The following is a 57671-nucleotide window of genomic DNA, read 5'->3' on the forward strand; positions in this document are numbered from 1 at the left end:
CTGCCCCTGGGTGCCAATGCATTTCACGCATGCAACCTGGTTGTATCTCAAGAACTGATCCCGCCATTGTTTGTGATATTGGGAATTCAGTACGTGTTACTACTCTTTGTAAACCGCCGGCAAACATTTTGGGTTGCTGTGCCAGTAATGGATAGCGATGCATTGATTTCAATGCTTCTTCACTGCGCCTGGGCAATAAGTGGTTTTGAAATGTTGGAGGTTCGCATTGAGCAAAATATGTTTCTCCCTGAAAAAGCTGTTCTACTTCTTCAGTGCTTATATTAAGATTTTTAGCAGCTACTTCTTTCGGTACACTTGATACAAAATCGGTGATGCTGAAGGTATGGTCTTCCGAGAAATTTCCATTATCAAAAATCAGGATGAAATGGCATTCTTCAGTACCAATACCCTGAAGTGCATGTCCATAGCCCTTAGGGAAATACCATACATCACCAGGGTTGAATATATCGATGTATGAACTACCATCTGGATGTATAACGGTTGTCCTAACCTGCCCTTTTACTACATAAGCCCATTCTGCTGCATTCGCATGCCAATGTAACTCCCTTATAGCACCCGGCATCAGGCGCATACTTACCCCTGCAATACCAATAGAAGCGGGGAATTCTTTTACCGAAGCGCCTCGCGTAGTACCACCTTGTCCGGTTCTTGGAACCGCTTTCTCAAGGCTGTATTTGAAACAAAGATTGCTGTCCTGCATAAAATTATAATTACATTCAAAATATAATTACAATTACCCTGCATGGTTGGTTCGGTTGAGGCGCAATGAGAGCTTGCAGCTGCTGAATAATCCTTTCTGCAATCAATTCAAAAGGGTGATATATTTTAACATAAATTGAACTTCAAAGAGAATATTTATTGATATTTTTCGTTTGTTCAGTAAGGTTAGATAAAAAAATATTTGGTGTTGTAATTCTTTTTCTTACCTTCGCGCTCCCTTCACAGGAATGATTCCGTAGCTCAGTTGGTAGAGCAATACACTTTTAATGTATGGGTCTTGGGTTCGAGTCCCAACGGGATCACAACAAGCATATCAAAGGTTATTAAAGCCGCTTAAATCCTATGATTTAAGCGGCTTTTTTGTTTTAGGTATGAAATGATAAATCATATCAAACGAATCTGAAAGTTTACAAAAAGGATACAGTAAAAAAAATGTAAGTTTACTGTATCCTTTTTTGGATAGTCGATTTCCGATAAGGGATAGTAGCTCTAGGGATAAGGCATATATAAATAGTTGTTTTGGCAGCCGGATCTAGGTTAGTTTGCGAACGTAGATTCATTAATTATGAGATTTTATTATATTGCGTGATACTGCTTTTTACGAGAGGTCTATTTTGAAATGGACGGCAGAAAGAGTGTGCGATTTACGCCTTCAGTTTTTTTAAGAAATATAACCCAGCTACAAATCGATAACTAGTTCCAAACCAGGTTAGCTGGCACAACTTTAAAAATTAGTGTAATAGTGAATCATCAAACGCAGATCAGAAAACTTTTAAAAGAAGGATTAATTATCCCTGTAGCTGGCGCTGGAGTTTCCACGGCTACTGCTGGCATACCCGATTGGAAAAAATTAGTTAATCAGGGTATACAATATGGTAGGGAGCTTAAGAAAGATTTGGTTGAACTTGAAGAAGCTCAGACCTTGTCAGATAATAATGAATTAACAAAAGCCGGTACCATTCTTAAACGCCTTTTCAAGGCTCCCAAGCATCCATACTCAAATTGGTTAAATGAAGTCTTTGGCAGACCTGAGGTGAAGGATACAAAGCTTATACAGAGCATTCATAATCTTTGTATGCCAATCATAGCTACCACGAACTATGATGAACTATTGAATAAAGTTGGAGTTGTATATAATAACAGGTCCCTAGATTGGAAACAATACGAGGAAATTCAGTTTTGTATAAATAACAAAATACCTTTTATCCTGCACCTGCATGGTATCTACTCAAGGCCAGATACACCAATTTTTAGTGAAGAAGATTATAATAACCTTAAGCGTGAAACGGGATATAAGACAGTTCTTACCAATCTATGGATGAACAGAGTTTTTTTATTCATTGGATGTAGTAGGGATGGTATCTTAGATGATGATTTTCGTACAGTGCTAAGTTTAATGCAGGAATGGTTTCCGGGTGATCAAAGAGAACATTATTTGCTGGTACGAAATGAAGAGGCTACGGGAGAACTTCACCAATTATTGCAGGAGTACAACATCCACTTGGTTTCATATGGTGATCATTATGATGAACTGCCTAGGTTTATTAATTCTTTGAATCCAAATGTGGAAGAAATGATTAAGAGGTTCGATAATCGACGCTCACTTGTTCATGAGGGAGTAGTGTCTATACTGGAAGCACAGCCATTATATAACCTTCCTCCTGCCGTTGGAGAATTTATTCAATTGAATTTGGGTATTACATCCCATCACTGGGTTAATGCAGACCGTTTAGAAGTGTTTAGTAAAGCGCTGAAGGATTATAATATAAACCAAGTAAGCAAGCAGAAAAGACTAGCCAACAATCAGATACTTGTTCGAACTGCAATTGGTGTTGAACTGCTGAAGGAGAAAATAGCGCTATGGAATCGATGTGGAATGGATATAACCTCTCTAAATAATTTAGAATTCATAGACACAGCCATTCTTGCTTTTGAAATGCTTAGGGTTTTTCCAAGCGAGGTGCTGGATGATATTCATACAAGACGATCCAATTTAATTCATTCTCGTTACTTTACCGGTGATCTGGAAAGCTTCTACTTAAGGGCAAAGTGGTGGAAACAGAATTCACGACAATTATCTGATTTTCAGGACGATCGTTATTTCTTTGAAAATTTGAAGCGAATAATGACCTCATTGCTAGATGTTCTTACGTTGAATAGCGAAGATATTTACGGTGAAAAAAAGGAAGCAAAGATAATAAGGGGTTTTCCTTCCAATCATCTCTTGATCGCTCATCCACAGTTACTAACTGTCCGACAGGCCATGCCTCCTTATAATGTATTGGCAGAACTTCCGTGGGACCAAAACCTTGAGTTTAGGAATGCCTTTACTGTGCTTTTCGGAAAGCAAAAGATAATTATTGGATACAATTCTAATCATTGCTTTAAGTGGAATCCGGAGGAAGAATTGATTTCATCCAATTTTTTCACGGTAGGCAGTGATGATGTAATTGTTGACGTTATTGTATTGAGTCAGGGAGAGGATTTGATCCTTGAAATATTCACGACTTGTCAAAGAGTAGTCATGGTAAATTTTACATCTACCAACACTTTCGAATTATCGGCCGGTAAATTTTGTAATTACGTTCGATTGCCAAAACTCAACAGGATTTTTTGCAGTGTACCAATATATGCCGGCACAAAGGGGGATGCTATATTCGAGGTAAATAGTCTCGGATATTATACGCCTATGGTTTCATTAGAAGAGTTATGGGAGTTAATAAAAACTATTCCAGATATAGCAGCTGAATACCAGAGCCTCATAGCTGAAAAAGGTATCGAGCAGGCTGAGGAAGATTTTTTTTATCCATATATACAAGACGTAATTTTAAGTTCATCTGATTGGCTAAATCGAGAAATAATCATTACGAAAATCCGTTTCTATACAGGAAAGGGTGCTGCCTCAACTATATTGCTCTTTGTTGACCCGTCACAGGGTTTTGATACACCACTATCAATAGTTTTGTTTCATCATAAAAATTGTTTCTCTTATGATATTAAGAGCGTAAACGGGCAAATCAATTTATTAGCAGGTTACCTTGATTATGGCGAAGTTGGTAATCTGATACAATATTTTGAGAACATCAACAGTGAAAATACAATCATTGCTGGAAATCAGCCAGGAATTATACACCAAGATAGACTTATTTCCTTGAGAGTCAGGGATATGTTTGGTACATTCATTGTGAAGTCTGATCGGGCCATTGTTAACGAAGCAGGACAATTCTTGCATGACATTGTACTTCCAGAGCTTAAAGATACAATAACCGAGTTTGAACAGAGGATTGTTTCTGTTCACTATTACGAATAATGCTACTGAAGTGAGAGAATCATTAGAATCAAGGTGTTCTAGATTTTATGATTTACTGTTATATCGAAGGTGCGCATTTTGATCTGCTTTATACTGAACTTGGAAGGGCTTAGTATCTCTGCGGTGTTGAAGAATTCTTTTAGTGATATATAAATTAGCCATTGCAAATTGGATACAAAATCGGATATTCTGGTTAAAAAAAACTCGAAAAGCATTGCTAATTAAGCCTTTGATATAGTTCCAACGGATCACAGAATAAAGAAAAAAAGCCTTCAAGCCGTATTTGAAGGCTTTTTTATATTCTATATTTTGTACTTAAATCTTGCTATTTTACAAATAATCATTTTTTCCGTAAGATCTAATCTTTTTGTAAGATGAAAAGCACTATTATTGAAATATTACAACAATGGCAAAATGAAAAGATCAAACTGAATCCTGCCGCATCTTCTGAATTAATTACCAGGGTAGAAATTGAGATAGGCTTTTCATTTCCTGAAGAGTTTGAAGAATTATATAAACAGGCGAATGGGTTTACAGACTTCGACTGGAGAGAAAATATGTTTTCAATCTGGCCGCTTGAAAGGATATTTTACGAGTATAATAGTAGTAATGATAAAGATTTTATTGGATTCTCCGATTTCCTTATTAATAGTCACAATATTGGGTTTCTTAAGTCGCAACCCGGGGTCTTTAAAAATTATGCAACTAATGAAAATATCTTTGTTTCGGAATCTTTCATTGAATCAATTAAGTTGATAAACTCCAATTCTGATCTAATTTATTGATGCAGGAGCTTCTTGCATTGTATTAAAAAGTTTAGTAATCGGTGATCAACTGCTTAGGCTTGGTTATTATGCCAAGGCATGCTGCTCGTAGCAGATTTTTTTATTTTTTTTCAAAATCCCTATTATGAAGATGCGCCCATTGAATTATATTCCCTGGTATAATAATCCTAGAACACTCACGTTATTGATCATTTTTTATGCCGCTTGTTGGATTAATCTGGTTGGTAAAAACAACGCTAATTTTAAGGAAAAATTAGTTACTTAAGATTCCTGCATTCATTGTGGTTGTAACTGGATTGGTATTGTTACTCGCGTCTATTTCTTATATTTTGTAGTGCCCCATTCTTTCCTTTATACAGGTTAATCAGCTTTTCTTTTATTGCAATAAACTTGTAACAGCTATCGTAGTGGGTTGTACGGTGGTGGTAAAATCAGCTCATTATACTGAAGTAATTATTTGTTACAGATAATAAGAAGCCTTTCCAGGAACAATGCGAAATGGATGCATTGTTCCCGAAAAGGCAGAAAAATACAGTAGTTATTTTACATACTCTTTGAAAATCCTATTCAACCAGCGTAGCATCAGGAATATCACAGCGGCTGCACCTCCCAGGAGCAGAAAGTTTACAAGAAAATAATTAGCCTTGTTATCATATGTATCCCATAAAGTAGCAAGAATACCGGAGAGTTTGTTACCTATTGATGTGGCGAGGAACCAGCCTCCCATCATCAGTGAGGTAATTCGCACGGGGCTTAGTTTGGACACCAGGGATAATCCCATTGGACTCAGGAATAATTCCCCTACAGTAATAATTCCGTAACAGCCGACCAGCCACCAGGGGGATGCTTTTTCAGCGCCATTATTGCATACATACACTGCGCCTACCATCATTAGTGTAGATATAGCCGATATGAGCAACCCAGAGGCTATTTTTGATGGAGTAGAAGGCTCCCTGTTTCGTTTCCGCAGCATTGCAAAGAAGAGGACAATCAATGGCGTTAAGGTGATCACAAAGAATGGGTTAATGGACTGAAATAATTCTGTATTATACAGGCTGATACTTTGTCCTTCTGCCGGCATTTTCTCCTGCGCTACATTCTTAAAATAAACTGGTTTGCTCCATACTTTCTCAGGTTTGCCTGCGGCGTCACGAATAACCCTGAATTCATCATCGTAGGCAGTTACTGAATCTGGTTTGTTGACTACCTGCTCTGCCAGGTAAAGGCTCTGTGCCGGTTTCTCTATGGCTGCAGGGATCTCTCTGTCAGTATAGTATTGTGCCCAGGTTGTCAGCGCTGTGCCATTTTGTTTAAATACGGCCCAGAATACAATAGATACTGCAAAAATAGCGAGTAGGGCTGATATCGGTTTACGATCCTTTACATCTGCCTTTATCAGCAGAGAAACAAAAAACAGTAATATCGGAATACAAGCAAAAATGAAGGCATCAGTGGAATCTGATCCGAAAATGTTGCCGGGAATAAACCAGGCACCTATGCCCACTGCAATGGCGGGCAGAAATACGATGGAGAAAATCTTGCTTAATGGCATGTCTCCCTCTTGCTCGGGTTTACGGACGTCCGCATGCCGGTAGTGTTTCATCCCTATAATGAAAATTAGTACTCCCAGGAACATACCTACACCGGCAGCAATGAATGCTGCACCCCAACCTACGGTATTTCGTAGGAAGGCAGCAAAAAAGTTGCAAATAAAGGCGCCGATATTAATCCCCATGTAAAAAATGTTATATCCCGTATCTTTTCGACTGCGGTATCTTTCGTCATTATATACATTCCCCAGTAAAGTGGAAATGTTGGGTTTAAAGAATCCATTACCAATACAGATCAGTGCTAGTGACAAATAGAAAATGGTGAGATGATGTACTGACAGACCAATATAACCTATACCCATGAGTATCCCTCCGATGATAATAGACTTGCTATAGCCGAGTTTGCGGTCGGCTATCAGCCCACCAAGAAAAGGCGTCAGGTATACAAAAGCGATAAAAGTGCCGAAGATATCCGCTGCAGTAGCACGGTCCATGCCCCAACCACCTTTTGAAGTGTCTGTCAGGTACAACTGAAATATGCCCAGAATCAGATAAAAACCAAAGCGTTCCCACATTTCGGAGAGAAACAGAAATGGCAATGCTGCCGGGTGATTACGTGTTTTCTTCATGTAAGTAAAAAATGTAAATACGTGATATAGGTTATTGTATAGCAGTAAAAAGCATAGCCCGTCACTGCAAACCGCTAAAATAAGCCAAAGATGGGAATATAAACTCAGGAGAGTCCTATTGTAATGGAATGGAGTTGTTGTTGGTGCAGCTGTGTAGGATGAACAAAACATGGAAAAGGTGTTATCCAGTGATTTTATTGGTATGGCTGACGTTCTACCCAAAAGTCGCAAGATTTGAAGGCTTTGTTGTGTTCAATACTTTTTTACTTAAATCTTGCTATTTTACAAATAATTATTTTTCCCGTAAAATCTAATCTTTTTGTAAGATGAAAAATACTATTATTGAAATATTACAGCAATGGCAGAATGAAAAGATCAAACTGAATCCGCCGGCATCTCATGATTTAATTGCCAAAGTAGAAATTGAGATAGGCTTTTCATTTCCTGAAGAATTTGAAGAATTATATAAACAAACGAATGGGTTTACTGACTTCAACTGGAGAGAAAATATGTTTTCAATCTGGCCGCTTGAAAGGATACTTGACGAGTATAATAGTAGTAATGATAAAGATTTCATTGGGTTCTCTGATTTCCTTATCAATAGCCACAATATTGGGTTTCTAAAGTCTCAACCCGGTGTCTTTAAAAAATATGTAATTAATGAATATACTCTTGTTTCAGAATCTTTCATTGAGTCAATTAAGTTGATAAATTCAAATTCTGATCTAATTTATTGATGAAAAAGCTTTTTATGTGAAGCTGATTTAAAAACCGGGATCAACTGGTCAAGCTCGATTATTACGCCCAGGTATAATGCTTTCTGCAGATTGATTTCTATTTTTGTTCAAAATCCCTATTATGAAGATGCGACCATTGAATTATACTCCCTGGTATAACAATCAGAGAACACTCACACTATTGATCATTTTTATGCCGCTTGTTGGATTAATCGGGTTGATAAAAACAACGCTAATTTCAAGAAAAAATAAGTTACTCATGATTCCTGCATTCATTGTGGTAGTACTTGGATTGGTATTGTTTCTTCTAACTGTTTCGTATATTTTGTAGTGGCCCAAGTCTGATAATTGCCGCTATTCACAGATTTCTAAGTTCTGTTACTGTATCGCAAGCTAAATCGCGTTATAACCTTTGAATTCTTACCATGTTCTGTAGTATTAATTATAATTTCCGTACCTTTGTCAGTCGTGAAAAATTTATTTTCCATATTCGTCTTCTTTTCACCGGCTAATCTTCTTCAACTGGCCGGTGTTACGCCGTTTACCTGCGGGCGACTATACTTCTTTTCAAACTTTAAGGATTTCAATAATTTATCCCCGATCCGTTAGTTTCCTGACAGTTCGGGGTTACATGATGTTGCCGGAATGAGTATTCCGGTTATCTGATAGGCTGTTGCTTTCCATTGCGGATAGTAGCAGCAATTCTTATTGTATGCAAATAAACCAGTATTATGATTACGGAAAATAAAGAACAATTGTTGATGTTGAAAGAAGACCACGATATTTTAAGACAATACCTCATTAATAATTCACCAAAACTAATGTACGACCAGCATATGCAAAAAGAACATCTGGAGAAGATAAATGCAGCAAATGTGCTTGGCAGCAATGAATTTCCGAATACGGCATCTCGCCTGTATTCTACAGTTATAATACGAGATTCAGTGACAAGAACGAATCTTGAATATAAACTTGTGCCACCAAGTGACTCAGACAAATGGAACGGTAATATATCTGCTCTTACTCCATTCGGGTTGGCGTTGATGGGATTGCAAAAGGGAGAAAGCTTTATATGGCAACTCTCTAAAAGGAAGAAATATTACACAGTGGTGGAAGTCAGAAATTCTGCTTATATATAGGGTAGCAGGAGTGCCCTGCCGGAGAAAAAGTAAACGGGATTACTACAAGGTAGGAATCCCGTTCTTTTACTCTTTCAAAATAGCAACTCCAACATATTATTTTTCTGCTTCCGATTTAAGATTATGAAGCCATAATTGTAGCGAGTTTTCTAGCCCACCCTGAAATTTTCTGCTGGCTAAAGATACTAGCCAGCCTTCCATACTTTCTTCTACAGTTACTTCTGTTCCTCCCTGGCAGGGAGTAAATGTCCAGTTGTGAATGGCAAATGCGCCAAATGCTTTGCCCGACCAACCTATTTTAGAAAAAGGTGTAGCTGTATGTATAGTGGAGTGAATCGTTAATCCATTGGTTTTCCAATTAAAACTATTTGCTTTCTGAAAAATGCCTTGTAATACTGGCTGCTGAATGTCGGTATGCCAGGTTGCCCAATTGTTCACATCAGACATTATCCTGTAAACTTTTTCTGGTGTAGCGTTGATTATTATTTTCTGAACAGTTTGTACCGGAGCTTTTTTATTTGTTGTTTCAGAAGCAGTATAATTGCTAAGTAACTCCAACAGTCCGATTATAGTGAAAAGCAATAGCACTATTGTAAAAATGACATAAAGAATCTTTTTCATGTTTTTGTTTGTTTGATTTTGAATTGATATGACAAAAGTAGAACAGACCTTAAAAGCTAAATTGTAAGAAAACGAAGGGTAAATTTGATTATAATAGTTATCTTCAGAGAATGGAAAAGAAGGAAGGGTATAACAGTTACAGGATTGCCGTACCACCAGCATTCGAAGAGATTTTTTCTCATTTTTATTTTGCTGAAAATAAGTCTGATACGGCAATAACTCAAACTTTATTGCCTTCTTATCAAACGATCATGGTCTTTAGTTTTGGAACTCAGGTTTCCTTTACAATTCCTGAAAATGCTGAGTTAACCATAAACAAATGCCTGGTGTTAGGACCTATTAAACAAGCTTTAGATTATACACTGCCACCGAATGCAGAAATATTGGTAGCCAATTTTAAAGACGATGCTTTTTTTAGATTTTTCGGCAACGCATCCATAATGCAGAATACGCCTATACATCCTGATGAATTATTGAATGAAAATTGTTTTACCCATCTATGGTCAGAGCTGAACAAAATAGTTGAGAATACCGACAGAATCAATCATATCCTTGACTTTTCTAAACCATATGTGCGTAACCGCAACCAGATAGCCGAACAAATAATAGGATTTGATGATAACAACAATAGTCCGGTTAAAGATATCTCTGAAAAGAACCAGTTATCGGAAAGAGCTATCCAGTTACATCATAAAAAATATTTCGGCTACTCTGCCAAAGAGATAAATCGCTTTAATCGTTTTTTAAAAGCTATACAATTGATACAAGAAACTGCTTCATCAATTGATACTAAAATCGATTGGTTTGAAGTGATTCATATTTGCGGATATTACGACCAAAGCCAGCTTATTCACGACTTTAAGCATTACCTCAATTTGAGCCCATCTAAATATCTCAAGTATCAGCAAAGCATTTGTAATCCCAGATCCTGAGTTTCGTTTTCTTACAATTTCAGACAAATATCTATAGCCAATTTTGTGTCATCAACTAACAATTAAAATTAACGTATGACACAAACAAAAATTCTTCTTTCGGGCGCTACTGGTAATGTAGGTACCCAACTGGTAAAAAGACTTGCAGCCATGAATATACCTTTCAGGGCTTTGGTACGCAATGCGGAAAACATTGACTTATTAAAGAGCCTGCCACAGGCTGAGGTTATTATTGGTGATATGGCAGATGAATCGACATTATTGCCTGCTTTGAAGGGAATTGAAAAGGCATTTCTGCTGACCAATTCATCAGAACATGCAGAAAAATTGCAATTGAATTTTGTAAATGCAGCGAAACAGGCAGGGGTAAAACACCTCATAAAACTGTCGCAATTTGCCGCTGATGAAAACTCTCCGGTTCGTTTTCTCCGCTATCATGCCCGTGTAGAAAACAGAATCAAAGATTCCGGACTAAACTATACTTTCCTTCGCCCGAATCTATATATGCAGGGGCTGTTAGCTTTCAGTGATTATATTAAAAATGATGGAAAGTTCTATGCTGCTGTGGGAACTGCTGCCATCAGCGCAGTAGATGTCAGAGACATCGCTGCAGTTGCCTGTAAAGTACTGACAGAGGATGGCCACGAGAACAAAATCTACAACATCACAGGTAAAGAAGCTATCACTCATTACCAAATGGCAGATGCATTAGCCAAAGTGTTAGGTAGGGAAATCAGCTTCATTGATGTTTCCCCCGAACAAATGGAAGGAGCTTTAAGAGCCGCAGGATTCCCTGAATGGCAGGTAGGAGGATTACTTGAAGATTATGCGCATTATGCAAGGGGTGAAGCTGCAACAATTTATAATACAGTAAATGATGTGACCAATAATACTCCTGCCAGTTTCGAAAAATTTGTGACTGATTATAAAGTCTTATTCAACTAATATTTCAAAAATACTTACAGAACCAGAAAGAAGGTTCAAACCTGCTACAAGTAAGATCAAAAGCCTTGTCTATTCTAAATAGATGCAAGGCTTTTTTTCGTATTATTGTCTGTTTTAAAACCTTATTGCTACTCCTGCTTTAAGTGCAAAAGGAGTACCTGGAGTGATGCAAAGCTCCGTTACCGGATCCTTCTCGTGTTGTAACCTTGTTTCGGTTTCAAACTGAGCTTCATTCCAATTTACATTGAATAGATTCTGCACTCCAAATGTAAATTCAAAATTTTTACGTGTATAGCCCAGCGCCAGATCATTCACGAAATAGCCATGTGCAGAGATGCTGTTATCTTCATTGGCAGGTCTTGACTTCATATAACGGTAACGCATGTTTGCAGAAAAACCTTTTCCGAATTGTACTGCAGCGCCACCGGTGCTAGTCAGTACCGGTGCTAATGGAATATAATTTTCTCCCTTTGGCTCATCTATGAACCGGCCATGTGCATAGTTGATATCGGCATCAAGATATAACCATTTAACCGGCTGATAACGTACACTAAGATCTACGCCCAGCCTGCGGCTTTTACCACTGGGTTCAACAACAGCATCATCTCCTACATAAACGAATTCCTGCTGCAGATAGGTATACCAGATAGCAGGTTGTATAAACAAGTTGTACATAGGTTTCCATACAGCGCCCAAATCAGCACCGGCCGACATAGGCATAATTTGTTTGCCTTGTTCCTGCACTACAACGCGCATGTCGTTGGAGTGAAATCCAAGACCCGTCTTAAGATACCACTGGATATGCGGATTAGGGGAGTAGCTGAAGTTCAGCTTCGGACTAACTCTCGCTGCCTGATCGTTGCTGGAGGAGGAGAGTAGCTTGTCGTGGTACCTGAAAAGAAGCTGATCAAAGCGTAATCCTGGCGCGATTGTCCAGCCATTTTTGCGCCATTCCAATCCGGTATAGGCATATAGGTTAGTGACTGTGCCATTACCCCAGGACTCCCTGCCAAGCAAGGAATCCCGACGATAAACGTGATTCAGCTCCAGATCCATGATCTGATCTAAGCGGAAACCGATACCTGATTCCCAGCGGATATTGCCGAGTTGTTGAGTATATTTTTGCCGGAAGCCAAACATATTGCGATTATCGCGTTGCTCAATTTCATCCCCATGTACCTGATCTTTCAGGAAGAAAGTGAAGTTGGAAAAGAGATTGAATTCATAGTGTGTATAATACAAAAAGGATTCAGTTTCGGCATTGTTGTTGAAAAGATGACGCCATGTCAACGCCGCATTGGTACGCTGAGTGTTGCCGCCTTCTGTAGGATCAATAGAGCCCCAGCGGCTAATCAGCCCTTCTGCTACGGCTCTTTCAGGAATTTGCCCTGAAGCATTCCAGCTACTATGAAAAGTAGAAGCCTGGAAGTTAATGTAATTGCGATTGTTCAACCATTTGTTATATTTTCCGAAAAGATTAAGTCGATTGAAATGCTGCTTTACGTCGAAAGGTCCATCGGTATATCCATAGTCGGCTGCTATATAGGCATTTTCTGCACGCTCACCACTTTTATGCAGCAGGTTGAATAAACCTGTTCCGCGAACTGTATTGAAGGAACCACCTTCCAGCTTAACCATACTTGATGGGAGGCTATCTAAGGTATGAAAACTTACATATCCTGATGTATTCAAATCGCCCTTTGACGGATAATAAGCTCCTTTCCCAAAATCAATCCCTTCAATGGTTTCGGGGATCAGAAAATGCAGATCTGCATACCCCTGACCATGGGCATGTGATACCATGTTTACCGGAATACCATCTGCACTGATATTGATATCTGTACCATGATCACAATCAAAACCTCTCAAAAATATCTGTTCTGCTTTCCCTCCACCTGCATGCTGTGCTATAAAGAGTCCGGGTTCTTTCCGCAATAAATCCTGTGCAGTATTTACCGGTGTCATTTTAAGATCTACTTTCAGCATCGAACGTTCAATTCTTGGTGCGGTTACCTCAACCTGAGAAAGATGTGATTCTTTCATGGGAATAGAATCCACTGGTTCACCAGCATAGGCACGACTCCCGGCTGTTATCAGCACAACTATTAAAATTCTTTTAAACATTTTTCTTATAAATATTCTTTACCAATTTTATTAATGCCAGTGTTATCCAGGAGGCTGCTACAAATGGGAAGGTGAGTACAGCCAGATTCATGGCCAGCATCCCCAAATCGATCATTACAGATATAACTACAGCTATCAGTACCCAAAATCCATCCTCCCGATCCTCTCCTGAAAAGGTGATTGCGCATAAAACAGCGTTAAAACTAAACAGGCCCATATGTATGTCGGATGCTGGTTCTGCAAACTGTAATGAAATATAGGCTCCCAGTACAGAACCTACAACTCCGTATAGCGCTGCAACTGGCGAACTAACAAATACACCAAGGAAAAAAATCAATCCTGCCAGTATACTCCCCTGGAAAATTACTTCTCCAAATCCATGTGTCGTTACCGTAAAATCATCATATACCTGAGCTACACTTGCTACTTCAATGGAGGGTGCTACTACGTAAAGATGTCTGAAAACAAACAAAAACAGCCAGGTGATTATGATAAACGGAAAAGTAAATCCAGGGATGTTACGTTTTATCAATGCGTGTTGGATTATTGCTGCTAATATAGATCCAATAATCACTGCTATCCAAATAACCGGTATGGGTTCAAAATAGAAGGTTAGTGCAACGCCTACCAGGGTAGCACTGAAACCGTAAAGCCCCTGATTGATTTCCTCATCCGGGAATTTCAACAACCTGGCTGTAAGGGTTCCTGTACTTACGGCCAGTAATGCGGCAATACCCATGATAACAGAATCGTAGAAGATTCCGATCAGGAAAAGTGCACCAGTATAGGCGTTCGGTTGAAGCATGATCTGCCCTACACCCTTCAAAAGCCGGGTGACAGGTAACAATTTTTGTTCTTGCATGTGTATGATAATTTACCAGCCGAGGAAAACCATTCCTATGCCGCAGAAAGTAACAACAGCACCTCCCAGGGCATGGACATAGCGTTCCAGTTTATCTGTTTTTATAATAGAATAGCCATAGCACCCAACCAGCACCATGGCCAGCATGGTTAATACCGTGGTAATGGCAAATACTGTTATCAATACTATTACTTCCAAAGCAGAGCGATGGGAGCCTGAATAAAAAAGTAGAGGCACCAATGGTTCGCTCGGACCCATCACAAAAATGGCAAACAGTATCCAGGGCGTAACTTTTACCCGGTTTTGTGGATATACGATTTCGCCATGTTTATGTTCATACACATAAATATCTCCGTCTCCATAAACATCAAAATGTTTATGAGGCTTGTTCAGATAAGCCTGGCGTAATCCCCAGAGTAAATAAATTATCCCGAATCCCAATAGGCACCAGCCCGACAAGTTGCCCCTTACATCCTGGAACCAGGTAAGCTTCGACAATTGCCAACCAAGCAATACACCTATCAATCCAATTATTACACTGCTGAAGATATGTCCGAATCCACAGAGCACTGTCCACAACACGGTTTTCGACATCTTCCATTTACGGGAGCGCGATAAAACAATGAATGGCAGATAGTGATCTGGTCCGGTAGCAGTATGTAAGCAACTGATAGTAACAGCTGAAATTACAAGTGTTGTTAATCCTACGTTCATGATACCAGCGCATTTTTTTCAATTGTCCAGAAATAGGCAGCTATTCTTTGGAGGCAGGAAAACAGTTGCTCTCCGCCATTTCCAAGGATACGAACTGCCAGCACTTTAGGGGAAGGTGAGCTAATACCTATAGCAACGTCCTTTTCTTCTCCCAATAATTCATAAAGCATATTTACATTGTCGACATCAATTCCGGAATGCGTATTCAAATGAAAGAGGGTAGCCTGGTGCGTATATCCTTCCATTTGCCCTATTGCAGCCATATTTACAAGGGATGGTTGCAGAAGGAGATTGTCTTTTATCATGAGCTTACCGTTATGGTAGATTTCCGTGATGTTATGATAGGAACTGTACCGAAATATTTCTCCTGAATGCTTTCTGCCACAGGTAAGAATTTCACCAAACGTTAGCCTGCAATTATCTGAAACATCAATACGATTCCTTCCTTTGAAAATGGCATTTTCATGTGGCACTACCGGATGTTGCACATAGCTGAAAGAACTACCGGGATGTAGTTGTATGCTTTGAAGCTGTACAGCTCCTTTTTGCATATTAAACAACCGCTGGTAGGACTGGGAGTGGAGTTGGAGACGACTACCTTCCTCCACTACTATGTCGATTTTATATTCGTCTCCATCCAGCATTCCCGGTGAAGAACTCATAACCATCAGGTACAAAGCAGGATCGCTGCGATGTTCGCTGATATTCGCCACCCTGAATGGTGGAGTAAAGAAGGTATCTTTCAGGTATGATCGCTGGTTTTTAAATCCGCTCGTTATGGTTAGCCTATTCTTCATGTTAGTTTGTTATCTTACCAAAGCTGGTTCTTCTCTTTCTTCCAGCAATGCATATTTCTGAATCCAGCCGATGACTGTATCCAATCCTTGCAGCGACATCAGGTTAGTAAATACAAAAGGTTTTCCGTTGCGCATTTTACGGGCATCTCTTTCCATCACTCCCAGGTCTGCATGTACATATGGAGCCAGATCAATTTTATTGATTACCAATAAATCGGAGCGGGTGATACCAGGGCCACCTTTGCGTGGAATTTTATCTCCTTCCGCCACATCAATAACAAAAATGGTAACATCCGCCAGATCCGGGCTAAAAGTAGCACTGAGGTTATCACCACCACTTTCAATCAGTATAAGTTCTACATCCGGAAAACGAGCAGCCATCTCATCTACAGCTTCCAGATTCATACTGGCATCCTCTCGGATAGCGGTATGCGGACATCCACCGGTTTCAACTCCGATAATTCGTTCTTTAGGTAGCAAACTGTTTTTAGTCAGAAATTCCGCATCTTCTTTTGTATAAATATCGTTGGTGATAACACCAATGCTATACTGATCCATCAGGTGGCGGGATAACCTTTCAATCAGGGCTGTTTTACCGGAACCAACAGGACCGGCTACCCCAATTTTTACATATTTTCTATCAATCATACTGATAAATATTTTTAAGTTTAAGACATATATAACCTGGAGTACAGCTGTTCATGCTGCATGCATCGGATATCAAATCCGGTGTTACATACACCAACAAGATCTCTGTCCAGGTTCCTGGTTTTTTCTACTAAATCTGCAATCACCGGTTGCATACGAAAGAGGATGTCTTGTCCATCCAATTGGCTTAGTGGAACCAGTTTTACTGCATTGGTAACCATTCCTGCAGCTGCATTATAGAAGAAGGCGTATAATGCTTCCGGCAAAGGAATTTCTAACAGGGATGCATACACGCCAAATGCAATGGCATAATGTCCATCTATTTGTTTATTAGTGATGGCATTCTCATATGCAGAAGCAAAAGCAAACTCGGTTTGTCGACGGAAGATTTTAATCAGCCGCAGGCCCAGTTTCTGACTCGCATTACGTATTTCTGCCGGTAGTTTAAGAGCACTCAATTCAGTATCCAGTAACAGGAGGGCAGGCAGATTATTTTCTGCCGCCGCCTGATAAGCCAGGCAAACAAAGGCCGCATCGTTGAAATGTAGATTGGCCGTTAGCATCTGCCGCACAAATTGTTCGGCCGTTGCTGTGTTATGCACGATTCCTTGTTGCACATAGGTTTCCAGCCCATTAGAATGTGTATATCCACCAATGGGAAGTGTTGGATCACTTAAGTGCAGCAGGCTGCCGAGATAGAAGCGGTTCATCATTTATCTGGATGTTAGACTCATTATTTTAGAAAACAGTGAACTACTGCCACTACCATGGCTATGCGGTTGAACATTGGCATTCAACAGATTGGTCAGGCGGGTATGCTGCTTTTCGGTCGCATATCCACTTGCCTGGAGCCAGCGAAATATTGGTTCTTCGAAAGGCAATAAAACCTGATCATTTTGAATGAATACCGGAAGATGTTTATTACCGATTTCATAGCACACACTCCCCATTTCCAAAAGGTTACGGGGAGTGACTACAATTGCATCACTGGGAATAATATCTACGACTATTGCACGCTGCTCATCCTGCAACAGGATATCGCCCTGGTGGAGGCGTTGACCTTCCCGGAGAAACCTGATTGCAATCTCATGGCCTGCTGCAGTTTTTTTCCGCTGTATACGTTTGGTGGTTTCAAACCATTCCAGCGGCAACAGGTCTATTTCCAGATTAGTTAACGAAATATCAGCAGTATTACCCAGCACTGATTCTATTATCATACAAACATTTTTTCTTAAAACAGGAAATAACGTTGAGCCAAAGGCAAAGTAGCTACGGGCTCACAGGTAATCACGAGGCCATCTACACGTACTTCGTAAGTTTCTGGATTTACAGTGATTTCCGGTGTTTTATTGTTGTGGATCAGGTCTTTTTTTCCAATGTTGCGGCAATTCTTTACAGGCAATACCACTTTCTCCAGACCATATTCTTTCACAATACCATTATCAATAGAAGCCTGAGATACGAAAGTGATACAGGATCGCGATAGTGCTTTACCATAGGCACCAAACATTTTACGGAGAATTACGGGTTGAGGAGTTGGAATGCTTGCATTAGGGTCGCCCATTTTGCTGGCGATGATCATACCACCCTTAATAATCATTTCCGGTTTTGCGCCAAACAGTGCTGGTTTCCATAGCACTATATCGGCAAATTTGCCTGGTTCAATAGAGCCAACATGCTCAGATATACCGTGCGCAATAGCAGGATTGATAGTGTATTTGGCTACATATCGTTTAGCCCGGAAATTATCATTATTGTGAGCCTGATCTTCAGCTAAGGCCCCGCGTTGCAGTTTCATTTTATCGGCAGTCTGCCAGGTGCGGGTAACCACCTCGCCTACACGGCCCATTGCCTGGGAATCGGAACTCATGATACTAAACACTCCCAGGTCGTGCAGGATATCTTCTGCCGCAATGGTTTCCGGACGAATTCGGGAGTCGGCAAACGCCACATCTTCCGGAATACTTTTGCTTAGATGATGACAAACCATCAGCATATCCAGGTGTTCATCAATAGTATTTTTGGTGAATGGACGGGTAGGATTTGTAGATGCAGGCAAGACGTTGGGATACATAGCTGCCTTGATGATATCAGGAGCATGACCGCCACCGGCACCTTCTGTGTGGAAGGTATGAATGACACGTCCGTTAATTGCATTCATGGTATCTTCGAGGAAGCCTGCCTCATTGAGTGTGTCTGTGTGAATAGCTACCTGTACATCATATTTATCGGCTACTTTCAGGGAAGCATCAATTACTGCCGGAGTAGCACCCCAGTCTTCATGAATTTTTACGCCTAAAGCACCTGCTTCAATTTGTTCAGCAATTGGCCCTTCAGTGGCGCAGTTGCCTTTACCCAAAAAGCCCAGGTTCATTGGAAAAGCTTCAGCAGATTGCAACATTCGGGTAATAAACCATTTTCCTGATGTTACGGTGGTAGCGTTAGTTCCGTCAGCCGGCCCTGTACCCCCACCAATCATAGTGGTAACACCGCTAAATAAGGCAGTTTCAATCTGTTGCGGTGAAATATAGTGTATGTGTGTATCTATTCCGCCTGCAGTGGCAATGAGGCCTTCGCCGCCATGTACTTCGGTTGAAGCACCGATGATCATATTTGGCGATACACCATCCATGGTATCTGGGTTTCCTGCTTTCCCAAAACCTACGATGTGGCCATCTTTGATACCCAGATCGCCCTTCATGATACCCCAGTGGTCGAGGACAATGACATTAGTGATCACGAAATCCAGCACACCTTCATCACGCAGTGCGGTACTCGACTGTGACATCCCGTCACGCACCGTTTTACCACCCCCGAATTTATTTTCTTCCCCATAATGGTTAAAATCTTTTTCAATTTCTATGATAATATTTGTATCGCCCAGGCGAACTTTATCACCAACAGTAGGGCCATAGAGATTTGCGTATTTGATTTTATTGATCTTAAGGCTCATGACTTTTGATTTTTGAAGTTATTGGGTTCGAGTTTAGCCATGGCCGCAGCTTTGGCTGCCTCGGAGGTAGTATCTCCGTCTACCAGGTTATTATGGCCGAAAGCTTTTCTTGTACCACCAATGGTTACCAGTTCTACTTCCTTTTCTTCGCCGGGTTCGAATCGAACGGCGGTACCGGCAGCGATATTGAGACGCATACCAAATGCTTTTTCACGGTCGAAATTCATTTTTCGGTTCACTTCAAAGAAGTGGAAGTGTGAGCCAATTTGGACCGGGCGGTCTCCTGTATTTACCACCTTTACTTTTACAGTGGGGCGGCCTTCATTGCAAGCGATTTCTCCTGGCTGGATAAAGTATTCTCCGGGAATCATGTTAAATGAGTTTAGATTTTATCTGATAGGATCATGAACGGTAACCAGTTTAGTACCGTCCGGGAATGTAGCCTCGATCTGTACGTCGTGGATCATTTCAGGAACGCCTTCCATGACATCTTCACGGGTTAGGACAGTTGCCCCATACTGCATTAGGTCGGCCACCGATCGGCCATCACGGGCTGCTTCGAGCAGGTGACTACTAATGTAGGCAATAGATTCAGGATAATTGAGTTTGAGGCCCCTTGCTTTACGCTTGGCAGCCAGTTCTCCGGCCAGATGGAGTAACAGTTTCTCTGTTTCTCTGGGAGTCAGATGCATATGAGTAAAATTTTAGTAGATAGCAATGAAGTGCCCACTTCAAATGGACTGGGCTTACGAATATACAATTCCGCATACAGAAAGTTCAGCCCGGTTCCGGGCAGGAAGAAAATTCCTGGTAAGTAACTTAACAGATATGCTGACTATAAACAATCTCAGCGAAACCCGCTGGGAGTATAGTAATTCAGCATTGGAAGGGGATCAGTAACTGGTGGTGCCGAATGAATTTGGGAACTGCCGGTATGGGCCAATTCGCATGCACAAATCTGGTATTATATTCAGGTAAGGTGTCCTGATTTTTCAGGATGGTAAGATAATATTCAGAAAGATCATTGAGGAGTAAATACGAATGCTCATTAAATAAGCTGCTTACATCTTCATCATTATCGTTGTCGTTGATGTAAATTAACTGATCTAAATGAATGCATTCACTGGCTACCTGAAGTTGAGTAATATCAGCGATATTGGCTGATAATGCTATCCTGCTTGCCCTGCTTTGAAGTAGTGGGCCCTTATTTTTTCCTATGAATGAAAAACCAATCAGGAAGAGAAGTAATAATATATATCTGAAATACAATTTCATATTCCGGACCTGCAAATTACATCGAAATAAAAAAGAGGACTAGCACAAATCATGAATATTATATCCAAAATCAGGTAATTTTGCATTTATGAGATCTTCAGTAAAAATTTTTTCCAATTTTGAATATAAAAAGCAATTCCTGCCGGGTATTTCCAATCAGGTATTGCTCAACAATGCACAACTACAAGTTTATAGGATCGAAGATTACCTGCGTAACATTGTAATACCGGTATTACCATATCGTACTTCCTTTAACTTCCTGATCTTCGTTACTAAAGGCCAGATTGTTCAACAATTGGAAACCGGTTCTCATAAATTAAATGCCAACTCAATCTTGTTAATCAGGCAGGGAAATATTACTGCAACTCTTGAAATTTCAAAAGATGCAGAAGGTTTTTTTGTCGTTTTTGAAAACGATGTCATTGAAAATCTGGCACTTAACAGGCAGTTATTTAATTTCTTCTTTACATCTCCTTATATCAAATTACCAATTTCAACCGTTCGTTGGCTTTCGAGGTTGGTTGAGTTGATGGAAGAGGAACTGAATATAAAGAATTCTTCTCTGGAGGTTGCTGTCGGAGTATTCAGGCCTTTCCTGCAAAAAATTATAGCATCCGCCGGAGAAGACCATGGTAATATGACCAGGGCTACAGAAATCTCACTTCATTTCAGAGAATTGGTACAACAGCATCATTTGAAGGAAAGGCAAGTTTCCTACTATGCTCAAAAACTTAATATCACTGAGAATTACCTTAATAAGGTGGTTAAGCAGGCAACGGGTAAGCCTCCAAAACAATGGATTAATGAAGTTAATATCCTGCATAGTCAGATTCTGCTCCAGGATGTAAGCAGGGATATTTCCAGTGTCGCCTTTGAACTGAATTTTCAGTCACCCAATTACTTTGCCAGGTTATTCAGGCAAGTAACTGGAGAATCTCCAACAGATTATAAAAAGAGAGTAGGTATTAATGTTGGGAAATAATTCTCAGCTAAAAGGTTTCTTTTTTCTATTAAATTCCTCTATGAAATCATTATTATCAGATGGGCTGATAACAATCTTTTTGTTCATACATTCGATTAACACTAATGTTTCACAATTTGTAGACCACATCTGGTATTTACCTAAATTACTGGACCTGAAAATTCCTAAATAACCAAATAGGCCACCTGACCCAAATACCCTAAGACTTCCTCTTATAGCAGATTTTTCAATTATGGATATATTTACTACATCTTCAAATGGTATTGATATATCAGAAAATATCCGCTTGATTATTATTGCGTCCTCTGTAATGCTATAATATCTGGGGCTATATCCAAATGTAACAAGGATCGATACTGCTAATATAATCAGTGCTACATTACCTGGTACAGTATTACCAGGTTTGGAGCTAATAATTAAAACAAAAAGACTTACTACGAAAATAATAACAATAATCGTAATGACCTTTGTTAAGGTATCATACCTGGCAGAGTATTTCATAACTTTAAGATTCAAAATGGATTATCAGCAATTTAATAATAATTCGATCCTGGATAAAATAATTATTAACATCCGTATCCTATTCTTTACTGCTAATTATTATGAAGTTTTTCTTGCACCAAATTGAAAGAATATATAAATTTAGGATAACCCGTTTCTACAATACCTGTGAATAATACTGGTTATATAATCTTTTAATTTATCCGCGTCCAATTTAAAATATGAGAAGAATTTATTTACTACTATTACTGATGCTGACACATATTGCATATGGTCAAAAAATGGAAGTTGTTTATAGAAGTAAAACGGATAGTCTTCAGAACTTTTATTTGTCTTTGTTGCCAGCTGGTGTTCCTAAAGGGTTATTACTAATTCTTCCTGGATTTGCTACAACTCCATCGGAAATATTAAAAGAAACGAATTTACCTCAATTAGCATCAGATAGTGGATACGCAGTAATTATCCCTTTGCTTGTAAATTATGAAGTCGTTGATACTTTAAACCTTGTTCAAAGCAGGTTACAAACTTTAATCCCTGAGGTAATCGGGAAATATGGAATTCCACCAAACAGATTTATCCTGGGAGGGCATTCCCTGGGAGGTCATCAGGCTTTATTTTATGCTGAACAGGCTATCAAAATGAATCTTCCTCAGGTTGTCAAGCCAAACCTCGTGTTTGGAGTAGACCCACCACTAGATATGAAACGTCTATGGACAACCTTCTCCTATAACCGACGTATTAATTTTTCAAAAGTCAGTGTCGAAGAATCTACCTATTTCATGAATCAAATGGAAAAGTTATATGGTGGAAAACCAGCTCAAAAGCCAGCCGCATATGAGCAATATTCCTCTTTCTACAGAGATGCTGCTGAAGGTGGAAATATTAAGTACCTGAGACATATTCCTGTTCGTCTGTACTGTGATCCGGACATTAATTGGGTAATTGAAAACAGAAGGGGAGCATACGAATATATGAATGCATCTGATCTTTCTGCTGCAATTTCACAACTCAGATTATTAGGTAATCAATCTGCCGAATTAATGATTTGTCTTGGAAAGGGATATTTGCCCGACGGGAGAAGGCATCCTCATGCCTTTTCGATGTTAGATGCAAATGAATTTATTGTATGGATAAATGCATCCCTGCCCAAAAACTAAACAGGTTGTTTTTGAGAGATGATTTCAATGCAAGTAAACAGTGCTTGTTAGATTTCTCAAACATTGGTATTACTTGCCTCTTCAAAAAGACGCATTGCTAATAATCCATTTCCAACTGCACCTCCAGCCCTTAATGCTGCAGCAATGAATACAGTTTCGGCAATTTCTTCCTGAGTTGCACCGGCTTCAACAGCATTTTTAATATGTGATTCAATACAATAGGCGCATTGTGTTGTCAGGGCTACAGCTACTGACATAAGTTCCCGGTACTTTATTGGAATTACACCGTCTTTCCTTTCAGCTGTGTACTTAAGATTAAAGAATGCTGCTGCTTCTTTGGAGGCTGCGTTTACAAGGGCATCTACATACGCCCGGTCTTTTGGAGATTGATAATGAGACATATGAACTTAGATTTGGGTTTAATATTCCTTTAGTAGAAGTGGGGTGATTATAACAAAATAGGGAAAAAACTAATGCGGTGTATGTAAAATGCAATAAGGTAGTATCAAACTTCTGATACTACCTTATGTTATTATGTCTTTTACTGGAGGCTGAGAATAGACCAGTATCCGGTATGAGGGAAAACAGACAGTAATAATTTGCTAGAAGTTGAACAAAGCACCAATTCCGAAGATATTTGGTTTATCGTTAGTGATACCTTTCATAAAGCTGAATTTCACTTCGATATTGTGAACTTCGCCAACTCCAAAACGAATACCTGCATTACCTACAGGACCAGTGGTACTAGCTTTCCCACTATAGCTGTAAGAATTTTCGAAGCTGTCGCTAAAGTTTTCGTTCACACTTTGGTAGTGATAACCGTAACCTGCACCAATGAAGAAACCGAAGCGACTATCTACGTCTTTGGTTGCGCCACAGCCGAAGTTCAGGTTTACAATTACAGGGGCGTTAAACATGAAGCTGAGGTTATTGCTTTCTCCACTGTATGACCCGCGGTTGCTGCTATAGCTACCACTCAGACCAACGCTTAATGGAACACCAACAGATACAGACATATTGTCGTTTTCTACGAAATTCACACGAGGCGAATAGGTTAGGCCACCAATAGTTGAGGCTTCACCGTTAGTTGGTTTGGTTACAAATACTACAGCACCAGCTCCGTGCATAAAGCTTTGGGAATAGGAGGCCAGGCCCATCATGCAGGCGGTGGTCAACAAAATGATCCTTTTCAATTTGATTGATTTATTGGTTAATGTAAAAATTGGATTTGCCAGCTATAGGTTGCATTCTTATATTTTTTTCAGTGCGTATGCAAAGGAAATATTTATTTATATATGAATAATCGGGGGGTATTAAAATCCCATCAAAATGTGATGGCGCTTGATAAATATCTAAAGCTGCACAGATTAAACAGGGAGTTGCTTTGTCTATTGTCTGTAATTCGTTGTAACTATTTATGGTATTGTGTTTGAAGCTATTTCTATAAGCTGTTTTTTAGGAAGAAAAAACTTTAAGATAAGGACAAGAATATTTGATTTTTGAACTTTTCAAGTTAATGACTGGATTTATTTTTATAGTTTGATGTTCAGTTTTTTTAACAAAAAACGATGATTAATTTTATTAGATAATTACTCATTTCTATGGATACTTTATACCCGGAACTTAAAGACTATATCTATTATTATTGCGGTAGGTTTATGACTGAAGATGAAGCAATGGCACGAAAAACAGCTTCGCATTATAATCTTGAAACAGAATCTGAAACAATGCTTACAATGATGAAAGAAAAAGGATGGATCAGTGATGAACCGAAAATACTTTCAATGATAGAAGATGGGAAGGAAGCATTGAAAGAAAGAATTATCCGGCGAATTTGGGAAGAGCATCAGCATGAGCTCAATTTAAATCTCTGTCCGGCATGTAGCAAAATAACCAGAACTCCCAAAGCAAAGCAATGCCGATTTTGCTTTCACGATTGGCATTGATTATCATTATATTACTTCATTCTGGCCATGAAATGTTCATCATATAAAATCTCATTTTCGATTTTATAACATACTTTTGAAAAAAAAAGAAAAATTACCTAATTTATCAATCAAATAAGCTTTGCAGGCACTTTCAATGGAATATTGTAGTCCATCTTTCGTTTTAATTTCCATGTTTTGAGATCGCTCATGAAACTGAAGATGTATGGACAATTTATTATTAGGCATTAAAAATAGTGAAGAACCGGCTTTTGAGCAGGTTTATAAGCTAAAGAAGGAAAAGGTCCTGGCATTTTTTTACAAAAAGACCAGGTCTGTAGATGATGCGGCAGACCTGATGCAAAGTGTTTTTTTCCGTTTATGGAAATATCGTTATACTATTGATGTATACGCCAATGTAGACCAGCACCTCTTTCAGCTGGCTAAGCATGTGTATATCGACTTTCTTCGTACGAATAAACACCGTGTCAATGAACCCATTGATTCGTTGGAGTTCCCTAACCCTGCAAATGATTACGATACGTTGGAAAGGGAATCCGTACTTTACCACCTCAAATCAGAATCAGACCTGAACCAACGTATTTTTCTCCTGAATAAGCTCCATGGCTATTCCTACCAGCAGATTGCTCACCTTTTATCTATGCCTGTAAAGAGTATCGACAACTACATTAATAAGACCCTGAAACGCCTCAGAAAAAAATTAAAATAAGCCGGAGGAATTTTCTATCTACCATCGTAATACTATATGAGGGCTCTTTAGATCTCTTGAAAAGTATCCTTGCAAAGCTACTTTTGAATTTATGTTATGAGTAAGAATAACGACCATCTCCATGAAGAATGGCAGGATTTTAATGAGGACGATGTGCCAAAGGGAATGGACTGGGATGAAAATTACCATTCTATCCGTCACTTGATCCATAAAGATCGCAAAAAGCAATTACGAATCAGATATGTGTCAATTGCTTTTGCCGGGATCTTCATAATTTCCTGTACATGGGCCTATTTCTTTGCTCCACCACCGGAGCAGCCGAAATTTGCCAGTGTGCCGGCAGTTAAGTTGCTCCGCAATACTTCCGACACAATCAGCCGGTTTCGATTGGCCGACAGTACACTGGTTGCACTGTATCCTCATTCTATGCTCATATTTTCCACTGATTACAATCAGGTAAAGCGAGAGCTATACCTGGATGGAATAGGAGAATTCGACGTTCATAAGGATCATTCCCGACCTTTTATTGTATATGCCGATAATATCACTGTAAAGGCTATAGGCACCAGATTCCTGGTTAAAAACGTAAAAGAGGAAGTCAGCGAATCTGTATTACTGGAAGAAGGAATTGTTCAGGTAACCGACAGGGTAGTGCAGCAATCCCCAAAATTGCTGGCGGTTAATGACCTGTTTATTTGGAACAGATCTGCTTCCACAATGGAAATCATCAATAAAAACAAAAATACAAAGCCGATGCTGGCGACAGCAAAAAAGGAAACTTTGGCCGAAGATCGAATGATCATGCGCCCTACCTGGTTTTCATTTGATAATGCTGCACTTCCGGTAATTCTCGATAGATTGTCGGAGCTCTACGGTCAACCAATCAGATTTAAAAAGAGCGACCTGGCCAATCTTCATTTCATAGGAAAATTCGATAAAAACGATTCATTGGAGCACATCATCCAGGTCATCACTTCCCTGAATGAATTAAAGTATAAAAAGAAAGACGACGGAACATACCTGATCTATAAATAATCAACCAAATGCCACGACTTATGTCATGTAATGTATTTCAGCGAATACGTTCGGTATCGCTATCTTCCAAAGGAAGGATCATATTGTATTGCTTATTGTTGATTTCAGCTATGGCTAACGGTCAGGCGACAGCCAGACTGAAAGGACTGGTACAGGACGATAATGGACGAGCTATTAATGGCGCCGTTGTTGTCGCAAAAAATGATAAGCTGCATTTCTCACAAGGAGTACAAACCGATACAACAGGTACCTTTTACTTCAACAATCTGCCAAACAACGGATTCATTTCCATTACAGTTTCTTTTACAGGGTATATACCGCAATTATTTGATAACTACACTCTTTCCAAAGATGGTCTTACTACCATGTATGTAAAACTGATGAAAGATACTTTCAACCTGGGCGAGGTAGTTGTAGTAGGTTATGGTACCCAACGCAAAAAAGATATCACCGGATCAATAGCGGTAGTATCTGCACATGCGCTGGAGAACAGACCCAATGTACAGTTTGGAGATGCCCTCGAAGGTAAGGCTGCCGGTGTACAAATTATTAAATCTTCCGGTTCTCCCGAATCAGGTTTCAGTATCAGAATTCGTGGTACTTCTTCTATCACATCGGGTAGCGAACCTTTATACCTGGTAGATGGTGTACCTACCCAAAGTATTTCAGAAATCAATCCGTCTGATATAGAAAGCTTCTCGATCCTTAAAGATGCTTCTGCAGCTGCAATTTATGGGGCTTCTGGTGCAAATGGTGTTGTGCTGATCACTACTAAAAGAGGTACTAATGGTAAAACAATTGTTTCTTTCGATTCCTATTATGGAATCTCCAATGTCAGGAAGAAAATACCAGTCCTCAACAGTACCCAATATGCTCAATTGATCCACGATATGGGAGAAAGCATCGATACTTCTGTCTTTGATGCCAATACCAATTGGCAGGATGAACTGTTCAGAACCGGTACCAGTCAGAATCTGAACCTTTCTGTAAGAGGAGGAAATGCTAAATCAACTTTCTATTTAGCAGGTGGACTGGTAAAGCAGAATGGGGTAGTAATCTCCAATACAATGAACCGCGCCAACTTCAAAACAAACCTGGATCATAAGATCAGTAACATTTTCAAAGTAGGTACCAGCTTGTCTTATAATCGCTGGTATGATGTGGATGTTTCAGAAGGTGCCAATGGCGGTGCAAATAGTGTATTGCTGAATACCTTAACCGGCTCCCCTGTTATCAGGGTATATAATCCTGCAGGAACCAAATTTACTGTTGATCCTTTTTATCAGGATCTTGACAATCCCGTAGGTCTTGCTCGTGGTAACGATCATTATTATACTAAAAACAGGTTTTTAGGTAACGTATACGCCGAAGCCAACATCACCCCAGACCTGAAAGCCAGAACTATGCTGGGATATGAAAATTACACCGGAAAATACCAAAGCTTCGTTGATCCTTATAAAACCACCGAAGGAAGAAGTAAGAAAGGTATGGGCAACTATTCATCCGATGCTAATGAATACTGGATGAGTGAAAATACACTGACCTATCAGAAACTCCTGGGCAAACATAATATCGGAGCAATGGCTGGTTTTATTGCCTCAAAAACAGTTGCAGATGCAGCAAGTATCAGTACCCGGAACTTCGCCAATGGAAATATCACTACTGTAAATGGAGGGTCTATTATTGATGCGGCCACTCAGGCAATTACCAAAATATCTACCAGTTCAGTAATCAGCCGGCTTACTTATGGCTACGACGATAGGTATTATTTCACCGGTAACTTCAGAGCTGATGGTTCTTCTGTATTTGGGCCTGCCAGTCGCTGGGGTTATTTCCCTGCTTTTTCTGTAGCCTGGAGAATTAGTAATGAGTCCTTTTTTAAGGAACAAATTCCTGCAATCAACGACCTTAAATTCAGATTTAGCTGGGGGGATGTGGGCAACAGCCAGATTCCAGCCTATTCTTATTTAGGTATTATTGCTGCTTCCGGTAGCTATGTATTCGGCAATCAGGTAACAGCCGGTTATACGCCTTCTACCCTTGGAAATGATGACCTGCACTGGGAAACAACCAGGCAAACGGATTTTGGTTTCGATATGTCACTATTAAACAACCGCCTTACAATTGTTGCTGATTACTATAATAAAAAAACAATCGACCTGCTGTTACAAGCACCGATTCCTGGTAGTTCCGGATATACTACAGTGTTGAAAAATGTAGGCAGCCTGCAAAACAGAGGATTTGAATTTACCGCTTCTTCAAAAAATATAGTGGATCGTAAATTTACCTGGTCCACAGATTTCAACATCAGCTTAAACCGAAATAAGGTTCTGAATGTAAATGATGGAATTATTTACGACGGAGCTATCAACAGTAAGGGAAATAGTATTATAGTTAAGGCTGGCTTGCCTCTTGGCTCATTCTTTGGCTATGTGGCGCAGGGCGTGGATCCTAAAACCGGTAACATGATTTATACAATTGCCGACAAGGATGAAGGACTACAAACCAGCGATATGGCGGTGATAGGAAATGCCAATCCAAAATATTCATTCGGTATTACAAATGATTTCAAATATAATAACTGGAATTTCTCCTTCTTCATTCAAAGTGTTCAAGGTAACCAAATCCTGAATGCTACCAGAATCTATTCAGAAGGGATGTGGGCTTTAAGAAATCAGTCGGCTGCCGTACTTAACAGATGGAGAAATGAAGGAGAAATAACCAATGTACCTAAGCCTGATTATAATAATCCGGATGCTCCCTATAGTAACTACAATTCTCAGATTTCATCAAGGTTCGTGGAAGATGGTTCGTATATCCGGTTAAAATCCTTAACGCTTGGATATACATTAAAACTTAAGGCCACAAATCTGAAACTGTATTGTACAGGAGAAAATCTTTTGACCATTACAAAGTATTCAGGATATGATCCCGAGGTTAGCGCTTTTGGCCATAATAGTAATACCGCTATAGGGGTTGACTTTGGTTCTTACCCTCAAACCCGCAGTTTCATTTTTGGATTGAATGCTACTTTCTGAGTTTTATGTTTCTAAATGTAATAACAATGCTTAAAAATATATTAGTGATGCTGGCTTTTGGTTGGGTATTGACTGCCAGCAGTTGTAAGAAATTTCTGGACCAGACACCTGTTTCCTCCACCACTACCGGCAATGCCTATAAAACCGGTGATGATATAGAAGCGGCGTTGACGGGTGCTTATAATTCCTTTATGTCTACCAACTTCTACCAATGGGAAATCTATGCACATACGGATGTGAGATCAGATAATGCCTATTGTGGTGGAAGCAATGACGTGGATTATTATCAACTCGATATGAATAGTATTCCTAATACCAATGGTTCTGTTTACAGAGCATGGACGGAATTATATGCAGCAATTGCAAGAGCTAATTCTGTATTAGTAAATATTGATAATATTAAAGATGAATCACTGACAGATGTACGCCGGCAGCAAATTATTGGAGAAGCACTCTTTTTGCGATCTTTTCATTACTACCAACTTGTATCACTATGGGGAGGTGTTCCGCTTGAAAGATATTCCAACAGTGCAGCATCCAAAGACATAAACCTGCCCAGAGCAACTGCAGAACAAACCTATACATTTATAGATTCCTGCCTGCAGGTCGCTGTAAGAAATCTGCCTGCCTCCTATGGCGCCGACAATGTAGATAAGGTTCGTGCAACGAAAGGAGCTGCCTATGCCTTATTGGCAAAGATCTGGGCACAACGCCCTGAAAAGAATTATACAAAAGTTAGCCTGTATTGTGATAGTGTATTGCTTCAGGGGTATTCATTGGTAACTAATTATACATACCTGTTCGATGGTAATCATAATTACAATACGGAGTCAATTATGGAAATCCCTTATATAGCAAATACTTCCGGAGTAGTGAATTGGGGTACGGAAATGTTATATCCGACTCATGATAACGGACAGGTTCCAAATGATACCTGGCAGCGCTACTGTGTTCCTTCCCGTACCTTGGTTAATGCCTTTGAGAAGGCCGGAGATCTTGTTAGAAAGAATGCTTCTGTGAGTTTTGAATCTGCACCTTGGTCAGACGATTACTGGAATCCTTGTGGCGCAAGCGACATAGCAGTTCCATTTGCTTTTAAAGCCCATAATCCAAGTAACTGGAGTGGGGGAGACCACACTTATTTACTCAGATTGGCAGATATTCTCCTGCTAAAGGCAGAAGCATTAGCTATGCTGGGCGACTTGGAGCATTCTGCTTCCTACGTAAATGATGTAAGAAGCCGGGTTAATCTCCCGGATATTTCAGGGGATTCGAAGTTGGATATGTTGACTAAAATATTAAATGAAAGACAGTTGGAACTTGCATTTGAATGGCAACGTTGGAATGATCTGATAAGATACAATGTTGCAGTAAGTACAATGAATGGACTTAATGAAACATATTATATCTGTAATGATGATGGATCGATGAAGAAAGGAGGGGCAATAAACTATAATTTCAATGATAACAAAACTCTATTGCCAATTCCATTAACAGAATTACAGGCAAACCCTAATCTTACTCAGAATAAAGGATATTAAAGTAAGCCAGGATATCTCGCAAAAGGACAAATCATTTTAAAAAGATTTGTCCTTTTACTTTTTTTATTCAATTTGTCTAGTTTAAATTGAACATCTTGTTAAATTTGAATTTTAGTTGATTAAACCTGATATTTATATCTTAGGTAATGAGCATTTTCTACAACTGGAATTAATTTTCACAAAATTTTTAAGAAAAACTATACCTGTATTATGGCAAAAGAAGAACTTCTTACTTTTAAAAGATTCCAGACTCAGGAACAAGCAGCCGATGTCATTTCTTTGTTACAGGAGCATAATATTCCGGTAAAATACGAAGAAGAAGTAGTACTAATGGATAGAGTGTTTGTGGGGCAGAACTACGACCAGAAGCACCTTGTTAAAATTCCTGCCAGTTATTTTTCTAAAGCGGATACACTACTGAAAAGCCTGACTACTGTGTCATTAGATGATGTAGAGCCAGACTATTATTTACTTTCTTTTTCTACTGAAGAATTAAAAGAAGTAATTATTAAAAAAGATGAATGGGGAGATTATGATTATGCATTGGCATTGAAGCTCCTCGAAAAACAAGGTATTTCGTATACCGCTGAGCAATTAGAAACACTTGGAAGTAGCCGGCTTGAAACTATTTCCAAACCTAAAGACATCCCGGGTATTTTGATGTTGGTTGGATTCTTTGCTCCATTACTAATATTTGTACCTGCTTTTTTTGGAGGCTATTTATCGTTCCTGGGATTTTTTATTGGCGGATTTGTATGCCTCACTAAGAAGACATTACCCGATGGGTCTCGAACATATTCATTTTCCAAAAGTAGCAGAACATTAGGCTTACTGATGATTGCCTTCAATGTAGTATTCAGTGCTATCTGCTGGTATTATTTCATTGAGTTTATGGAGCGCCACCAATAGTAACCCAAATGTATTATACCTAGAAATATCCTACCTTTCCGTAATGCTACATCAAGAATTTAAACCTCCTGAAGAGCTTAAGGATACAATAAGGTGCTTTTGGTATAACCATGAAGATTTCGGTGAACAACAATCAGCGTTTGAAATATTACCTGATGGTTATGCCGAAATTATTTTTTATTTCGGTGGTCCATGTAGCATTTACAGCGATGGAGTAATGCAGTCATTACCCTCCCCGTTTATTATGGGGCTGCTTAATAAACCAGTTCATTTATTCGCACAAAATAAGTTGGAAATTATTGCTATCAGGTGCTTTCCATGGACCGTTTTCGAGGTACTCGGATTGCCGGCAGGGAAAGCTGGCGTGAATACATTCGAACATCCGGTTTCAAAACTGCAACCCATTTTGGCAGCTAAAGTTCAGGCTGGTAAAATCGATGATGCAATTGAAATAGTAAAGCAATATTTTCTGGATGCCCGATCACATCTGGCACAGAATGGTTTGCTAAATAAAGCCGGAATTGCAATGAGGAAAGCTAAAGGTAACCTTTCTGTAAGTCAGGTGGCGGCATCAGCCCACGCAACAGTACGCACATTGGAAAGGAAATTCAAACAATCCTCTGGGCATACAGTAAAGGATGTATCTGGTTTGATGCGTTTTGAACAAGTAAGGAATCAATTATGGATGAACCCCGATGTTAACCTTGCTGGTCTGGCACATGATATGGGGTATACAGACCAGGCCCACCTTAGTAAAGAATTTAAACGCTATAGCGGAACTACTCCTGCCGCATTTGCGCGGAAAGCAAGGAAAGAAAAACGTGTAATAACCGGCGATTTTGTCGCGTTTCTACAATCCTGACCTAAATAGATTTCAGAATTTTGTCGGATGAAAATTATAGAAGAAAGCATGGAAACTCCTCAAAATTATGATGTAATTATCTCCGGTGCCGGGCCGGTAGGCTTATTTCTGGCGTGTGAACTAGCCCTGGCTAAATGTACTGTTCTGATCCTTGAAAAAGCAGAAACTCCTTATTCCCCCCTTAAAAAACTACCTTTTGGGATGCGCGGAATCTCCGCACCTACTGTAGAGGCTTTATACCGCCGTGGCTTGCTGGATGAACTGGAAATACATAAACGTATTAAAGAACCTCATCAGAAGGCACAGGAACCAGTCGTGCGTCGCCAGGTCGGCCATTTTGCGGGTATACCGTTTTACTCCAGTGATATAGATTATTCACAGTGGCCATATCGACTGCCAGGCTCAACAGCTACCCAATTAATGACAGAAATGGAGGAACTGGAAACAGTGCTGGCCCGCAGGGCTATTACGCTGGGGGTAACAATCAAACGTGGTTTTGAGGTCACTAATCTGAACCAATCGGCCGAAGAAATTATTGTTATAGCAAAAGAGCAAACTTTTACGGGTAAATGGCTAGTAGGATGCGATGGAAGTCGAAGTATCGTTCGTAAGCTAGGGGGTTTTGATTTCGTGGGTACGGAACCGGAGTTTACAGGTTACACCGCCCAGGTTGACCTTGCCGATCCCGAAAAACTGAAATTGGGCAGGAATGTCACTGCTACCGGTATGTATTTACTCTCCCAGAAGGATTACCTGATCCTTCAGGATTTTGATTATGGTTCATTTCATAATTCCAGAAAGCCAATTACTCTGGATCACTTACAAGGGGTATTACGTCGGATTTCGGGTACCGATGTAACTATTAATGCCTTGTACACTTCCACTACCTGGACCGACAGATCCAGGCAGTCATCTACTTATCGTAATGGCCGTATTTTGTTGGCAGGTGATGCTGCGCATATTCATTCTCCGTTAGGTGGTCAGGGATTAAATCTTGGGCTGGGGGATGCCATGAATCTGGGTTGGAAATTAGCAGCTACCATAAAGAATAGCGCATCTGAAAGTTTGTTGGATAGTTATCAGACCGAACGCCACCCGGTTGGTGAAAAGGTATTGGATTGGTCGAGAGCCCAGGTAGCTGTTATGAAACCTGAACCTGCTGCCAGGGCTTTAAATGCGATTATTCAGGATCTAATGAAAACTCGTGATGGCGCTACCTATTTTGCAGGAAGAGTCTGGGGTCTTCTCACTCGTTATAATCTGGGAGATGATCACCCTTTGGTTGGTTCCGGTATACCAAACTTTGAATTTGAGGATGGTAAACTAGTTGGCCAGCTAATGCAGGATGGTAAAGCAATGTTGCTCGATTTTGAGATGAATGATTCTCTTAAAAATATAATGAGTAAGTACGAAGACCATATCAGCTATATTTCTGGTAAGGTGAAAAACCAATTGGGTGTTAGTGTTATGCTGGTGCGCCCCGATGGCATTGTAGCCTGGGTAGCAGATAATAATCCCGATGTTATGGAATTACAGAAAGCTATCTCCCGCTGGTTTGCTATTTAATTATTCAAAATCCATTGCAAACCTTTTACAAAAGAGGGTAGAGGAGTATCCATATGATCGAGATTGGAATAAACAGTTCCCTTAAATTCAATATAGTCTTTTGATTTGAATGTTGTTGAGAGTGCTGCAAGTACTTTGTCTATTGGTTGGATTGTTGAATCCTGCTTACTTTCATTGTCTTCAAGCCCACCAAATGTAGTATATACTTTAACTTTAGTACTGTCTGTTTTGGTGGGTTGTTCAAATTCATGCAAAAGAAAATAATGATTATAATGAATAGAAGGACTTGCAGCAATATATCCATTAAATTGATTTTCTTTTGATTGTATTTGCTGTTGAAGGGAATAAAGAGTGAAATATCCTCCTAATGAATGCCCCATTAAGATCCGCTTTTGTTTATCTACCTTATATGTTGTATCGATCACAGGTACCAGCTCCTGCCTGATAAATGCAAGAAATTTATCTGCACCACCACTAATACTCATCTCATATTCGGGTAGGCCCACCGGATATGTATAATCTCTGTTTCTTAATGAATCCATGGTTGGGAAATCCTTATATCCAATACCTATAAGTATGGCAGATGGAAGTAACCCCACTTCACTGTACTTTTTTAAAATAGTAGAATAAACATCAAAATATAAATTAGCATCTAAAATATAAATTACAGGATATTTTTGATGTGGGTTATAATCGGCTGGTAAACTTGTGAAAATTGAAAAACTATCATTAACCGATTTTGAATATAGATTGATGATAGATGCTGTACTATTCTGCTTTTCAGAATCCATGTTTTTAGCAGATTTCTGAGTACAGCTAATAAGAATTACAGAGAAAATAAATGCAAAATATTTTAACATCTGAATAATTATTTTCAATTAATTTATCTAAAATTCAGGCTAAGAAAAAGTTAAAATGACAAAGTCTCACTATTACGGCTACCTTGTTATTGGAAGAGGTACTCATAATAAAGCTATTAGGAGATAAGTAAAGAGTATTTGTATATAGATGATAAAATAATTTAGAAGTTAAGTTATCCTGATTATGAAATGACTAAAGAAGAAAGACTAAAATTATCCAGGGAACCCATAATCTGGACAGGTGATCTACTGGATGATTGTACCGCTGAATGGGCCGGATTGATGCTAAGGGCTGAGTGGATGGATGAGGAATATTGGTGGTGGGCTGTATATGACATGGTAAATAATGAAGAAACTGTAGATAGCTCAAATGAATATGAATCCATATTTATTGGAGCAGCAGCAGCCAGAGCAAAAGCCGAATCAGTTGCAGGAGCCTATTTAGCGAAAATATTAACTACCTGATCAAATCGCTGGATAATATATCCTTGAGCTATACAGACAAGTAAATTGAGCCATTGGAGAAAATAATTTAATGGAACAAGCCTGATCTTTGTGTTGTTAATTATTAAAAATTTCAGCAATGGCAAAAGTAACAAAAATAGCTCTCGGTAAAAATGGACCCCTGGTATCTAAGTTAGGGTTAGGCTGTATGCGTATGTCACCAGTTTGGGGTAGTCAGGCCAGAGATGAAAATGAAAGTATCGCTACTATTCAGATGGCGCTTGATAATGGCATTAATTTTCTGAATACCGGCGATTTTTACGGTAGTGGTCATAATGAATTGCTGGTTGGTAAAGCCATCAAAGGAAGAAGAGATGATGCATTCATAAGTGTAAAATTCGGTGCAATTTTTTACGGCAATCAAATGTTGGGGTTAGATTTACGCCCTATTGCAATCAAAAACTTCATTAATTACTCCCTCGTACGCTTAGGCGTAGATACAATTGATCTGTATCAGCCATGCCGACTCGATAACAGTGTTCCGATCGAAGATGTAATTGGTACAGTGGCAGATTTGATCAAGGACGGAAAAGTTCGGCATCTTGGAGTTTCTGAAATTACAGCTGATCAATTGCGCAAGGCTAATAGCGTTTATCCTGTATCTGCGTTGGAAATAGGATATTCATTAGCAGACAGGCAAATTGAAAAAGATTTACTTCCAACAGCAAAGGAGCTTGGAATAAGCGTAGTTGCCTTCGCCAATACAGCAGAAGGATTACTCACCGGTAATATGAAAGCTCCATTACCTGCCAACGACTACCTCAATCATTTCTCCCGCTTCCAGGGCGAAACTCTGGTTAAGAATCTCGAGAAAGTTGATGTGCTGAAAAAAATGGCAAAAGACAAGGGTTATACTCCCGCTCAATTGGCCATTGCATGGGTAAATTTACAGGGCGATGATATTATGCCTTTAGTAAGTATGAGCCAGCGTTCCAGACTTCCGGAGAATATGCAGGCTATGGAAATTCAATTTACTCCTGAGGAAATGAATACATTGAACACAACTTTTTCTGTGGGAGCAATATTAGGTGGTACCTATCTTCAAAGATAGAAATCCCGTCCGTTTCATATCTTTATAGTAATGAATCCAACTGAAATAGTTCCAGGTGTTATCTTTATTACCTATCAATCTACTGAAAGAAAGGAAAAGGCAACATTCCTCGAACACAATACACTTGTACTACAGGTTTCAGGACGTTTTACTATGGAAACAGCCAATCAGAGAGTTTCTATGGAACGTGGTGAAATGATGCTGATAAGAAAATATCAATTAGGAGAAATTACCAAGACTCCTCTGAACGGAGAAAATTATCAAACTATTATTATTAGCCTGAAAGAGGACCTGCTTAGACAAATTGCCCTTGAGGAGCAAATAGATATAGGGCAGAAGTATGCAGGTCCTTTTGCCATACATCTGCCCCAAAATGATTTTTTACATGCTTTTTTTCAGTCTATAGTGCCATATGTACAGCAACCGCAGGAGAAAATTACTACTGCACTAGGCATGCTTAAAGTCAAAGAAGCTGTATATCTTCTGATTAATACGATGCCCGAACTCAAGGGCTTTTTGTTCGATTTTTCCGAACCTTATAAAATGGATTTGGAAAAGTTTATGAATAACAACTTTTCCTATAATATCCCAATTGAGAAATTTGCCCGGCTTACCGGACGAAGTCTGGCAGGCTTCAAGCGTGATTTTCAAAAAATATTTGGAATGGCACCCCGCCAATGGTTGCAGGAAAGAAGATTAAAGGAAGCCCTTTATCTTATTGAGAAAAAACATAAAAAACCATCTGCAATCTATCTCGATTTGGGCTTTGAAAGCCTTTCACATTTCTCCCATTCTTTTAAGAAGAAATATGGAATAGCGCCTACACAATTGAAAAGCTAATCGATCTGGTGGATCTGCACGGCAAGGTTATTTGATTTGTCGTAAAACAGGAAGATCTCTTCTGCACAAGAATCCTGAATAAAATCATGAGACCAAACCTGGCAGATGAAAATCATCTTTTCTCCCTGCAAATTAGTTGGCCATTCATCACCCTGCTGCCACTCTGGTTGCTCACCCAGATTTTTAATTACCTCATTGATTTTCAGATTATTCTTTTGATGATATACTTTCCTGTTTTCCTCATAAGATTTTCTTCCCTCTTCAAGATACTTGATCCAATCTTCATTCGTGCTAAAATAGCAATAGTCGGCCTTCAATCTATATTTATTATCGATCATGTCAAAAGTGACCTTGTCTTCATCACAGAACTCATTACAATGCTTTATACTTTCATCACAATAAGGATCATTATTAAAATAGACTAAATGTATGTTGCCGGATAACGACTTATCAATGATTGAAAGATCAATACTGGCAATTGGCAGGAAGTGCTGGTTGTTTTTCTCGTAATTGTCAACAAACACTTCTTCAATGGTAGGGAATAGCTTTACAGCGGTCATAAATACAGTAATTATTTATCAATATATCTTTCAACTAAATTAAAAAATCAAATTAAATTATTAATCTTCTCTTACAAATTCATATACATCCGATTCAATCCCCTAAGTTCCTCTTTAAAGAATGCTGCATCCAGCTTGGTTTTACTATGATAGGTAAATCCAGCTTTTTCATAGACGGCAATTGCTGCATTTGAGCATCGCTTTTCTTAGTTCCATATTGAGGGTCTGGTTTAGATTGGAATAAACGAAAATATTCAAAAATTAGTACCTTCGCCCGCATATTTACAAACAGCATATTGCAGTTTGCTAACCCGTTTTAGTTACAAAAATTGAAAAGTCGTTACCCGAAAAATGGAAAAGAATTCTGAATATGAGAAAATGCCTAAAAACCTGAAAGGGCTTAATTTATCTGAGAAAAGTCAACATACGCTGAACAAATTAAAATGGATTGTAACCGAGAAAATTCATGGCGCTAACTTCAGCTTCGTATATGAGAATCGCAGATTACGCTTTGCTAAGCGAAAAGATTATTTGAAGTGGACAGATGATTTTTTCGGATTTCAACTTGTCGTGGCCGAATTGGAAGACAGGATGATTCAACTTTTTGAACAGCTTAGTAAGGATAAACCTGGAAGTCGGTATATTATATACGGAGAGCTATTCGGAGGAAAATATCCTCATCCCGATGTTGCTTCAGCTCCTGAAGTGCAGGCAATTCAGACTGGCGTCTATTATAGCCCTTCAGTGCAATTTTGTGCATTTGATATAGCCGTAGAATCAGAAAACCTGGCTCCAAAACAATACCTGGATTACGAGGAAGCAATTACCTATTTTGAAAAATACAATATTCTTTATGCAAGAGTTTTATTTAGCGGGAAACTGAATGAAGTATTGAACTTTAACACCAGGATTGATTCAACAATTCCGGCTCTGCTGAATCTTCCACCACTGGATGCCAACCTGATAGAAGGAATTGTTGTTAAACCCTTGAAACATTCTACGGTTAATGATCTTCGTCCTATTATCAAAATTAAAAACCCAGAATTTGATGAGGAGAAGAAGTTCCATGAAGCAGAAAAGTGGTCGTTGATTCCTGATATTACTTCCCGCTCAGAAAAACTATCCTTCTTAGTAGAAGAAATGGCAAATTATATCACAGAAAACAGACTTAACAGCGCACTTTCAAAAATCGGACAGCTGGATTTAAATAATTCCACAAGGATGAATGAAATTCATAGCGAATTCCTGGAGGATATTTTTACTGATTTCAATATTGAGAATGGGAATATCCTGGCCGACCTAATTGATTCAGAAACTGAATGGGTTCGGAACCGTATTGCTACGCGTATCTCAGAATTTATTGTTTCGTACTAGCCAAACGCTTTCTTAGCAAATGGTTTTGCAACATTAATACCTTGTTATAGGTAGGACACCGGTAGTAATAACTAATAAGATGGTAACCGGAAAAGAATTTTTTATACGGATCAGGAAGTAATGAGTTGAAACCTGCTACAAAGAATACAAAATCTCCGTTTACATCTATTTTTTTTATATCAATAACCGGTGCTTCTTCTCCTAACCACATCAAGGAGGTAGATAGAATTATTTTATCCATTTCATCCCGTGATTCTTTGAGTAGCATTTGCGCATCTTTAGCTAATTGTTCCCGGTGTTGAATAAGCACAGCATCGGGGTATTTACCAATTAAGCGGGCAAAATGGTAAATCAGGACCGGCGACCGGGCATAGTGTGGAGAAATATAAGCCGGGTCAGACAAATACTCACGGTGCCGTATAAACGCATCTAGTAACTGCACTGTTGCATTATCGGCCTTACTATTTGCCATATTATAGGTATGCATGAAGTATAAAGTATTTGAGAGTACGCAGGCATCAAAATCGATCGGCATATTTTTTCCAAACCAGGTAGAATATGCCGGTATGCCCCGATACTTTTTGAACGTATTTTTGATGCCATAATTCACTGTATTGGCATGCTGTTCCATCAGTTCCTTTGCTGCCAGGGCTGTTGTACTATCTGCTTCCATTGCAAGTAGCAGAATAGAAGTATCATCAATATCATCCGGTAGGGAATGCCATTTTCTGAATAGATTTAAGAACCAGGAATTAGGGAATACCATACTGGGATTAGTTCTCCAGAAATTGTAGGTCTGCCTGCCCGATTTATGCTGGAAGTGGGGGAAAGATTGTTGTGCCAATTTACGGATCTTCAGGCAAAGTATACTGTCGGGGCCCCTTAGCTCATTTTGTATTTCACCTAATGTCATGGCAATAAGCCCTGTAAAAAATACGTTGTTATCGTGCTTCCTTTTACCATCCGGGTATCCGTAATAACGGTGACTGGCAAACATACCGGCGTAATAGAAGCTATCGGATTGGTATTGTTCGGCTGCAATCTCACGTAGTAACCGGGATGTTACTGTATCTTCCTGAGCGTATAACCGGGAAGAAAACAGGATCAAGATGATAATTGTTAGCTTATTTAAAAGGCATTTACATGACGGAATAGGGAAGTTGTACACTGGTTTGGAAGAGTTAAAGGGGAAAATCTTGAAAAGAATTGGTCTCTTTTTTTCGGCTATAAAGGTAGTGAAGCATATTGAAAGTTCATAGATTTTGATGTAAACGCTACTTATCAAGTTTGTGAACCTGGTTTGTAACTATCATAATTACCTTAAATTGATATGAAATATTGTTGATATGCTGGTTTCAAAAGCATATGAATTGCCAGATTGGTTTAGAAAATATAAAATATTCTTCAATAATAATGATCAATAATTTTAAGGATAAGTTACTCGGTTGTTTGGTAGGAGGAGCTGTGGGTGATGCTGTTGGCAGTTATTATGAATCCCAGTCAACTATTAAAGAGGTTAGTTATGAACATATATATGGCATTACAGATGATACACAGTTAACCCTGGCAACCTGTGAGGCTATAATAAGCAATAAGTATCTGACACCAGACAAGGTAGCCCAACATTTACTTCAATGGTATAATAAAGGACTACTCAGAGGACTAGGAGCCAGCACCCTAAAAGCCCTACGTGATTTGCAGATGGGAGCACATTGGGGCCTTTCTGGCCGAGGAGGAGAATATGCAGCAGGTAATGGTGCAGCTATGCGTATTGCTCCTTTAGCTTTTGTATTAAATGTTCCCGAACAGCGGCAGCTAATTCGTGATATTTGCTATATCACTCACAAAAATGAAGAAGCATATGTGGGAGCATTAAGCATCCTATATGTTTTGCACTATACTCTGAATGATGTTGAGCAAGATAAGCTGATGAACAAAGTTATTTCAGAAATCCCCGATACACAGGTGAGGGATAATTTAATCAGTATAGCCAAGGAAGAATACAGCATACAAGAGGCTGCAAAGCTGTTGGGCACATCAGGGTTTGTAGCTGCTTCTGTTCCATTTTCAATTTATGCTTCACAACAAGTGTCTAAAATCGGGTTTCAGAATGTGATTACTCAAATAATCAAATGTGGGGGAGATACTGATACAAATGCGTCGCTGGCTGGTCAGATTATGGGTACTACTATTGGCTATAATGCCTTGCCAACGGAAATTATCTCAATATTTAATAAAATTCCTGAAAGCTCATATATTATCAAAGTTGCAAACAATATTGAACCAAAAATCTAAATTTAGATACTATACCAAATGAAAAAATTACTTATCCCTATCTGCCTGATTCTTGCTATTACTGCTTGTAACAGACAAACGAAGAATCAAAGGGCTGCTGATGAAATCCTTGATAAGATACCTTCTACTAAGACTATGAATGCAGGTAAACATCCTTATGAATTATATGTTCCGGACGGTTGGAAAACTGAAAACAGGAAGTTAAGGGGAGTAGATTACTATTTCATAGCTCCTGCGGATAATCCAAATATTAATGTTAATGTAGTTACAGAAACAATGTCCGGACTTTCATTAAATGATTACAGTGAACTTAACCTTAATAATATAAAACGAATTATTCCCAGTGCTGTAATTCTAGGGCATGGTAAAACTAAAATTAATGGAGTTACATCTGCATGGTACAAATATACAATAGAGCCTCAGGGCATTAATATTTCATTGAGTAGTTGTCTCGTGCCCGATAAAGGAGTTGCCTATATTATTACCTGTGGTTCACTAACTAAAGATGCCGATAAATACAAAAATACTTTCGATACAATCCTTAAATCTTTCAAATTTGTAAACTGAATTAATTTACATCCATTGTTTCATTCCAATAAAAGCTATCTGGGGTTGGCCTTTGCCCAAAAATGGCGGTGCCAACTCTGATAATTGTAGCTCCTTCTTCAATGGCAATTTCCATATCTCCACTCATGCCCATCGATAGTTCAAGCATTTCAACATTTGGAATGGCCAGCGAGATAATTTGTTGCTGAATACCTCTGAGTAATTGGAAACATTTCCGTACTTTCTCCGGTTCTGCACTGAGAATACCAATAGTCATCAGTCCTTTTACTCTCAAAGTTTCAAACCTTGCAACTTGTTCTACTAATTCTATTACAGTATCCGGACTAGCTCCAAATTTACTTTCCTCTTTAGAAGTATTCACCTGTATCAGTATATCCATTGTTCTGTTATCTGCCAAAAGGCGCTGATGAAGCTTTTGTGCTAAGTCGAGCCGGTCTACCGATTGCAAACAGGATACATCATATTTTAGGATATCCTTGATTTTGTTGGTTTGTAAGTGACCGATGAAATGATTGGTATGGGGAGTGTATTTTAAGTCTTCGTACTTCTCTTTTAATTCCTGCACTTTATTTTCAGCAATAAGCGTCTGACCAGATTCCAGCGCTATTTTTATCCTTTCTGCAGAAACAGTTTTGGTGGCCAGTAAGAGTTTCACTTCCTCTGGCGACCTGTCGACCTTGCGGCATGCAATTGCAATTCTGTTTAAGATTTGCTGAATGTTTTCTGCGATCTGATTTTCCATTGATCACTATTTAATATTGTTTACATCAGTTAAGGTATAACAGTATTCCCATTGCTCCATTCCTATTTTAGGATAATAATGAATAGCTTTGGGAGCTGCCAGTAAGATCAGTTTGGCATCGGGAGTATGTTGCTTGGTTATACGTATTAATTCCCTGCCAATCCCCATTTTCTGATAGCTTTCATCTACTGCCAGGTCCGACAAATAAGTACAGAAAGCATAGTCAGTAAGCGATCTTGCGATGCCAATTAATTTGCCATTATCTCTTGCGGTAGCAAAAATGTCGGCATTTTGCAGCATTTTGGCGATTCTGTCGGGTTCGTTGATGGGTCTTCTTTCCCCTAAAGTGGATTTTACCAATACTTCCAGGAATTCGGCTGCTTCGATCTTTTCTTCAATTTGATAGGTAATCATGAGCGTTGTTTTTAGTTTATGGCTGCAAGTACTTCTTCCTGCTCCAGTTCTTCTATCAGCCTTGCTTTTATTTCGGTATACAGATAATCTTTTGCTTCAGCATAGGAGATCTCATATTTACGTTGTATTTGATTCATCCTTTCCGGAAAGCGTAATAATAATTGATCGTAATAATTGTCCAGAAGTGCTGGTGCAGGCATCTCAAAACTGATCTTTAGTTGAAAACGCCGTAGCAAAGCGGTATCAATGATGGTAGGGTGATTAGTGGCACACAATAACAGTGCATCCTGTGGGTAGTAATCGATAAGCTGAATAAGTGTGTTTACCAACCTTCTCATTTCTCCTACATCTTTGTCGTCATTTCCTCTTGCTTTTCCAATCTGATCAAACTCATCCAGAAATAAAATAGCTTTATCCCTGGCGGCTTTGTCGAAAACCTGCTTGATGTTTTGGGATGTTTCTCCAATCCGTGCACATATTACATTACTAAGGTTGAGGATCAGAATTTTCTTATTCAACGCACTGGCAATCGCTTTGGCCGACATAGTTTTGCCACATCCCGAACTACCATGTAACAGAATTTTATTGTTGACAGGTAGTCCATACTCCTGCAGTTTTTCTATATAAGTATGTTCTTTAATAAGCTGAACAAATTGTTGCCTGTTAGCTTCATCGAGCAATACATCGTTGAATGATACCCGTTCCTTATCGTTGATGACTAGATCTAATATGTTCATTTTAAATTTAGATGCTTGATTTTAATCCATTTTCAATACCGAAGGAGAAGAGTATATCCGAAAGTTCGAATTCCGTTTTCTGCTCCTGGTGCATTTTCGACAATACTTCCTGTAGTACTATTCCTGAATGCTGTGTTGCATTAATCAGGCTCCCTCCGTTCAGCATATGCAGATACATATGCGCTGCAAACAATTCGCCACTTCCAGGTGGGTATACAGGTATACGTTTTGTTCTTACTACTTCTGTTTCACTGCTGGTTAATACCACTGTATCAATAGCCTGTTCCGGAGTAGTGGGGAAGTGACAACCAGTTGCTACAATTTTTTGCGAGTCTGAAACGGTTTCACGGGCTCTTTTAGCTGCTTCCGCTGGTGAACTTAAACTCCCTCCCAGTAAATACTGACATTCGAACTGGTTGGGGGTTAGCAGATCGGCCATTGGTACCAGGTGTTTGACTATAGCTTCCGGTACATCTGCCGGTACATAAAATCCATCATTTATATCTCCCATAATCGGGTCGCACAAATAAGTGATCTCCGGGCTATGTTGCTTTATTTCTTTGATAAAATCTGCTGTAATTCTTACCAGGTCTGAGGAACCAATAAATCCGGTAAATATAGCTGCCACTTCGTCGAGGATGTTTAATTCTAAAATCCCCTTCAAAATATCTGCAAACAGGGCAGGAGGTATGGCCCCTCCTCCAACGGTTGGCAGTCCAAGTCGGTTTGAATAGAGTACCGTAGGAACTGTAATTGCATCATGCCCACCTATTTGTAGCACCAATGCAGTGGTGCTGCTACCAACATAACCATACGATACCTTGCTATGGATTACGATCGTCTTATTCCTCTTTTTATTTGCCATTTAAGATTGAAGTTTGTTCTGGTATACCAAAATAACTTTGATTTAAATGCAAAAGTATTCTTTAATAGGACTACCTTAGTGGTCCAGATTTAAACTATTGGATGGTCCAGATGCTACCATTTGAACATATTATTTCTATTAACAAGAACAGCAAGGCCCCTGTTTACCGGCAAATTGCAGTTTCTATCATCAATGCCATCAGAAATGGAACACTAAAGGCGGGAACAGACCTTCCCGGGAGCAGAGAATTAGCCAAAATGCTGGGAGTACACAGGCGCACAGTGATTGCCGCTTATGAGGAATTGGGGGCTCAGGACTGGGTTTTAATTCTTCCAAAGAAGAATGTTACAGTTTCCGAGCGGATTCCAATTCTAAAACCCCAGCAATGGGATACCGGCCAGGAATTAACTTCCTACGAAAATCAGTTCGCTCTTCCATTCAGGCAAATAGAGACCATTGTATCTAATACAGAAATCGCTTCTGCATCCGAAATATTTATAGATGATGGGTATCCCGATATCCGGTTATCTGCTATTGATATTTTATTGAAGACCTATCGTTTCTATATTTCCAGGAAATATTCGTTGAAAAATGCCTCTCAGGATACGATTCAGGGAACTCCGGCTTTGAGAAAAGAGTTGGCCAGCTATTTATCTGAAACCAGGGGATTAAGTATCTCAGCCGATAATATTCTGATCACTCATGGGGCACAAATGAGTATTTTCCTTTCAGCTCAGTTACTGCTGGAACCTCAATCCAATGTTATTGTTGGTAAACCAAATTATCCTAATGCCAACAAAGCTTTTAGCGAAACAGGTGCTAATATTATTGAAGTAAAGGTTGATGAAAATGGTATTGATACCGAGGAAATTGAAAGCATATGTAAAAAGAAGAAGATCAGTGCAGTTTATGTAATTCCTCATCACCATTATCCTACTACCGTTACCTTAAGTGTGGAAAGAAGAATGAAGTTGCTGGAACTGTCGGACCATTATTCTTTTACCATTATTGAAGACGATTACGATTATGATTATCATTATAACTCTTCACCCTATTTGCCGCTGGCAAGTGGAAGACATCAGGGAAACGTTATTTATATAGGTTCATTTTCTAAGATATTCGGACCTTTTTTACGTATAGGGTTCATGGTTGCTCCAAAAAATTTCATTGAGCAATGCACGGTATTACGACGCATCATCGATGTCAGGGGCGACAGCTATATGCAAAATGCTTTAGCCGCTATCATAAAGGAAGGGGAGGTGGCCAGGCAATTAAAAAAAGCTAAGAAGCATTATCATCAGCGAAGAGATTTTTTGGATCACCAACTAAAGAGTAAACTGGGTAAATACATTTCCTATACTTTGCCGCCAGGTGGTATGGCTATTTGGGTGAAGGTTAAGCCCGAATTTCCAATTGAAGGTTTACAATCAAATCAACAGCTTCAAATTAAAAGTATCGACATCCGTGAAAATGCATTCAGATTTGGTTTCGCTTCTTTGAATGAAAAAGAATTGGAATTAGCAGTAACTATTTTGGAAGGAATTTTTAGGAGGATAGAAAATTCCTAGATATTATACCAGTGCAGTTTGTTGAAGCATCACAGACATAACAATAAGACCTGCCACATGCTCTTCTTTCAAATCCCGGCGCAATACCTGCAAAGCCTTGCTCATGTGCTTTTCTACTGTCTTAACTGAAATCCCCATTTCTTTGGCAATGGCTTTATAACCAAGATTGCCATAGTAATTGAGCATAAACACTTCCCTGCATTTTTGCGGAAGAGTATGAATGCTTTTATCAATTTCTTTCCGTAAAGCAGAACGCTCATACACCTGTGGTTGTAATGCTTCCTGCTGGTGAGCCTGCAGGAGCAGGTTTTGATGGTGTTGCCCCTTTACCATTTCATTTCGTAGGGCATTCGACGTTTTATACTTAATGGCGTTGCAGAGGTATCCCAGAATATTGGTATCGGTAGGAATGGTTTCTCTTTTCAGGTATAAACTGATAAATACATCCTGCAAGATATCCTTTGCCTGTTCACGATCTTTAATGACACGAAATGCCTGATTAGCAAGGAAAGTAGCCGTGCTGGTATAGAGCAGTTCGAAAGCTTTATCATTTCCGGCTTTCGCCAACTGCCACAAATTGTTGCATGTATGGTTATCTGGTGTGGTGATTGAATTGGTTGTTTGTTGTGCAAAAATAAAAGCCTTGTCTTTCTTTCAATGTTATCTATTTGTAAACAAATCGCCCAATGTTAACTTAATATGAATTCAAAAAAAGGAGTGGGGGAACTTTTAGGTTGAAGTGATATCATTTCAAACAGGCATTAAAATGACAGATGAACGACTTCGTTACCTGCTTGAGAAATATCTTGATCAAACAGCTTCGACTGAAGAATTAAAGGAATACAACGACTGGTATCAGCAACGGTTGGCTGAAGGACAGGATATGGAACCTGGGCTAACATCTGCAGAAGTGAATGCTGTTTATAATAATATATCAAAACGAATTTCTACACCACGGATTCATATAGCCCGTTGGGTTGCAGCAGCAGCAATAGTAGGAGCTATTGCCACTTTGTTGTTCTATTCACAACAAAACAACAGAACATCATCCAAAATTGTAGCTGCTGATAAATCAGCTGTTCCTGCCGAAATCATTATCAATAATACAAACGATAAATCCAAAGAAGTGAGGTTGCCTGATGGCACAGAGGTTACTCTCTTTGCACAATCGAGCTTACGATTTGATACCGGCTTTGCTAAGTATAATCGTTCTGTTTATTTAGAAGGAAAGAGTTTTTTTGATGTTGCTCAAAATGCCGGCCTTCCATTCACTGTTTATAATCACGACTTAGCCATAACGGCACTAGGAACTACCTTCACAATTACTGGTAATAGAAATAGTAAAAAGGTTGATGTAATGCTGCATTCCGGGAAAGTTGTGGTGAAGCAGATCAATGCTAAAATGAAAGAAGTATACTTACTGCCAGGCCAGCAAATGACCTATAACATGGAGCGGGCAAGTGTTGTAATGCATGATCTGACCAGCAAGGCAGCCCCGGCGAAAATAACAAATACTTTATCATTTGGCTCAAGAACAGGTTTTGTGGCCAACTTTGACGAACAACCATTAGATAGTGTGTTGCTGGCTATTTCAAAAGGATATAATGTAAAAATCAGTATAAAAAATGCGTTACCAAAGGATGTCGTATACACCGGCCAGATTAGGGAGGTAGATTCACTTGGTAAAGTACTTTCGAGGATTGCCATCCTGCATAACCTGAATATAAAAGCAACAGGTAAAGGATTTCTAATAGAAAAAAATCAGTAATTAATAAATAATCTAACTTATGACACATCGCTACAAAGTGGTGAAGGGCGGAGCCTTGCCCTTAATTAACGAAAAATGGAGGGCTTTTATGTGCCTGTTTTTCCTGGTGATGATTTGCCATATTACAGCATTCGCACAAAAGAAAACCTGGATCAAAGGATTGATTGAAGATGAAAAAGGTCAACCGTTACCAGGGGTAACCGTACAGCTAAAAAGTGAAAGTGATACAACTCATAAGCGGGTAGCCATTACCGATGGTATGGGTGTATTCGCATTTGACTATGCCGGACAAACTGGCCCATATGTTTTTACATTCAGCTCTATGGGCTACATGACTCAAACCATCAGGAAGCAAGACCTCGATCCCGCTAAGGAACAATCGATGTCGATCATTCTGAAAGAGAATACAGCCGGACTTACCGAAGTAGTGGTAGTAGGATATGGTACTCAGAAGAAAGTTAACCTGACCGGCGCCGTAGACCAGGTAGGAAAGGAAGTTTTCGAAAACCGCCCTATGGTGAACGCAACCCGTGGATTACAGGGAGTTTTGCCCAATCTGAATATCAGAATGACCGATGGTAAGCCCATTCGTGGTGCTACCTATAATGTTCGCGGAACCACCAGTATTGGTGCCGGCGGCTCAGCCCTGGTATTGATAGACGGCGTACCGGGAGACCCGAACATGCTCAATCCTAACGATATTGAAAGCGTTTCTGTATTGAAGGATGCTGCATCAGCCGCAATTTACGGTGCGCGTGGTAGCTTTGGGGTAGTGCTTATTACTACAAAGCAACCATCAAAGGATAAAACTCAGATCAATTTTGCCAGCAGCTTATCGCTGAACGACCATACTGTAAAACCTAAATTCGTAACTAACGGGTATGAATGGGCTAAAAATTTCGATGAGGCCTTCAATGCCTGGAACGATTATAAATCTCATCCTCAGAAAGCAAACAGTGTTTTCCCTTTCTCACTGGATTACCTGGATGAGCTGAAAAAACGAAACGACGATCCATCTTTATCCAAATACGGTATAGACCCAACCACCGGTAACTACGTGTATTATGGAAATACAGACTGGTTCAAGGAATTGTATGCAGATCGTAATCCCTCTACCGAACAATCCTTAACTGTATCAGGAGCCAGCGATAAAACAGAATACTATGTGTCTGGCCGCTATAACTCTCAGGCAGGTATTTTTCGCTACAATCCCGATAAATTTAAAATGTACAATGTGCGTGCTAAAGGTGCCGTTAAGCCTTATAAATGGTTACGCATTGAAAATAATTTCGACTTTTCTCAAAGAAAATATTTCTATCCTATCCTAAATCACCCTAGCAACACGCCGGTATGGAGAAGAATTTCCGACGAAGCATTTCCTATTGCTATGCTGAGAAATGAGGATGGTACCCTCACCGAAAATGCAGCTATTGTATTTGGTAGTTTCATTTCAGGTAACAACTATTCCGACCTAAATGAAACCTTGATCCGTAATACATCCCGTTTCACTACTTCTTTCTTCCAGAACAAATTGCACCTGAATGGTGATTTCACCTTTGCCTATACCAATAGCGTAGATCAACGTTTGTATACTCCTGTACCATATAGTAAAGTACCAGGTGTTATGCTGGAAAGGGGAGAGAGTAAAATGAATGAGAACAACGGTAAAACAAATTATACCGGTGCTAATCTGTATGCCGATTTCGAACATTCCATCAGTAAGAATTATTTCAAAGTATTGGTTGGTTATAACTACGAATATCAATTATTCAAATCCCGTTTTTATCAGCGCGATGGGCTAATAAATTCTAGCTTACCGGATTTCAGCCTGATGAATGGTGTTAACTATTCACTAACTGGTGGGGGTAACGAATGGCGTACTATGGGTGGCTTCTTCCGCTTTAACTATAATTACGATGAAAGATATCTTTTAGAGGTAAATGGTAGATATGATGGTTCTTCCAAGTTTCCTTCAGATCAGCAATTTGGCTTCTTCCCATCGATGAGTGCAGGTTGGCGCCTTTCTAAAGAAGCCTTCTGGCAGATAGATCCAAAATTGATTTCCGATGTGAAAGTAAGAGCCTCTTATGGCGCCTTGGGTAATGGTAACGTAGATCCATACCAGTTTCTCGAAACAATGGGAGTGAAGAAAACAACCCGTATTGTAAACGGTGCGCTGGTAGATTATACTTCTAATCCTAATGTAATTCCGGACGGACTTACCTGGGAGAAATCTACCACGCTCAACTTCGGTGCTGATATTGCTTTGTTGAACAATCGATTTAAAGTAACCTTCGATAGGTATACCCGTAACACTACCAATATGTTTACCGTTGGACTTCCTGTGCCTGCAGTATTTGGAGCCAGTGTACCAAGAGGAAACTATGCAGATTTGCAGACTAAAGGTTGGGAGTTATCCCTCAGCTGGTCAGACCAGGTGAAGGTTGGTAAACATCCATTGCAATATTCAATTGGTGGCGTATTATCTGACTACGTTTCAAATATTACGAAGTTTAATAACCCTAGTAAAATTCTGGATACTTATTACGAAGGTATGCGTGTAGGCGATATCTGGGGGTTTGTGAATGATGGCTACTTTCAGAGTGAAGAGGAAATCAAAAAATATAATGTAGATCAGTCTTTCATCCGCGTTTCAAATTCAAACATCTTGATGCCCGGAGATATCAGGTTTAAAGATTTGGATAATAATGGAAGAATAGATCAGGGAAAGAATACCTTGGATGACCCGGGAGATCGCAGAATTATTGGAAATACCGAGCCTCGTTATGCATATGGAATTACAGGTTCGGCAAACTGGAATAATATTTTCCTTAGCTTCTTCTTCCAGGGTATTGGTAAAAGAGACTGGTGGCCAGGTACAGATGCTTCCCTGTTCTGGGGGCAATACAACCGTCCGTATAGCTGGATGCCTGAGGAGATCATGGATAACCGCTGGTCTGAAAGCAATCCGGATGCCTACTTCCCACGTTTCAGAGGGTACACTGCCTTAAACTCAAATGCAGAATTGGTAGTTCAGCAATCTAAATATCTTCAGAATGCTGCTTATATCCGATTAAAGAATTTAACAGTTGGATATGATCTGCATACCCAATGGATGCAACGGGCAAGTATAAAAAGCGCGAGAATTTACTTCACTGGTCAGAATTTATGGACATGGAGCCCAATGTATAAGATTATGAGAACAGTAGATCCTGAAGTGATCGAAGGAGCAGACCCTGAATTAAGTAAGGGTGCAGGTAACGGGATGGCTTATCCTATGTTAAAAACTTATACAGTAGGGATCAATCTTACTTTCTAAAGACATTAAATCAGCAAGAATGAAAAAGACGATATTGCCTTTATTGATGGTTTTATTTTGCGCATGTAATAAAGACCTCAATTTAAAACCTTTTGATAAACTAAGTCCGGATAACGCTTTCAACACAGAAGCCGACCTGCAACTCTATGCCAATTCATTCTATAATATGTTGCCATCAGGTAACGACATCATCCGTGGCGATGTAATGAGCGATTATATTGCAGGAAAGGATGTAAATAGTTATATCAGAAAAAATGCCTACACCTCAGTTAATTCAAACGGTTGGAGCTGGAGTGATCTTAGAAATGTAAACTATTTCCTGGAACATTTCGGACAGGCGAAGATTACAGACGAAGCCCGTAAACATTATGAAGGGCTGGCCCGATTTTTCAGAGCTTATTTTTATTTTGAAAAGGTTAAAAGATTTGGAGATGTTCCGTTTTACAGCACAACCTTAAACATTGGTAATGCTGCTTTATATAAGCCACGCGATAAACGTACAATGGTAATGGATAGTGTATTGGCAGATTTAAATTTCGCTTGTACCAATATTCGTGATAAAAAAGACAACACTGCCTCTACTATAACCCGTGCAGTGGCTTTAGCTTTTAAATCCCGTGTCTGCCTGTTTGAAGGAACATTGAGAAAATACAGATCTGATCTTTCGCTGCCAGATGCTACTAAATGGCTACAGGAAGCTGCTAATGCAGCTGAAGCCGTACGGAAAGGCGGACAATATGGATTAAATATGGCTGGTGACAGTGCAACCTGGTACCGTAATTTATTCATAAGTGAAGCGGCTAACAGCACTGAAGTATTACTGGCTTACGTTGGAAGTAAATCCCTGCGTGTTTTTAATGATGCCAATTGGTTCTATACCAGCGCAACTTATGGTAACCGCATCAGCCTAACGAAAACTTTTACAGATACTTATCTGAATGCCGATGGTTCAAGGTTTACAGACCAACAACAGTTCGATACAATCCATTTTGATGTAGAAGTAAAAGGTCGGGATAAACGCCTGCAACAAACTATCCGTATGGGTAACTATAGCAGGGATGGAGTAATTGCACCTCCTGATTTTACCTATACCTATACTGGTTATCAGCCTTTGAAGTATACATTGGATTCAAAAGCTACAGATGGAGTAGCCGAAAACTGGAACTCAATTCCAATAATTCGATATGCAGAAGTGTTATTGAACGAAGCGGAAGCAAAAGCCGAATTGGGAATTTTCAATACAGAGGATTGGAGCAAAACCATTAAGCTCCTGCGCCAGCGGGCCGGCATCAAACAAACTGATTATCCAACTACCGTGGATGCCTATTTGCAAAAAGAATATTTCCCGAAAATTGCCGATCCGGTTATTCTTGAAATCCGTCGCGAACGCGCTATTGAACTAGTGCTGGAAGGATTTAGATTCTATGACCTCATCCGCTGGAATGTAGGCTCATTGATGGAAAAATCCTATGTAGGAATCTATGTTCCGGCTATGGATCAGTTAATAGACCTGAATGGTGATAATAAACCTGATGTTGCCTTCGTAAAACAAATGCCTGCATCAAAAGTAAATGGCGTGTATTACTTCCTGATAGATGGTGACCAGACAAAATTATCGGGAGGTACAAAAGGTAATATTATCTGGTTGGATAATATTGATCGTGAGTGGAAAGAGTATAAATATATCTATCCGATTCCGTATAACGAAACTGTATTGAATCCGGCACTTGGACAAAATGATGGTTGGAAGTAAAATTGAAAATCGACATGAAAAAACTTCTCTTTTTAATATTCTCTGCTGTATCGTTATCGGTATCGGCACAGCAAGCGAAATATGTAGTCTTAATCACTATTGATGGATTCCGGCCAGATTTTTATATGGAACAGGGATGGGGAACACCTAATTTAAAAATGATGAAAGATAGTGGTGCCGCTGCAGAAGGGGTGTATGGTGTATTTCCTACCGTCACTTATCCTAATCATACTTCTATTATTACTGGTACCAAACCGGCAAAACATGGCGTATATTATAATGCCCCTTTTGAACCCACTGGGGCAAGCGGTAAATGGTATTGGGATTATAAGTCCATACAGGTGCCAACTTTATATACAGCTGTGAAGGCTGCCGGAAAAACCAGCGCCAATGTAATCTGGCCTGTAACTGTAAATGCCCCGATCGACTATAATATACCGGATATCTGGCCTGTTGGGAAGGGAAATGATCGCTTGGATGCAACAGCTGCTGTTACTTATCCGGCTTCTTTATGGCAGGAAATTCAGGAAAAAGCAACAGGAAAGCTGAGTCCTGATGATTTTAGTATGGTGAGGGAGGAAATGATCATGGATGAAAATGTGGCAAGAATGGGTGCTTATATGATCACCAGATATAAACCTACTTTTACAACCCTTCATCTGGCCTGCACAGATCATTATGAACATATGCAGGGGAGAGATGGTTATCTGGTACGTAAAGCTATTACGGGCGCTGATCGTGCTATCGGAACTATTTTGGACGCACTGGTAAGAGCAGGAATTAAAGATAGTACCACTGTTATTATTACAGGTGATCATGGGTTTGTAGATATTAATACAGCATTTGCTCCAAATGTATTGCTGGCAAAAGCCGGGTTAATGAATAATGTAGGAAAGGGCGACTGGAAAGCTCAGTTCCATTCGGCTGGCGGTGCTGCCTTCCTGCATTTGAAAGATCCTAAAGATCAGACAACCTTAAAGGCCGTAGAACAACTATTGGCAAACCTTCCTGCCGAACAAAAGAAGCTGTTTAAAATAGTTTCGAAGAAGCAGTTGGATGAAGCAGGAGCTGATCCTAATGCTGCGCTGGCTCTGGCTGCTACTCCGGGTACTACCATCAGTGGCAGTGCAAACGGAGAAGTAGTTAAACCTGCAAAGGGAGGAACACATGGATTTTATCCTGATTTCAAGGAAATTCAGACTGGTTTTATTGCATATGGTGCTGGTATCATTAAAAAAAGTACGATAAAGGAAATGCAACTGATTGATGTTGCACCAATTATTGCAACATTGCTGTCATTGGATTTTAAAACGGCTGAAGGGAAGGTGCCGGCCGGAATACTGAAACCTTAAACGCATTGGGCTGGCCTTTGGTCAGCCCTTTTTTGTTCGTATCTCCCTTCTGTATAATATTAGTCCAGCTGGCATTGGTAACCAAAATGATAATAATCTGTAAAGCAGGGTTACAACAATTGAGGTTCCAACCGGTGCTCCCAGGCTCGTAAAGAAAAGTACCATACTACTTTCATAAACGACTAAAGCACCCGGTGTAATTGGTAGTATTGCAATGATCCTGGTGCTCATAAATGCAAGGATTACCACGAAAGGAGAAATTTCTATCCCCATACCCCAGAACAAGGCAAATACAGTGGCACTATCGGCTAAAAGTACCAGCAGCTGAAATACTATCGCTTTAATTACTTTTTGGGGCTCTTCTTTCAAAAACTTTATTTCCTGTTGTCCACCCTGTGAAAAGTCGAATGACAGCTTCTTCTTAAAAAATTTTATCTTCTTTAATCTATCAAAAATACTAACTAAAAATTTCTTCTTACCTGCCAACAATATCAGAGCACTCAGGATAATGAAGATCAAAATACCAGCGGCTAAAGTAACTTTAACGAGGTGAGGGGATTTAAAAAAGAGCAGGCAACTAAAGAATAATGGTATTATCAGGGCTTCAATTGCTGAATAATAACATACCATTTCGGTAACAATTAAAGTAATGGTATCTGAAACCGGTAATTTGAATTTTTGTAAAAAATTGAAAATATAGGTATTGCCACTGAGGCCGCCACTGGGAACGGTTTGATTAAAGAAAAGTGCAATGATCGCGGCTTTACTAAGCTCCCATAAAGTAGGGAAGGGATCTAATTTGTAAGCCGTTAACAGAATTTGATAGACTATTGCAGCAAAAAGATAAGTTAGTAACTGAAAACATATTGCAAGAATCAGCCAATAGACTTTCACTTCCTTCAATAACAGAAATTCTTTTTTGATCTCAGGAAGATAATGTATGACTAGTACCAGTGCAAAAACTATGAATATAGCAGTCCAAACCCAATATGAGGTATTAATTTTTTCTTCCTGATTTCCTGTTTCATTTTTAGGTGTTGTAGACATTAACTACTATGTTTTCCAGATCCATTTATCTGCCCATAACGGATATTAATATTGGTAACACCGGATAGATGTCTTTGTTGGAAAATTGAAGAAGAATTTTGATGATCATTTACCTGTTTTTTTTGATTATTGATTGTAAATGAATAAGATAGATTGATGTTTTTGTTTGAGGTCGGAAATGGATTTGAACCATTGTATAAGGTATTGCGTACCCTTGCCTGACCACTCGGCCATCCGACCTTTCAAAAGGTTAATGGGGTTAACTTATCGTTTGTTAATTATTTCCACCAGTGGTAATAGTTATGGAGGCCATCATATTCGAATTCGCAACGCGGATACAGGTTGTTACCAATATCATTTGTTTTTTCTGTTTCAAGCATGAGCCCACATGCGTTTGTTTCGTTACACCACTCCTTGCTCCGATCTATCAAGGCAACCGAAATCCCTTTTCCCCTGTAATCGGGATGTACAAATAAATCACTTAATAACCATTGCTTCTCAAGCCTGGTATAGTGAAATAATTTGTAAAGCTGTACAAAGCCAACAGCCTTGCCTTCAGCAATGGCTAAAAAGATGTCAGATTCGTTATTCAGCAACCTTTCTTTAAGAAATGCTTTCCCTTTTTCTACATCCGAAGCCTGACGGTAGAAAATGCGATAAAGGTCGAATAACCCTGCTGTTTCATCTAAGTCTTCCAACCCCGCTTTTTTAATTTTGAAATCCATTGCCATAAAATTTTAAGATTATACCACAAAGGTATTTGACAGATGGACTACCTTTGTGGTCCAGATTATAGTAAATAAGTAGTCCAGTATGTTTCCATTCGAGCATGTAATTACCATTGATTCAGGGAGTAATGTTCCTATATACAAGCAAATTGCTTTTTCGATCATTAATGCGATCAGAGGAGGTACACTGAGGGCGGGTACTCATCTTCCCGGTAGCCGGGAATTGGCAAAACTATTAGGTGTTCACCGTAAAACGGTAATTGCGGCATATGATGAGCTGAATGCACAAGACTGGATTACTATTATTCCAAGAAAGCAT

At 39.4% G+C, this 57671-nt stretch carries 57 protein-coding genes and 2 tRNA genes (2 of these 59 only partly in view); 31 read left to right on the forward strand and 28 right to left on the reverse strand.

The genetic code is table 11. The annotated features are described in order from the left end of the window. Positions 1 to 721, reverse strand: partial view of a cupin domain-containing protein gene (locus DVR12_RS20470; RefSeq protein WP_116977657.1) — the 5' portion only. The gene continues 311 nt to the left of window position 1, outside the view; only the first 721 of its 1032 coding nucleotides appear in the window; it begins with the start codon at positions 719 to 721; its stop codon lies off the left edge, out of view. Between the two features lie 249 nt (positions 722 to 970). Here DVR12_RS20470 and DVR12_RS20475 point away from each other — a divergent pair. The 3 genes from DVR12_RS20475 (at position 971) to DVR12_RS20485 (ending at position 4836) form a co-directional block, all read left to right on the forward strand. Next, a tRNA-Lys gene (locus DVR12_RS20475) sits at positions 971 to 1043 on the forward strand. 440 nt (positions 1044 to 1483) lie between these two features. Further along, positions 1484 to 4051 carry an SIR2 family protein gene (locus tag DVR12_RS20480; RefSeq protein ID WP_116977658.1) on the forward strand — a complete coding sequence of 856 codons (2568 nt, stop codon included), beginning with the start codon at positions 1484 to 1486 and terminating at the stop codon, positions 4049 to 4051. A gap of 374 nt (positions 4052 to 4425) precedes the next feature. Continuing rightward, entirely contained in the window at positions 4426 to 4836 is a 411-nt protein-coding gene (locus tag DVR12_RS20485) for an SMI1/KNR4 family protein (RefSeq protein ID WP_116977659.1), read from the forward strand. 538 nt (positions 4837 to 5374) lie between these two features. Here the strand turns inward: DVR12_RS20485 and DVR12_RS20490 are convergent. Further along, complete coding sequence (locus tag DVR12_RS20490; protein WP_116977660.1) at positions 5375 to 7015, reverse strand: peptide MFS transporter; 1641 nt, start codon at positions 7013 to 7015, stop codon at positions 5375 to 5377. 326 nt (positions 7016 to 7341) lie between these two features. Between DVR12_RS20490 and DVR12_RS20495 the strand changes: the two genes are divergently transcribed. From DVR12_RS20495 to DVR12_RS20505, 3 genes are all read left to right on the forward strand, one after another. After that, positions 7342 to 7752 carry an SMI1/KNR4 family protein gene (locus DVR12_RS20495; protein WP_116977661.1) on the forward strand — a complete coding sequence of 137 codons (411 nt, stop codon included), beginning with the start codon at positions 7342 to 7344 and terminating at the stop codon, positions 7750 to 7752. 121 nt (positions 7753 to 7873) lie between these two features. Next, positions 7874 to 8083, forward strand: coding sequence for a hypothetical protein (locus tag DVR12_RS20500; protein WP_116977662.1), 210 nt, complete (start codon positions 7874 to 7876; stop codon positions 8081 to 8083). A gap of 400 nt (positions 8084 to 8483) precedes the next feature. Further along, positions 8484 to 8891, forward strand: a complete 408-nt coding sequence (locus DVR12_RS20505) for a GreA/GreB family elongation factor (protein WP_116977663.1) — start codon at positions 8484 to 8486, stop codon at positions 8889 to 8891. Between the two features lie 96 nt (positions 8892 to 8987). Here the strand turns inward: DVR12_RS20505 and DVR12_RS20510 are convergent, their stop codons facing one another. Then, complete coding sequence (locus DVR12_RS20510) at positions 8988 to 9512, reverse strand: SRPBCC family protein (RefSeq protein WP_158563318.1); 525 nt, start codon at positions 9510 to 9512, stop codon at positions 8988 to 8990. Positions 9513 to 9622: 110 nt separating this feature from the next. On the opposite strand from DVR12_RS20510, the gene DVR12_RS20515 reads away from it, so the two are divergent. Together DVR12_RS20515 and DVR12_RS20520 are read left to right on the forward strand one after the other, a co-directional pair. Continuing rightward, a complete protein-coding gene (locus DVR12_RS20515) occupies positions 9623 to 10444 on the forward strand; it encodes a helix-turn-helix domain-containing protein (protein ID WP_116977665.1) in 822 nt (273 codons plus the stop codon). Positions 10445 to 10519: 75 nt separating this feature from the next. Further along, on the forward strand, positions 10520 to 11389 hold the full coding sequence (locus tag DVR12_RS20520; protein ID WP_116977666.1) for an SDR family oxidoreductase: 870 nt from the start codon (positions 10520 to 10522) through the stop codon (positions 11387 to 11389). Positions 11390 to 11503: 114 nt separating this feature from the next. On the opposite strand, the gene DVR12_RS20525 is transcribed toward DVR12_RS20520, so the two are convergent. Genes DVR12_RS20525 through ureA form a run of 10 tightly spaced genes read right to left on the reverse strand, consistent with a single transcriptional unit; the run spans position 11504 to position 20179 of the window. Further along, positions 11504 to 13513 (reverse strand): TonB-dependent receptor, encoded by a 2010-nt coding sequence (locus tag DVR12_RS20525; protein WP_116977667.1) that lies wholly within the window; start codon positions 13511 to 13513, stop codon positions 11504 to 11506. Next, positions 13506 to 14375, reverse strand: coding sequence for an urea transporter (locus DVR12_RS20530; RefSeq protein ID WP_116977668.1), 870 nt, complete (start codon positions 14373 to 14375; stop codon positions 13506 to 13508). Before DVR12_RS20530 ends, DVR12_RS20525 begins: the two co-directional genes overlap by 8 nt. A gap of 12 nt (positions 14376 to 14387) precedes the next feature. After that, on the reverse strand, positions 14388 to 15089 hold the full coding sequence (locus DVR12_RS20535) for a hypothetical protein (protein WP_116977669.1): 702 nt from the start codon (positions 15087 to 15089) through the stop codon (positions 14388 to 14390). Then, complete coding sequence (locus tag DVR12_RS20540) at positions 15086 to 15886, reverse strand: urease accessory protein UreD (protein ID WP_116977670.1); 801 nt, start codon at positions 15884 to 15886, stop codon at positions 15086 to 15088. Before DVR12_RS20540 ends, DVR12_RS20535 begins: the two co-directional genes overlap by 4 nt. 9 nt (positions 15887 to 15895) lie before the next feature. Further along, the gene (gene ureG, locus DVR12_RS20545; RefSeq protein ID WP_116977671.1) at positions 15896 to 16534 is read right to left on the reverse strand and encodes an urease accessory protein UreG; all 639 of its coding nucleotides are present in this window, start codon (positions 16532 to 16534) and stop codon (positions 15896 to 15898) included. 20 nt (positions 16535 to 16554) lie between these two features. Beyond that, positions 16555 to 17247, reverse strand: a complete 693-nt coding sequence (locus DVR12_RS20550) for an urease accessory protein UreF (protein WP_233522434.1) — start codon at positions 17245 to 17247, stop codon at positions 16555 to 16557. Beyond that, on the reverse strand, positions 17248 to 17751 hold the full coding sequence (gene ureE, locus DVR12_RS20555; protein WP_116977672.1) for an urease accessory protein UreE: 504 nt from the start codon (positions 17749 to 17751) through the stop codon (positions 17248 to 17250). Between the two features lie 14 nt (positions 17752 to 17765). Continuing rightward, complete coding sequence (ureC, locus tag DVR12_RS20560; protein WP_116977673.1) at positions 17766 to 19487, reverse strand: urease subunit alpha; 1722 nt, start codon at positions 19485 to 19487, stop codon at positions 17766 to 17768. Continuing rightward, complete coding sequence (ureB, locus tag DVR12_RS20565) at positions 19484 to 19858, reverse strand: urease subunit beta (RefSeq protein WP_116977674.1); 375 nt, start codon at positions 19856 to 19858, stop codon at positions 19484 to 19486. The genes ureC and ureB overlap by 4 nt, the downstream gene beginning before the upstream one ends. 18 nt (positions 19859 to 19876) lie before the next feature. Further along, on the reverse strand, positions 19877 to 20179 hold the full coding sequence (ureA, locus tag DVR12_RS20570) for an urease subunit gamma (RefSeq protein ID WP_116977675.1): 303 nt from the start codon (positions 20177 to 20179) through the stop codon (positions 19877 to 19879). A 25-nt stretch (positions 20180 to 20204) separates the two neighbouring features. Here ureA and DVR12_RS27500 point away from each other — a divergent pair, with 25 nt between their 5' ends. After that, a complete protein-coding gene (locus DVR12_RS27500; protein WP_147323499.1) occupies positions 20205 to 20387 on the forward strand; it encodes a hypothetical protein in 183 nt (60 codons plus the stop codon). Here DVR12_RS27500 and DVR12_RS20575 read toward each other — a convergent pair. After that, positions 20364 to 20762, reverse strand: coding sequence for a hypothetical protein (locus DVR12_RS20575; protein WP_116977676.1), 399 nt, complete (start codon positions 20760 to 20762; stop codon positions 20364 to 20366). The genes DVR12_RS27500 and DVR12_RS20575 overlap by 24 nt on opposite strands. Before the next feature lie 88 nt (positions 20763 to 20850). Here DVR12_RS20575 and DVR12_RS20580 point away from each other — a divergent pair, with 88 nt between their 5' ends. Next, entirely contained in the window at positions 20851 to 21744 is an 894-nt protein-coding gene (locus DVR12_RS20580) for a helix-turn-helix domain-containing protein (protein WP_116977677.1), read from the forward strand. Between the two features lie 3 nt (positions 21745 to 21747). On the opposite strand, the gene DVR12_RS20585 is transcribed toward DVR12_RS20580, so the two are convergent. Continuing rightward, complete coding sequence (locus tag DVR12_RS20585; RefSeq protein ID WP_116977678.1) at positions 21748 to 22245, reverse strand: PH domain-containing protein; 498 nt, start codon at positions 22243 to 22245, stop codon at positions 21748 to 21750. A 221-nt stretch (positions 22246 to 22466) separates the two neighbouring features. Here DVR12_RS20585 and DVR12_RS20590 point away from each other — a divergent pair, with 221 nt between their 5' ends. After that, on the forward strand, positions 22467 to 23402 hold the full coding sequence (locus tag DVR12_RS20590) for an alpha/beta hydrolase family protein (protein ID WP_147323500.1): 936 nt from the start codon (positions 22467 to 22469) through the stop codon (positions 23400 to 23402). Between the two features lie 56 nt (positions 23403 to 23458). Here DVR12_RS20590 and DVR12_RS20595 read toward each other — a convergent pair whose 3' ends face one another. Then, a complete protein-coding gene (locus DVR12_RS20595; RefSeq protein ID WP_116977680.1) occupies positions 23459 to 23803 on the reverse strand; it encodes a carboxymuconolactone decarboxylase family protein in 345 nt (114 codons plus the stop codon). Positions 23804 to 24004: 201 nt separating this feature from the next. Beyond that, positions 24005 to 24595, reverse strand: a complete 591-nt coding sequence (locus DVR12_RS20600; RefSeq protein ID WP_147323501.1) for a hypothetical protein — start codon at positions 24593 to 24595, stop codon at positions 24005 to 24007. A gap of 408 nt (positions 24596 to 25003) precedes the next feature. Between DVR12_RS20600 and DVR12_RS20605 the strand changes: the two genes are divergently transcribed. The 8 genes from DVR12_RS20605 (at position 25004) to DVR12_RS20640 (ending at position 35008) form a co-directional block, all read left to right on the forward strand. Continuing rightward, a complete protein-coding gene (locus DVR12_RS20605) occupies positions 25004 to 25348 on the forward strand; it encodes a hypothetical protein (protein ID WP_116977682.1) in 345 nt (114 codons plus the stop codon). A 205-nt stretch (positions 25349 to 25553) separates the two neighbouring features. Continuing rightward, entirely contained in the window at positions 25554 to 26057 is a 504-nt protein-coding gene (locus DVR12_RS20610) for an RNA polymerase sigma factor (RefSeq protein ID WP_116977683.1), read from the forward strand. Between the two features lie 96 nt (positions 26058 to 26153). Then, positions 26154 to 27092: a FecR family protein gene (locus DVR12_RS20615; RefSeq protein WP_116977684.1), complete on the forward strand. Its 939-nt coding sequence runs from the start codon at positions 26154 to 26156 to the stop codon at positions 27090 to 27092. Between the two features lie 20 nt (positions 27093 to 27112). Then, positions 27113 to 30130 (forward strand): SusC/RagA family TonB-linked outer membrane protein, encoded by a 3018-nt coding sequence (locus DVR12_RS20620; protein WP_158563319.1) that lies wholly within the window; start codon positions 27113 to 27115, stop codon positions 30128 to 30130. Between the two features lie 26 nt (positions 30131 to 30156). Further along, a complete protein-coding gene (locus DVR12_RS20625) occupies positions 30157 to 31671 on the forward strand; it encodes a RagB/SusD family nutrient uptake outer membrane protein (protein WP_158563320.1) in 1515 nt (504 codons plus the stop codon). A gap of 210 nt (positions 31672 to 31881) precedes the next feature. Then, positions 31882 to 32580, forward strand: a complete 699-nt coding sequence (locus DVR12_RS20630; protein ID WP_116977687.1) for a hypothetical protein — start codon at positions 31882 to 31884, stop codon at positions 32578 to 32580. A 43-nt stretch (positions 32581 to 32623) separates the two neighbouring features. After that, a complete protein-coding gene (locus DVR12_RS20635; RefSeq protein WP_116977688.1) occupies positions 32624 to 33442 on the forward strand; it encodes a helix-turn-helix domain-containing protein in 819 nt (272 codons plus the stop codon). A gap of 27 nt (positions 33443 to 33469) precedes the next feature. Continuing rightward, the gene (locus DVR12_RS20640; protein WP_233522435.1) at positions 33470 to 35008 is read left to right on the forward strand and encodes an FAD-dependent monooxygenase; all 1539 of its coding nucleotides are present in this window, start codon (positions 33470 to 33472) and stop codon (positions 35006 to 35008) included. On the opposite strand, the gene DVR12_RS20645 is transcribed toward DVR12_RS20640, so the two are convergent. Beyond that, positions 35005 to 35868, reverse strand: coding sequence for an alpha/beta hydrolase (locus tag DVR12_RS20645; protein ID WP_116977689.1), 864 nt, complete (start codon positions 35866 to 35868; stop codon positions 35005 to 35007). The two genes, DVR12_RS20640 and DVR12_RS20645, sit on opposite strands and share 4 nt — an antisense overlap. Positions 35869 to 36057: 189 nt before the next feature. On the opposite strand from DVR12_RS20645, the gene DVR12_RS20650 reads away from it, so the two are divergent. From DVR12_RS20650 to DVR12_RS20660, 3 genes are all read left to right on the forward strand, one after another. Then, positions 36058 to 36333, forward strand: a complete 276-nt coding sequence (locus DVR12_RS20650; RefSeq protein WP_116977690.1) for a hypothetical protein — start codon at positions 36058 to 36060, stop codon at positions 36331 to 36333. Positions 36334 to 36451: 118 nt separating this feature from the next. Continuing rightward, a complete protein-coding gene (locus DVR12_RS20655; RefSeq protein WP_116977691.1) occupies positions 36452 to 37423 on the forward strand; it encodes an aldo/keto reductase in 972 nt (323 codons plus the stop codon). A gap of 30 nt (positions 37424 to 37453) precedes the next feature. Then, positions 37454 to 38263, forward strand: coding sequence for a helix-turn-helix domain-containing protein (locus tag DVR12_RS20660; protein ID WP_116977692.1), 810 nt, complete (start codon positions 37454 to 37456; stop codon positions 38261 to 38263). On the opposite strand, the gene DVR12_RS20665 is transcribed toward DVR12_RS20660, so the two are convergent. Next, positions 38260 to 38823, reverse strand: coding sequence for a hypothetical protein (locus DVR12_RS20665; protein WP_116977693.1), 564 nt, complete (start codon positions 38821 to 38823; stop codon positions 38260 to 38262). The genes DVR12_RS20660 and DVR12_RS20665 overlap by 4 nt on opposite strands. 351 nt (positions 38824 to 39174) lie before the next feature. Between DVR12_RS20665 and DVR12_RS20675 the strand changes: the two genes are divergently transcribed. Next, entirely contained in the window at positions 39175 to 40197 is a 1023-nt protein-coding gene (locus DVR12_RS20675) for an RNA ligase family protein (RefSeq protein ID WP_116977695.1), read from the forward strand. Here the strand turns inward: DVR12_RS20675 and DVR12_RS20680 are convergent. Further along, positions 40181 to 41305 carry a hypothetical protein gene (locus DVR12_RS20680; protein ID WP_116977696.1) on the reverse strand — a complete coding sequence of 375 codons (1125 nt, stop codon included), beginning with the start codon at positions 41303 to 41305 and terminating at the stop codon, positions 40181 to 40183. The two genes, DVR12_RS20675 and DVR12_RS20680, sit on opposite strands and share 17 nt — an antisense overlap. 305 nt (positions 41306 to 41610) lie before the next feature. Here DVR12_RS20680 and DVR12_RS20685 point away from each other — a divergent pair, with 305 nt between their 5' ends. Both DVR12_RS20685 and DVR12_RS20690 read left to right on the forward strand, forming a co-directional pair. Continuing rightward, positions 41611 to 42492, forward strand: a complete 882-nt coding sequence (locus DVR12_RS20685) for an ADP-ribosylglycohydrolase family protein (RefSeq protein ID WP_158563321.1) — start codon at positions 41611 to 41613, stop codon at positions 42490 to 42492. 18 nt (positions 42493 to 42510) lie between these two features. Next, on the forward strand, positions 42511 to 43059 hold the full coding sequence (locus tag DVR12_RS20690) for a PsbP-related protein (protein ID WP_116977698.1): 549 nt from the start codon (positions 42511 to 42513) through the stop codon (positions 43057 to 43059). Position 43060: 1 nt separating this feature from the next. Here the strand turns inward: DVR12_RS20690 and DVR12_RS20695 are convergent, their stop codons facing one another. The 4 genes from DVR12_RS20695 to pdxY are packed head-to-tail and all read right to left on the reverse strand — an operon-like array spanning position 43061 to position 45817. Further along, a complete protein-coding gene (locus tag DVR12_RS20695; RefSeq protein ID WP_116977699.1) occupies positions 43061 to 43801 on the reverse strand; it encodes a YggS family pyridoxal phosphate-dependent enzyme in 741 nt (246 codons plus the stop codon). Between the two features lie 6 nt (positions 43802 to 43807). Next, positions 43808 to 44215 carry a GNAT family N-acetyltransferase gene (locus DVR12_RS20700; protein ID WP_116977700.1) on the reverse strand — a complete coding sequence of 136 codons (408 nt, stop codon included), beginning with the start codon at positions 44213 to 44215 and terminating at the stop codon, positions 43808 to 43810. Positions 44216 to 44226: 11 nt separating this feature from the next. After that, positions 44227 to 44952, reverse strand: a complete 726-nt coding sequence (locus tag DVR12_RS20705; protein WP_116977701.1) for an AAA family ATPase — start codon at positions 44950 to 44952, stop codon at positions 44227 to 44229. 7 nt (positions 44953 to 44959) lie between these two features. Further along, positions 44960 to 45817, reverse strand: coding sequence for a pyridoxal kinase (pdxY, locus tag DVR12_RS20710; RefSeq protein ID WP_116977702.1), 858 nt, complete (start codon positions 45815 to 45817; stop codon positions 44960 to 44962). A gap of 110 nt (positions 45818 to 45927) precedes the next feature. Here pdxY and DVR12_RS20715 point away from each other — a divergent pair, with 110 nt between their 5' ends. Then, the gene (locus DVR12_RS20715) at positions 45928 to 47385 is read left to right on the forward strand and encodes an aminotransferase-like domain-containing protein (protein WP_116977703.1); all 1458 of its coding nucleotides are present in this window, start codon (positions 45928 to 45930) and stop codon (positions 47383 to 47385) included. A gap of 3 nt (positions 47386 to 47388) precedes the next feature. On the opposite strand, the gene DVR12_RS20720 is transcribed toward DVR12_RS20715, so the two are convergent. After that, positions 47389 to 47961, reverse strand: coding sequence for an RNA polymerase sigma-70 factor (locus DVR12_RS20720; protein WP_158563322.1), 573 nt, complete (start codon positions 47959 to 47961; stop codon positions 47389 to 47391). A gap of 190 nt (positions 47962 to 48151) precedes the next feature. Between DVR12_RS20720 and DVR12_RS20725 the strand changes: the two genes are divergently transcribed. The 4 genes from DVR12_RS20725 to DVR12_RS20740 are packed head-to-tail and all read left to right on the forward strand — an operon-like array spanning position 48152 to position 55577. Next, entirely contained in the window at positions 48152 to 49153 is a 1002-nt protein-coding gene (locus DVR12_RS20725) for a FecR family protein (protein WP_116977705.1), read from the forward strand. A gap of 19 nt (positions 49154 to 49172) precedes the next feature. Continuing rightward, positions 49173 to 52472: a SusC/RagA family TonB-linked outer membrane protein gene (locus DVR12_RS20730; RefSeq protein ID WP_116977706.1), complete on the forward strand. Its 3300-nt coding sequence runs from the start codon at positions 49173 to 49175 to the stop codon at positions 52470 to 52472. 19 nt (positions 52473 to 52491) lie between these two features. Then, complete coding sequence (locus tag DVR12_RS20735; protein WP_116977707.1) at positions 52492 to 54225, forward strand: RagB/SusD family nutrient uptake outer membrane protein; 1734 nt, start codon at positions 52492 to 52494, stop codon at positions 54223 to 54225. A gap of 14 nt (positions 54226 to 54239) precedes the next feature. Then, positions 54240 to 55577, forward strand: a complete 1338-nt coding sequence (locus DVR12_RS20740; protein ID WP_116977708.1) for an alkaline phosphatase family protein — start codon at positions 54240 to 54242, stop codon at positions 55575 to 55577. 21 nt (positions 55578 to 55598) lie between these two features. Here DVR12_RS20740 and DVR12_RS20745 read toward each other — a convergent pair whose 3' ends face one another. The 3 genes from DVR12_RS20745 to DVR12_RS20755 form a co-directional block, all read right to left on the reverse strand. Beyond that, positions 55599 to 56624, reverse strand: coding sequence for a lysylphosphatidylglycerol synthase transmembrane domain-containing protein (locus tag DVR12_RS20745; RefSeq protein WP_116977709.1), 1026 nt, complete (start codon positions 56622 to 56624; stop codon positions 55599 to 55601). 169 nt (positions 56625 to 56793) lie between these two features. Next, positions 56794 to 56864 (reverse strand) — tRNA-Cys (locus tag DVR12_RS20750). A 38-nt stretch (positions 56865 to 56902) separates the two neighbouring features. After that, positions 56903 to 57349, reverse strand: a complete 447-nt coding sequence (locus DVR12_RS20755; protein WP_116977710.1) for a GNAT family N-acetyltransferase — start codon at positions 57347 to 57349, stop codon at positions 56903 to 56905. An 88-nt stretch (positions 57350 to 57437) separates the two neighbouring features. Here DVR12_RS20755 and pdxR point away from each other — a divergent pair, with 88 nt between their 5' ends. Further along, positions 57438 to 57671, forward strand: the start of a protein-coding gene (gene pdxR / locus DVR12_RS20760; protein WP_116977711.1) for a MocR-like pyridoxine biosynthesis transcription factor PdxR. Its footprint extends 1215 nt past the window's final position; only the first 234 of its 1449 coding nucleotides appear in the window; its start codon is at positions 57438 to 57440; its stop codon lies off the right edge, out of view.

The sequence above is a fragment of the Chitinophaga silvatica genome, from assembly GCF_003419895.1.
In the GTDB taxonomy this organism is placed as follows: Bacteria; Bacteroidota; Bacteroidia; order Chitinophagales; family Chitinophagaceae; genus Chitinophaga; species Chitinophaga silvatica.

What these genes read in the sequence shown, in the direction of transcription:
- DVR12_RS20540 (WP_116977670.1), bottom strand. Translation starts at nt 15,886, where the DNA reads ATGAAGAATAGGCTAACCATAACGAGCGGATTTAAAAACCAGCGATCA.
- DVR12_RS20695 (WP_116977699.1), bottom strand. Translation starts at nt 43,801, where the DNA reads ATGGAAAATCAGATCGCAGAAAACATTCAGCAAATCTTAAACAGAATT.
- ureG (WP_116977671.1), bottom strand. Translation starts at nt 16,534, where the DNA reads ATGATTGATAGAAAATATGTAAAAATTGGGGTAGCCGGTCCTGTTGGT.
- DVR12_RS27500 (WP_147323499.1), top strand. Translation starts at nt 20,205, where the DNA reads ATGAAGTGCCCACTTCAAATGGACTGGGCTTACGAATATACAATTCCG.
- DVR12_RS20490 (WP_116977660.1), bottom strand. Translation starts at nt 7,015, where the DNA reads ATGAAGAAAACACGTAATCACCCGGCAGCATTGCCATTTCTGTTTCTC.
- DVR12_RS20535 (WP_116977669.1), bottom strand. Translation starts at nt 15,089, where the DNA reads ATGAACGTAGGATTAACAACACTTGTAATTTCAGCTGTTACTATCAGT.
- DVR12_RS20725 (WP_116977705.1), top strand. Translation starts at nt 48,152, where the DNA reads ATGACAGATGAACGACTTCGTTACCTGCTTGAGAAATATCTTGATCAA.
- DVR12_RS20660 (WP_116977692.1), top strand. Translation starts at nt 37,454, where the DNA reads ATGAATCCAACTGAAATAGTTCCAGGTGTTATCTTTATTACCTATCAA.
- DVR12_RS20610 (WP_116977683.1), top strand. Translation starts at nt 25,554, where the DNA reads ATGGACAATTTATTATTAGGCATTAAAAATAGTGAAGAACCGGCTTTT.
- DVR12_RS20730 (WP_116977706.1), top strand. Translation starts at nt 49,173, where the DNA reads ATGACACATCGCTACAAAGTGGTGAAGGGCGGAGCCTTGCCCTTAATT.
- DVR12_RS20705 (WP_116977701.1), bottom strand. Translation starts at nt 44,952, where the DNA reads ATGAACATATTAGATCTAGTCATCAACGATAAGGAACGGGTATCATTC.
- DVR12_RS20665 (WP_116977693.1), bottom strand. Translation starts at nt 38,823, where the DNA reads ATGACCGCTGTAAAGCTATTCCCTACCATTGAAGAAGTGTTTGTTGAC.
- DVR12_RS20530 (WP_116977668.1), bottom strand. Translation starts at nt 14,375, where the DNA reads ATGCAAGAACAAAAATTGTTACCTGTCACCCGGCTTTTGAAGGGTGTA.
- DVR12_RS20675 (WP_116977695.1), top strand. Translation starts at nt 39,175, where the DNA reads ATGGAAAAGAATTCTGAATATGAGAAAATGCCTAAAAACCTGAAAGGG.
- DVR12_RS20745 (WP_116977709.1), bottom strand. Translation starts at nt 56,624, where the DNA reads ATGTCTACAACACCTAAAAATGAAACAGGAAATCAGGAAGAAAAAATT.
- pdxY (WP_116977702.1), bottom strand. Translation starts at nt 45,817, where the DNA reads ATGGCAAATAAAAAGAGGAATAAGACGATCGTAATCCATAGCAAGGTA.
- DVR12_RS20590 (WP_147323500.1), top strand. Translation starts at nt 22,467, where the DNA reads ATGAGAAGAATTTATTTACTACTATTACTGATGCTGACACATATTGCA.
- ureB (WP_116977674.1), bottom strand. Translation starts at nt 19,858, where the DNA reads ATGATTCCCGGAGAATACTTTATCCAGCCAGGAGAAATCGCTTGCAAT.
- DVR12_RS20615 (WP_116977684.1), top strand. Translation starts at nt 26,154, where the DNA reads ATGAGTAAGAATAACGACCATCTCCATGAAGAATGGCAGGATTTTAAT.
- DVR12_RS20580 (WP_116977677.1), top strand. Translation starts at nt 20,851, where the DNA reads ATGAGATCTTCAGTAAAAATTTTTTCCAATTTTGAATATAAAAAGCAA.
- DVR12_RS20485 (WP_116977659.1), top strand. Translation starts at nt 4,426, where the DNA reads ATGAAAAGCACTATTATTGAAATATTACAACAATGGCAAAATGAAAAG.
- DVR12_RS20690 (WP_116977698.1), top strand. Translation starts at nt 42,511, where the DNA reads ATGAAAAAATTACTTATCCCTATCTGCCTGATTCTTGCTATTACTGCT.
- DVR12_RS20625 (WP_158563320.1), top strand. Translation starts at nt 30,157, where the DNA reads ATGCTTAAAAATATATTAGTGATGCTGGCTTTTGGTTGGGTATTGACT.
- DVR12_RS20640 (WP_233522435.1), top strand. Translation starts at nt 33,470, where the DNA reads ATGAAAATTATAGAAGAAAGCATGGAAACTCCTCAAAATTATGATGTA.
- DVR12_RS20630 (WP_116977687.1), top strand. Translation starts at nt 31,882, where the DNA reads ATGGCAAAAGAAGAACTTCTTACTTTTAAAAGATTCCAGACTCAGGAA.
- DVR12_RS20655 (WP_116977691.1), top strand. Translation starts at nt 36,452, where the DNA reads ATGGCAAAAGTAACAAAAATAGCTCTCGGTAAAAATGGACCCCTGGTA.
- DVR12_RS20510 (WP_158563318.1), bottom strand. Translation starts at nt 9,512, where the DNA reads ATGAAAAAGATTCTTTATGTCATTTTTACAATAGTGCTATTGCTTTTC.
- DVR12_RS20585 (WP_116977678.1), bottom strand. Translation starts at nt 22,245, where the DNA reads ATGAAATACTCTGCCAGGTATGATACCTTAACAAAGGTCATTACGATT.
- ureC (WP_116977673.1), bottom strand. Translation starts at nt 19,487, where the DNA reads ATGAGCCTTAAGATCAATAAAATCAAATACGCAAATCTCTATGGCCCT.
- DVR12_RS20620 (WP_158563319.1), top strand. Translation starts at nt 27,113, where the DNA reads ATGTCATGTAATGTATTTCAGCGAATACGTTCGGTATCGCTATCTTCC.
- DVR12_RS20635 (WP_116977688.1), top strand. Translation starts at nt 32,624, where the DNA reads ATGCTACATCAAGAATTTAAACCTCCTGAAGAGCTTAAGGATACAATA.
- DVR12_RS20505 (WP_116977663.1), top strand. Translation starts at nt 8,484, where the DNA reads ATGATTACGGAAAATAAAGAACAATTGTTGATGTTGAAAGAAGACCAC.
- DVR12_RS20515 (WP_116977665.1), top strand. Translation starts at nt 9,623, where the DNA reads ATGGAAAAGAAGGAAGGGTATAACAGTTACAGGATTGCCGTACCACCA.
- ureA (WP_116977675.1), bottom strand. Translation starts at nt 20,179, where the DNA reads ATGCATCTGACTCCCAGAGAAACAGAGAAACTGTTACTCCATCTGGCC.
- DVR12_RS20645 (WP_116977689.1), bottom strand. Translation starts at nt 35,868, where the DNA reads ATGTTAAAATATTTTGCATTTATTTTCTCTGTAATTCTTATTAGCTGT.
- DVR12_RS20595 (WP_116977680.1), bottom strand. Translation starts at nt 23,803, where the DNA reads ATGTCTCATTATCAATCTCCAAAAGACCGGGCGTATGTAGATGCCCTT.
- DVR12_RS20525 (WP_116977667.1), bottom strand. Translation starts at nt 13,513, where the DNA reads ATGTTTAAAAGAATTTTAATAGTTGTGCTGATAACAGCCGGGAGTCGT.
- ureE (WP_116977672.1), bottom strand. Translation starts at nt 17,751, where the DNA reads ATGATAATAGAATCAGTGCTGGGTAATACTGCTGATATTTCGTTAACT.
- DVR12_RS20700 (WP_116977700.1), bottom strand. Translation starts at nt 44,215, where the DNA reads ATGATTACCTATCAAATTGAAGAAAAGATCGAAGCAGCCGAATTCCTG.
- DVR12_RS20740 (WP_116977708.1), top strand. Translation starts at nt 54,240, where the DNA reads ATGAAAAAACTTCTCTTTTTAATATTCTCTGCTGTATCGTTATCGGTA.
- DVR12_RS20650 (WP_116977690.1), top strand. Translation starts at nt 36,058, where the DNA reads ATGACTAAAGAAGAAAGACTAAAATTATCCAGGGAACCCATAATCTGG.
- DVR12_RS20685 (WP_158563321.1), top strand. Translation starts at nt 41,611, where the DNA reads ATGATCAATAATTTTAAGGATAAGTTACTCGGTTGTTTGGTAGGAGGA.
- DVR12_RS20575 (WP_116977676.1), bottom strand. Translation starts at nt 20,762, where the DNA reads ATGAAATTGTATTTCAGATATATATTATTACTTCTCTTCCTGATTGGT.
- DVR12_RS20755 (WP_116977710.1), bottom strand. Translation starts at nt 57,349, where the DNA reads ATGGATTTCAAAATTAAAAAAGCGGGGTTGGAAGACTTAGATGAAACA.
- DVR12_RS20715 (WP_116977703.1), top strand. Translation starts at nt 45,928, where the DNA reads ATGCTACCATTTGAACATATTATTTCTATTAACAAGAACAGCAAGGCC.
- DVR12_RS20500 (WP_116977662.1), top strand. Translation starts at nt 7,874, where the DNA reads ATGAAGATGCGACCATTGAATTATACTCCCTGGTATAACAATCAGAGA.
- DVR12_RS20735 (WP_116977707.1), top strand. Translation starts at nt 52,492, where the DNA reads ATGAAAAAGACGATATTGCCTTTATTGATGGTTTTATTTTGCGCATGT.
- DVR12_RS20605 (WP_116977682.1), top strand. Translation starts at nt 25,004, where the DNA reads ATGGATACTTTATACCCGGAACTTAAAGACTATATCTATTATTATTGC.
- DVR12_RS20520 (WP_116977666.1), top strand. Translation starts at nt 10,520, where the DNA reads ATGACACAAACAAAAATTCTTCTTTCGGGCGCTACTGGTAATGTAGGT.
- DVR12_RS20495 (WP_116977661.1), top strand. Translation starts at nt 7,342, where the DNA reads ATGAAAAATACTATTATTGAAATATTACAGCAATGGCAGAATGAAAAG.
- DVR12_RS20550 (WP_233522434.1), bottom strand. Translation starts at nt 17,247, where the DNA reads ATGATGAACCGCTTCTATCTCGGCAGCCTGCTGCACTTAAGTGATCCA.